This window comes from Pseudanabaena sp. Chao 1811 (assembly GCF_027942295.1).
Taxonomy (GTDB): domain Bacteria; phylum Cyanobacteriota; class Cyanobacteriia; order Pseudanabaenales; family Pseudanabaenaceae; genus Pseudanabaena.
Map to the genome: position 1 here is coordinate 690,653 of NZ_CP101416.1, position 57,671 is coordinate 748,323.

Below are 57,671 nucleotides of genomic sequence, written 5' to 3' on the forward strand. Positions count from 1 at the left end.
AGAATCTGATGTGATTAATGAATTTCTGAGAAGTAAGGGTCATAACAATGTCAGTTATGCCGAAGGAATTCGCTTTCAAGATATCAACGAAGGGCTTGTTGTTGCAAGAGGTATGTCAGATCCAGAGGATGCTATTTACTTTTTACAAACTGCTGATGGTGGCAAAACTTGGGCAGAAATTCCAGAGATTCCACATTGGTATTTCGCATTAAAACGACGAAATTGGCAACATAGGCAATTTTGGAAAATCAATCAAGAATCATCAAACTCTATTGCTGTTGTCAAAGTAGTATCTGATTTCCCCAAGATCTTAAAGCACGAATAGACTACTTTAAGATTCCGTTCTACTCATTATTCAAAAAAGAAAGTCACTAAATAATTTATCTACAAGGAGTAGAAAAAGACATGGCTATCAATAAAATTTACTTACATTGGTCTGCAACATCCTATAAATTTACCGAGTCAGGGTCTTACCATACGGTTGTGCAAGGAGATGGTCGAATAGTCAGACTGACCAGCTACGATCAACAGACTGCCCATACTTTTAGACGCAATTCCAATGCTGTCGGTATCGCTTGCGCTTGTATGGGGGGAGACCCTTGGAATGATTTCCCCCCAACAAAAGAGCAGGTGGAAAATATGTGCCGTGAGGCGGCAGATCTAGCCAATAGACTAGGCTGGAAACCAGATGATATCAGAGACTTGAGTACTACAGGTAACAGCGTCAATCGTATCCTCACCCATGCTGAAGCGGGAGCAAATCGAGATTTTCCTATGAGTTTAGTTGCTCAAGGTAGTGGTGTGACTGACGCTGAAGCAATTCGCTTAGGCCTACCACACGCTAATTATGGACCAAGCAGATGGCTAGACGGTTGGTCAGGTGGAACAGTTCATCGATGGGACTTTTTTAAGGTCAAAAGCACTGATAAAGATGGATCTGGTGGTAATATACTACGCAAGATGATTCGAGACTTTATGAAGGCAACGCCCAGCAGTACACCGCCTACAGCGAGCGGACGTGACTGTGCAATATTTTTAAATAATGTCAAGATCACTACTGGTTCATTTAGGGCAACCGCACACGTTTCTTAACAATTAACGAGATTTAGACAGCGACTATGTTTAAGGCACTTAGGACATCCTTAAGATAGTTATTGTTCCAGCCAGCTTTAAGACGTTTAGTCTTGACCCCGACCTTACTAGTTTTATCTCTTGACAACAAATTTAAACTGATATGACGTATAACAGCTAAGTTTTCGGCAATATAGCCTCGACAGGATTGAGAAGCATCCTCATTAAAGCCAACATCGAGAATCCAATGTAGTCGATTTTCAATACTCCAGTGATTTCTGACAGATTGGGAAAATCTGTGGACATCACTCTCAAGACTAAGCAGATAGTATCGCTGTTCAGTAGAAATAGTTCCATTTATAATTCGATCTGATTCAACCATACCAATACTTTTCAAACCTATCCATTTCTCCGCACCAATTAAGTATTCGGTATTACCCATTGTCCAATAGCGACGGGTTTCAATGCGCCCATGTCCTTTCTCAACCGTTTCATAGAACTGATGTTCAATATTTTTGAAGTTCTGTTCTCGTGCAGAGGTAAATAGTTCACGCACATCTTTATGGAGATTACCTTGATTGCCTTTCAGCGCTAACACATAATCTGCTCCCTCTTCGATGATTGTTTTCGCGATTTCGGTCTGACATCCCATTGCATCTATGCTCACCACTGAACCTCGTATCGCTAACATTTTTAGCAATGATGGAATCGCTGTTATTTCATTGGATTTCTCGTCTACTTTTTTCTGTCCCAATACCAAATGTTGTGATGCTGACCACACACTCACCATATGAATCAGACTACGTGAATTTCCTGATCCCTTTGCCCCTCTCAGAGTTTTGCCATCTATGTTAATCAATTCTCCATCGGTTGATTTATGGACTGCTTCCATCCAACTAATAAAGCTTTTTTGCAATTCTTCTGGCTTTAGTCTCGCAAATAATCTCTCGAATGTATCTACTGATGGTATGCCGTTGGCTAATTCCAAAAATGTCTTTAACCATTCTTCTTTCTCTTTGCCATATTCGGCGATTGCGATGAAATTATCAGCTCCACAGATCACTGCACAAATCGTGATTATCAATATGTCGAGCAGCTTATGCAGGATACCGTGTGCTGCTCTGGGATCTTGCAAGTTCCCAAAGTGGGTTTCGATTAATCCGATGGGGTTGACTGTATCTAGCATTTTGGGCTGCTCATTCTAAATATTCTCTATTCTCTCGTTTCTACCTTTTTCTCCTTGTTAAAAATGCTTACTAGTTTGTTAAGAAACGTGTGCGGTTGCCCTACTGGTTCATTACTATCTGATGACCGATGCTATGTCAAACTCCGAGACTTGTTCGCTCCCTTTGGTATCAATTTTGGAGAATTTCAAGGCGGGGAAAATCCATTTGTTAATTTGCTTTCTGATAAGTTCAGACCTAAGTTTTTAGCTGATTCACCTCTGATTTCAGGATTTCCCACGGTTGATATCTTTTTAAATCGTCCTATTGACTCAGATGGAATTCCTGTTGGCGATGCTCGAACTCCTATTCAGCCATTTATGGGAGGTATTTTAATTGACAACTTAACCCATGTGCTAATTGCTGACTTTTGCAGTGAGCTTGGAATTTCTCTAACATTTGATGCATCTATTCCTGCAATACATTTAATATTCTAGTATTTTTATTTTGGATTGCCTTAAATAGGTGTTTAGGGCAATCTAATTGAGCTAATTGAGAATGTATCAAGATAATCTACTTCTTTTACTGAATTCTAAATATGGAGTGAGTATGTCAACTGTGCGTTTCAACAGTATTTCCCAAGCAGTTGAAGATTTTAAAAAGACTCATAGCATTTTTGCTCTTGGTTCACTTTTTCAGCTTTTGAGAATTGGTATGTTTCGGTGGGAAGTTGAAAATATTTTAGGAGAGCCAACCGAAAATCCACAGCCAATCGTTAACAATTCCAACTTCTATGCAATTGCCGATTTGGGTACTAAGTCACATATCTATTTGATCATGTCATTTGATGGAAAAGATAACACAAGAATGGAAACAGATCGACTTTTGTCATTTGTGTTATTTCCGATCAATGAGTAGTTATTAGGTAGAAGGTGTTGTGTAGCGGATGTTAGAGGAGTTTCTAATCATAAATAGAAACTGAAAGGTGATGGGATTAAAATTCTACGATAAACTATTCTATTCTTTTAAAATTCCAAATACTCAAAGGAGAATCAAAATGTCTACAGATTATATTGTATTTATTCATGGCGTTAATGTTCGCGATGAAGAAGCTTATAAGAAACAAGCTAACCAGATGTTTCAGAAAATCAGTGATACCATTAACAATCCATCACGAACCTTAAAACTCGTCACCTTATTCTGGGGCGATGTGGCGAGACTTTCAACCAATACTCTTCTAAATGACTTACAGGCATCTCCACAATATGATAAATTTTGGTTTAAAAACTTGAGGAATGACCAGTTTCTTCCATTTGTAGGTGATGCAGCTTTATACCTCAGCAGATTTGTTAGTTCCGAAATTGTCCAGAAAATTGCTGTTCAAGCAATAAAAGGAATTGGGCTATCACTTGAAGAACTTGCATCTCTACCCGATAGCAATAAAGGAGATCGTCTCCACCTTGTTACCCATAGCTGGGGAACTGTTGTTTTATTTGACATCTTGTTTGCCTCTCGATGGGATAACGATATTGCCGAAAAAAATTCTCGCCAACTGGTTGAGAACATACGCCGTGGATTTTTTGGTGTTGGCACTGGCGAAGAAAAAAATTACGGGATTCCATTGGCTAGCATTCATACTATGGGTTCTCCAATTGCTTTATTCAATTTAATAAATATTGGTAGTCAAAGTTCATTTGATTTTACTCCAAAACTTAAGGAGTTCTTGGAAGCACTTCAGACCAAAACAAATAAGCCTCTTCCTTGGAAAAACTATGCTCATCCTGGCGATCCCATAGCATATCCATTGGAAAGCATTATCCCAAAACTCTTATTAGATCCCAAGGAAAATCTGGTTGATATTGAAGACATCATGAGTCCAACTAGTTGGCTTGGTAATTTGGCAGGACAATCTATTCTACCTATCATTAATGGTGGTACAGCTCACGGAAGTTATTGGACAGAGACTAAAGTTGCCAAGAAGATTGGCGAAGTTATTAGATCAACTCAGAACTAAATTATTAAACAAACTTGTGATGGATTGTCTCATGAATAATAGTGCTATAGAGCGATCGCTATTACAAAGTCTGACTATGTGAATCATTGTGAGACAACTAACACTCATGAAGAGATTCTTGCGATCACCCTTTTAATTCTGACATTTTAACAAAAGCAAGGAAATATAGCGATCGCCACTAAACCATGATTTATGGAATAGGCGATCGCCATCTCCTCAAAAAATTTCTAAAATCAAATTATTCCAGATTGCAAAATCTGATTTTCGGTTAGGCTTAATTCTGTACAGTTTGGCAAGATCAAGAGATCGCTATTTGCTCCATTTTAAAGAGATCGCCTATTAGCCCGTGATCGTCATCCCAAACTTTTTACTACTTGGATTCGATCTACTGGGGATTATATCTGCTGTCCATTACTTATCAATCAATATGCGAATATGAATGGTGTCAGTGCTAAGTACCACTCACATTCAGCAATAATACTAAATAACCCAAGTTGCTACCTATTAAAAATCGGCTCAAAACAAGTTAAAAACAGCCTCGCTAAGTCCAAAATGACGCTTTTTTTATATAAAAATCTAGCATTTTTTATTTTAACTTTAGTCTTAAATGAATAGGTAGCAACTTGGGTTAAATATTAAGACTCAACCAACCTAATCAAACTTAATTTATGTCACCCGATTATATAAAAGCTCAATTAATCCTACTTATTTCCATCGTTGCTGGAATTGCCTTTGTGGGCTGCATTTACGAAATCTCCTACGGTGCTCCAGATTTGGGCTTTGCGGCAACTTGGACAATTTTATTACTCAGTGTCCCTGTGGGTGTCTATAGCTTTATTAAGGCAGTCAGCCTCGCTCGTAAGTCTATGCAATAAAGAAATGTGCGCTTGGCGCACTTTCTTTACAAATATCTATCCTAACTACATAGGATTTTTGAGTTTTCATTTTGCTTACAGCAAAATGAAAACAGAAGTAGTTATATTTTAATTTAGCAAATGGGAGATCGCCTCAATCAAAAAAGGCACAGCAACCTCATCCCAAAAGCCTTCTGAACGTCGCCCTGTTAATAACTGAAAATGTAAATTAAAGGCATGAGGATAGCCATTCACCTCAAGGCAAATATCCTCAGTCTCTAGCGTACAGCAAACCTTTTCCCCATCCGATAGCTCAGTAGCCATATATTGCATCGTCTCCGCGAGCTGCGATGCCAATTTACAAAAATCTTTAAACTCCCCCTCAGTTAGCTCGATCGCCCAACTGTCTGCCCCAACCAGTCCCTTATATATATCCACATCTGAGCGAAAGCCAATTCGCCAGCCTTCACCACAAAGTAGCTGTTTTGGTAATTTTTGATCCGTAAAATTCAACATACTCCTTTAAGAATTTATAGTTTGTCACGCTTCGCGCAACAAACTATAAATTCAAGCCTTTCAGTCGCTTAGAATTTCAGGCTGGGAAATTTCGTCAGACATTTCCATAATGGCGCGGAGGATCGGCTTCATCATGCGATCATCATAATCATCATCTTCATAGCGTCTGAGCTTGGCACGATTAGCGACTTGGACGGTAATGCGATAACGGTTAGAAGAAGCATTGATCAATTCTTCGACACGGCGAATAATTTGCGATGAGTCAATAGTGTAGCGTTTTGCCATACATCCAAAAGAAAATGAGTTCTCTAAGTCTAACGCGATCGCGATCCACTAGATCATAAAGTCTCAAAAGAAGAGGAAGTATTAAGCAATAAAGCCTCAAAGATTGCACCATTTGGCGGATCAATTCCTCCATCATTTATTTATTTGGGGATTGATGGAAGAGTAACCCTTTGGGGCATTTTTCTACAAACCTTTGAGGATTTGCCATATGCCAAAGTACTGAGACTTTACGAAAATATTTTAACCAAACAAGTTTTGTGATGTAATATGATGGTCTCGCATAGCTATTTGGGGCGGATTCTTCAAATCCATGACTGCAAAGAAAGTACTGGTAATTGACGACAGCATCATGATCCGCAAAATGGTTAAAAGCATTTTGGCGGGCAAGTATGATGTCTTAGAAGCAAGTGACGGTAAATCAGGCTTAGATGCCGCTCGTCGCAGCTTTCCTGACCTAATTTTGCTTGACTTCGTGATGCCCAAATATAATGGCTATCAAACTTTACAAGCAATTCGACGTGTCGAAGGGTTACAAAAAGTCCCTGTAATCATGATTTCGGGACTCAAAGAACAAGTTACAGAACATGTTCCCGAACCCTTCACTGAGTTTGATTTTCTCGAAAAACCCTTTGAAGCTGATGTCTTGGTTTCACGGATCCAAGCCTTTTTAACTACTGAGCCTGTTCAACCTGTCTCGGCGGCAAATGCTAGATCCTCTGCACCTGCTGTGGTTAGGGAAATACAACCACCCAGCGAAGAGCCTAGTTTACAAATGATTCTCAATCGACTTACATCGACGGAAACTTTGTTAGTCCAAGGAATTGAAAACCTGATTCAGCGTGAAGTTGTAGCTAGAGTTAATGAGTTAAATACAAAGATTGAGCATCAAGATCAAGCGATCAAATTGTTAAATCAGCGTATGGATAAAGTTTCTGAACAAATTGATCATCAAAATAAAGGCTTGATGGTGATTTTGCGAGAACTCAAAGCTTTACAAGGCAAATAAAAAAGGGAGGCACTTAGAGCCTCCCTTTTTTATTTGCAAATCCAGTTTAACGAGTAGCGATCGTTTCTGCTACTAGATTTGGAGAAGCATTTTCAAGGCTCTTTTCTTCACTAGGTGTTGTGAAATACAGCACTGCCATAGGTAATGCCCCTACTAAGATGCCGAGCGATGCTGGCACATAAAATCCTGCATTAAAACTAAGGATCAGGGCAAAGGCAAAGTTTCCTGCATAGATGATCGTGGGAAACAATATTTGTTGACGATTAAGGATTGCTTGATTTTTCTTGCTCCAAATGAGCGAAGCAACTGTCATAAACAATGTCCCAGTACCAAACCAGCCAAAGAAATTTTGGTAAGGCATTCCATAAAATTCACCTGCTTGATGCCATTCCCAGAAAGGATATGGAGTTTGGCTCATCGCGGGATCAAGCACAAAGTCCCATGATGTGAGCATTAATGCGCCAAGGGCGATCGCGCCAATTCTGTAACCCCATCCTGTTCCAAAGCGCATAATTGTGGCGGCAATGAGGAAGGCAGAAAATCCCATATAAAACCAAGAGAGGGGAATCGTAAATGGAACTAATCCTGCAATTTTGTAGCCTAAACCACTGAGGTAAGAATAAGCACCAAAGGGAAAACCTGTGCTAGTGCCAAGTAACTCACTGCTGACGGAAATACCGATCGCAGGAATGCAGAATGCAAGGGTACGCTTTAGACCGATAGTTTGCTTACCGTACAGAAAGGCGGCGATCGCCCCAAAAATCATGTAGGATGCGCCGCCATTTTGCATTCCCCATGAAAAGACTTGCAAACCAGCTTCAGACAAGCTCTCAATAAAAGCACTATTTGGCAGTACAAAAACTAAGCCAAACAGACCAAAGACCATCGAAATTAGGTGCATCCCTAAATTAAACCATTGTGCGGGGATCGCTCGCCTCATCACGCCATGTACTCCCAGAAATAGTTGAAATTTACTTGATAGTAATCTCAGAGTTATTAGTTGCAGCACTTGGCGATGCCCCTAAATAACCTCTAGAGTTTAAACTTTGCTTTAATTAACTTAACAAAAGTATAAGCTAGCATACCATTCATTTTTGAGTTTGATGTTTGAGTCACTTTGGGCTAAAAAGTACCATCTAGCCTGATTTGGATGCCCAAAGTGCTAAAACCAATAGAGTCACTGCGATCGCAAACCAAAGAAAGTTATTTTTACTTTCCGTATTGGGTTTCTCAAGAGAAACTTCACGAAAGGGCTTTTGGTTAGTTTGTCCTGTGCTTTTAGCAATAGGCTTTGATTGATAGGTATCAGGTGACTCCAAAATCGGTACTTCTGAGACCACCCCCTCTAGCTTGCTCAATGGCGGTGCTGTGAGAATTCCCAAAATATATTTTGCAGACTTACGCACATCACCCACAGGATGATTTTTAAGACTGCGACATAGGACGATCGCATCGTCAGTGCGACCATTAGCATCATAGGCATTAGCTAGCCATATTAAAATTTCGCCACCTAAGCTTGTTTCTAAAATAGCTAAAGCACGGGCGCGTTCAAGCAGTGTGATTGCCTTTTGATAATCACCTCTCTCAAAATTAAGAACGCCCTGTTGATATAGATCTGATGCTATTTTGTCAGCACTGATTTCTTCCATCAGTAAATTTTCACCTCCATTATTAATCTTCAAGCCTTTTCCGCAGAATAGGGACTGGGATCAGACAATTTAAGCTTTTAAAGCTTGGACAATCTCATAATTTGCAGCAGGTAATTGATAGGTATCTAACTCATCAATAGTCACCCAACGAATTTCTGAACTGGCAATCATCTTTGGTTCACCTGAAATATGAGTGCAGTGATGCACGATTAAACTCACCTTCAAAGTTTCATATTCGTGATCGACAGTAATTAAGTGATTGCCAACTTCTACCTCGATCGCTAGTTCTTCCTGTAACTCACGCTTAATACAGGCTGCGGCATCCTCATCTGGCTCAATCTTGCCTCCAGGGAATTCCCAATATCCCGCCAGTTCACCCTCAGGCAAACGGCGATCAATTAAAATACGCTGGCGATCGCGATCCCAGACCACACCAACCCCAATACGTCGATACTTTTTAGTACTCAAATTAGTCATCAATAAACTCCAAGCCCTTAGCCACAGGGGTTAAACCTTTTTCTGCTAACCATTCAGGGTTATACATTCGGCTTTGATATCTGCCACCACCATCACAGAGAATGGTGGCGATCGTATGTCCCTTACCAAGCTTTCGTGCCAGCTTCACCGCACCAACCACATTAAGCGCTGCCGAACTACCAACAAATAAACCATCATGCTTGAGCAAATATTGCGACATCTCGATTACTTGCTGATCAGTTCCTTGGAAAGCACCATCTAATCTAGCGCGATTAAAATTAGCCGTCGCTCGATTAATCCCAATTCCTTCAGTAATTGAATTACCTTCAGCCTTAAATTCACCTGTGGTGATATAGCTATACAAACCTGAACCTGTAGGATCAATCAGATAGGTTGAGATCTGAGGATTTTGTTCTTTGAGATAAGAGGTCACACCACCAATAGTGCCACCAGTACCAGATGACATCACAATGCCATCAAGTTCACCACCCGCTTGTCTCCAGATTTCAGGGGCGGTTGTGTGGTAGTGAGCATCAGAGTTAGATAGATTTTCAAATTGATTTGCCCAAAAAGCATTTTCAATTTCTTCAGCACGTCTTCGAGCCACATGATAGTAATTATCAGGACTAGTAAAAGGTGCAGGTGTAGCTAGTTCCACCTCCGCACCCAAAGTTCTCAGCAAATCAATTTTTTCCTGTGACTGATTGCTAGGCATGACTATCACACTACGATATCCACGGGCATTAGCAACCAAGGATAATCCAATACCAGTATTACCTGCTGTCCCTTCAACAATTGTGCCACCTGCCTTGAGAAGACCTGCCTTCTCCGCTTCTAACACCATAAACAGAGCCGCCCGATCCTTAACGCTTCCACCGGGGTTGAGAAATTCAGCCTTACCTAAAATCGTGCAACCCGTTGCTGCCGATAGGGACTCAATTTCAATCAGGGGCGTATTACCCACAGAATTTGCAAAGCCAATCCGAATATCTCTTGTCATGGAATATTAAAAGAAATGAACTACAGCAAAGATTTACAACTTGTTGATCAATATCAGTATATTTGGGTCTGTAATTAGTTATATAGATATTCGCAAATTTGCATTTTCTCAGTTTATTTCGACTAACCGTCATTTATTGCCAATAAACGCACGAAACTAACTGAATCCAGAAAAAATGCATTACAGACAAATATCATCTCTAATATCAAAATAAACATATGAAATTCTTAGTCGCCATTGATGGCTCTCAAGCTGGCGAACATGCTCTTGACAAAGCCCTAGCTCTCGCCGCACCGCTCAAAGCCGAAATTGTTTTGTTGACTGTCGTTGAGCCTCTCAGCAGCTATGTCCCTGAAGTGATGTTACCTACAGGCGATTGGGTTGGCTGGCGAGGACTACCTGATGTGGAGCTTGAGCGCAAAATCTTGAGTGCAGGCCAAGCCTTATTACAAAAGGCTCAGGATACCTGTCAGTCCGCACAACTAGAAAGTCGGACTAGACTAGAAACAGGTCAGCCCCGTGACGTAATCTGTTACGTGGCAAAAGAGGAAAGCCCAGATTTATTAGTACTTGGATCAAGGGGATTAGGTTCCATTGAACGTTTGATGCTGGGCAGTGTCAGTGATTATGTGGTGCATCATTGTGGCTCTCCTGTTTTGATTGTGCGCTAAGGTTTATGTATCTGGCAGGTTTTATTTTGCCAACGGCAAAATAAAAGCTTAAAACATCCCTGAGATAAATTTTTGGTTTTCCAACCTTGGATAGTCCCTCACCACGTCAAGTACTTGTATGTCAATACCGCACCTGTACTAAAGACGGTGCAGGTCAAGTTTTAGCAGCATTGCAACAGCAGAAAATCCCTAATGTGACGATAAAATCCTGTGGATGTTTGGGGTTATGTGGCTCTGGTCCCATAGTTATGGTGTTGCCAGACAATGTTTATTACTGGCACATTACCCCTAAAAAAGCTCAAGCAATTATCACCACACATTTACTTGGCAATACACCTATACAGTCAATGCTGCATCCTCGACTGCACCCAAAACATTAAAGGCAGTGCAAAGCACTGCCTTTAATGTTTTGAAGAGAAAAGCCCATGTATCTACATAGGCAAACCTTTTACACGTGACTGATATAAAGCTTGAGCCTAACAAGCACCAAATCCAGATAGTACTTTAGGTACAGTCATCAATAAAATCTTTAAGTCTGACCACAAACTCCAACTACGAAGATAGCTAAGATCGCATTCAGTAACCGCATCTAGGTCAAGCATTGTAGAGCGAGCGCTAACTTGCCAAGCACCTGTTACACCTGGCAGTGATTTTAATCTTCTTTTACCATTGCCATTAATGCGTAAAGCATCGTATAAAGCCCAAGGACGTGGACCAACTAAACTCATTTCACCACGGAGAACGTTAAATAGTTGAGGGAGTTCATCAAGGCTGTACTTACGCATCCAGCGCCCTACAGGTGTAATCCGAGGATCGTCTTCACATTTATGCAGACCAGTCTGACCAGTCATGACTAGATGATGGAGTTTATCTGCATCTGTGATCATCGTGCGGAATTTAATGATCCGAAATAGTCTACCTTGTTCACCTACACGCCATTGATGAAAGAAGATCGAGCCACTTGAAGTACCTGCAATGATGGCTGCCAACACAATCATCACTGGACTAAGAATGATCAAAATTACTAAAGCGGCAAGCCAATCGATCGCACGTTTAATACTCCATGCGATCGCCTTATTTTGTTGGGGCAATTCATCTGCATGAGGCAATTTCAGAAATACAGACTTAGTAGAGCGTTGACAGAGATCAGCTAAATTCTTGAGTCTTGCTTCCCCAATTTCAGGTCTCACATAGACTGTATTTACATCATGCTTACGAACATTCTCTTGGAGTAAGTTAGCTTTGGCAATTGGGAACTTAAGACCCTTGAAGTTCTTATTAACAATGAAGTTTACGAAAGACTTTGATTCATCAACTTGAAGCTTAAAGTTGGATAGAAACATGGATTCTTTCAAACCATTTGTAAATTGAACTACCTGAAGCTTATTTGTAACAAGACCTATCATGTCTTTCCTCTCAATTAACCTTAATGTCTCGTAAATACAGATGTTGGATCGGATTGTCTTGGCAACAGATAAACTGAAAAGCTGAATATTGAGTTTAATTCAGAGAACAACTGTAAGTATTAGCTACAGGGGTTCTAGATATAAACTGCACTGCCTGATTAGGGAACTCACTATATAGGTCGGAGTAAGGAATATTCCCTAATTAAAGGATTACAGTTTCACTTCCATAACATGAACTGAATAGAACTTCTGGAATTTTAGAAATATTATTAGCTTTTCTTGAATATACTTATCCCTTAATTCCCAGAACATAGCAACCACTATAAGTTACTAAAAGGTCATACTAAAAGTTATATAAAAGTTATATAGCAAGCCTAAATCAATCGTTAGAAGCTCAGGAGCATGACAAGAGAATACAGCTCTTTGCCTTGCCTACAAAGGATTTAGGACTACTCTAGCAAAGTTTGATTGAGGCTCTAAGCTATGGCGATCACCACTTCAGTCTTCAGACATAGAACTACTGCACAACTCCACTCTGGGATCTAAATTGGTTCTAATTTCTCTAGATATATAGCCCTCATCTCTAGCCTATCTTCCGCAGGAGAGAGGAACAAGAAAATAATTGGTGTTGCACCCTCTCTCCCTCATACGAAAGGGTGAGAGATGGGGGGTACATGTACAATCAGTTATCAATTAGAATCACGATCTTCTTCTTCCTCTTCCTCATCGCTCGCCACAGATTTATAACTATGGGGTAGTTCCTTTACAGCATTAGCAATCACACCAATGAGATTTAGTTTCTGGAGAATAGAAATAGCTTGAGAAAACTCACCACGAGTAATGCGATCAATCCTCGCAACTGCTACTACGCCACCACTACAAGACGCAATCTGAATTGTATCCACTGTTCCCAAAATTGGAGGTGAGTCAATAATTACAAGATCATATTCCTGCTCAAAGCTCGAAATTAATTTTTGCATCCATTCTGAACTAAGCAAAGTGACCGAATCACTAGGAATTGGACCAGACGTAAGTATATCAATAGTAGTATTCGATGATTGAATGACATCTCGGCTGTCAATACTACCTTTACTCGCAAGTAATGTCGATAGACCTCTTTCATTAGGCAAGTTGAGCTTTTTATGCAGGGTTGGGGCTCGCAAGTCTGCATCAATTAATAGCACCCGTTTATGTAATCGTGCCGCACTAGTAGCGAGTCCAAGAGCAATAGTGGATTTACCTTCGTTAGGCAATGCCGAGGTAATCACAAGCGATCGCACAGTTACTTCTTGGGAATAAGTATTTAGCTGAATATTTTTATAAATTAAATCGAGAGACTCTCGGAAAGGGATCCACTGCACAATCTCAATTGTCAGTGGTGAAACCGATTGTCCCTTGAGAAATTGGGGCAGAAAATTAGCATTTGATTCATCAGCTTGCAAATACTGAGGAGTCATCCCTAATAAAAACAAAGAAGATATTTGCTGCTCTAGTTCATCATAGGTGTGCATCGTATCATCCTGCATATCTCTGACAAATGCGGCAATCCCACCAAGAAACAAGCCAGCAACAACACCTAGTAATAAGTTTCTGCGTAATGCTTCCGTTGCGTCTGTAAAACCAAGCCCTGGCTCCTCAACTACTTGCCAATCAAAACCACCACGAGCAATTTCCAAACTTAGCTCTTGACGGTTTTTCAGTAATGTTTGCAAAGTATCCTGTTGAATTTGCAGTTTTGGCTTTAAAGATTCGTATTCACCTAACAGTTTGGGTAGTCGATTAATTTCTGTTCGCAGAGCTTGCTCCTGATTGGCTAGAGAAGTCAACCGAGTTTGTAAGAGAGTTTGTTGAGTCTGTGCTTCAACAATTTGCGATGCTAAATTGATATCAATCCCACTTAGTTGATCGCCATTCCACTTAGAAGACTTAGCTAAGTTAGCATCCCCTAAAATACTTTTTCTTTCTTCATCAAGACTTACTTTTTGCTGATTAAACCTTAGCTGTAGGGCTTCAACGACAGGATTATCATCTGTAAACCTTGCTTTCTCCCGATTAAGGGCAACTTCTGTAGCTTGCATTTCTGATATTAGAGCTTGATAGCGTTGCGACTGGTTTAGTCGAGTTATCAACACAGCATCCTGTGACGATAAGTTTAGCTTTTGCTGCAAGGACGCAAGCCTAGCATTTACCTGTTCATATTCAAGTTTGGTATTGCGCTGCTGTTGCTCAATTCCGCTTAAAGCTGATGTAATTTCTGCAACCCTCTGACTAGCATCAAACAAATTATTTTTGCGGCGAAACTCTTGAATTAGTTCAGTTACATCAGCAATACTTTTACGAACTTTAGTAACTTGCTCATCAATACCAGCTAAGCCCTTTTGTAAGCGTTTTTCCTGTTGTTCTCGGTTATAGTCTGTATATACTTTTTGAAAAGCCCTTAAAACTTGGCGAGTTCTGACGGGATCCTTAGATGTATATTGGACTTCCACAATTTTAGTAGGGGCTTCTTTACCACCTAGCATCCCAATTTTTAATGATTGCAGGTCAAACACCGTGATGTCAGGATATTCCGCAGCCAGTAGGTTGGCGGCTTTTTGAAACATCGAAGAGCTTTGTAACAGAGTTAACTGAGTTGCATAATCAATTTGCACATTAGAATCAACAAATGATGAAGCCGAAGAATTAGATTTATAAGTTGATTCAACCAACAATCGCATTGAGCTAGTGTACTTAGGCTTAGCAATAATATTCATGAATACCGCGATTGCTAATCCTAGGCTTAGTCCACCTAAAAGCCAAAAACGCCTGCGCACCAAAACTGCCAAAATCTTCCCATAGCCAGGATCTTGCTCAGAGATCACGGGTTTATTTGATTGCACAGTGGATATATTCATTGTCGTATCCTATGGAAGATGTCTATGGTAAAGCAAATTAACTCTAAGTAACCTGTTGATTAAGTTTTGAATATCTCTTGATGAGTACTTTTACTACTACAAATTTCTCCTATTAGCTGATCAACCTTATCAAAAAACACTGCTTCGGCAAAATTTGCGATCGCATGATCGCGAATTTTGGCATAGTTCCAATCCATATCTTGGGCTGTGATAATAGCCTTAGTCAAGGATTGAGCATTTTGCTGCTCAAACAAAATACCCGTAAGTCCTGCAACTTGGGTATCTAATACTCCTCCAGCACCATAGGCAATTACAGGAGTACCACTAGCATTTGCCTCAATGGGGACTAGTCCATAATCTTCTAACGCAGACACTACTACAAACTTTGCCTTTGCCATCAAATTACAGCGTTCAAGATCACTTACTTGACCTAGAAATTTAATATTGCTATGGGCTTGAGCCTGTAAATGCTTCATTTTAGGACCTTCCCCTGTAATGATTAGAGGTAGCCCTAGGTCGTTAAACGCTTCAACAATTATATCAAGGCGCTTATAGCTGATATGTCGTGAGCAAACAAGATAGTAATCATCCTTTTGATCGGAAAAAGTAAAGCGGCAATCAGCGATCGGATAGTTAATGACTAATGCTTCCTTTTTATAAACATCTCGAATACGTTGTGCAACTGTGGTGGAATTAGCAATGTAGTAGTCAGGAGATTGAGCATAGTCAAAATCCTGTCGTCGCATGATTTTAAAAATCAGCTCAATTAGCGGTTGAAGAAGGCTGTATACGCCATATTCACGGAGGTAAGTATTTGTATCCCAGAGAAATCGAGTAATGTTGTGGCAGAAGCAAATATGGATTGCATCTGGTCTTTTTTGGACACCTTTGGCAAAACTAGAACTGCTGCTGATAATTAAGTCATACTCCTTAAGGTTTAAGGATCTAAAGGCAGCATAGTAAAAGGGGGCAAATAGGCGAAAGTATTTACGGGTTCCAGGGACATTTTGCAAAAATGTGGTGTGGACATGGCGAGCGCCCAATTGAACCGTAGTTTCAGGATCATAGATAGATGTATAAACATCAGCAGTTGGGAAATGCTTACATATTTGTTCAAATACCCTTTCAGCGCCACCCCGTTGCGTAAGATAATCGTGAACTAGAGCAATTTTCATAATTTCCAACTGAAAAATGGTATCAATATATCGTTATATGCTTCCCATGAAACCTAATCTTTCATAAAAGCTATATAAATAAATGCTTTTATGAAAAGTCAAATTATGCCCAGAAAAAAGACGTAAAGATTTACTTTTTGTTGCCAAGGTGCTGGTTAATTTGAATTTTAGGTCTGGAAAGTAGCATCAATATGAGATCTCAGATATAGTCGCACATCTTGCCAATTTTAAAAATCCTACAGAAGCTGTATAACCTAGCGCTATGGCAATTGCGAGTAATTTAAGAAATCGCCATAAATTATTTTAATCTCTCAAATGAATTAGGATTGCTATATAAATATCTAAGTACCTCGGCATAGCTAAAATCAAAAAACCTGAGGTTTGCGCCACAGGTCTTTCAGTTTTATATTTAGCCTACTTACCTTAGCAGCCTTAAATTTATAGGTAGATTTTTGGATCTGGAGAAGATCATCAAGAATTGCTGTTCCATCAACCAGTGAGGATTACGACACCAAAAGTTACAACAAAATACCACAAAGCGTAAAACATCTTAGAATGACAAAGTAAGGTTATATAAAAGTTATATTTATATATTTAAGGCGTATACATGACGGCTGATGAAGCGGTGACATTTATAGAGTTGTCGTTAGAAGAGCGCAGTCTAACTCGTGTTGAGCAGGCTGTCTTTCTAGGAGTATGGCAAGGGTTATCCTACTCAGAGATCGCAAAACAAACTGGCTATGATGCAGGTTACATCAAGTTAGTCAGTCATAAATTGTGGCATTTGCTAACGGAAACCTTTGGCGAGAAAGTAACCAAAAGCACGGTACAAAATGTAGTCCGCCGTCAAATGCAGGGCAAAAAAGCCTTGTTAAGTAACACCATACCTAATTTAAATAATCAAACGGGTAGTCACCAAGATTGGGGTGAGGTAGTTGATGTAACTTTTTTCTATGGTCGTACTCCAGAGCTAACTACGTTAGAACAGTGGGTTGATCATGATCGCTGTCGGTTAGTGGCGATTTTAGGTATGGGAGGGTTAGGGAAAACGACTTTATCGGTCAAGCTTGCTCAGCAATTGCAAAGTAAATTTGACTTTGTGGTGTGGCGATCGCTCAATAATGCCAAAACACCAAGTGAAATGTTGGCGACGATTATTCATTTCCTATCACAGCAGCGAGAGACCCCTGATACGAGTGATCCCAATGCCTTGATCTCTCGCTTATTAGAATATTTACAACGCTATCGTTGTTTATTGGTATTAGATAATTTTGAATCAGTTTTAAAAGATGAAGCCCAAACTGGTGCATATCGTAAGGACTACGAAGGCTATGGGGCTTTGTTAAGAAGGGTTGGCGAAGTTTCCCATCGCAGTTGTTTGGTGATTACCAGCCGTGAAATGCCTGAAGAAGTCGCCACCCTAGAAGGGGATATCTTACCCGTAAGAGCTTTACAACTGCATGGTCTGGATGAACCATCGGCTGAGCGTGTCCTTGAGGCTAAGGGCATCAGGGCTATGTCGAGTGATCTACATCGACTAGTGCAATGGTATCGGGGCAATCCCTTGGCTCTAAAAATTGCAGCAACTTCCATAAAAGATCTCTATTCAGGTAGTATCCATCGTTTTTTAGAACAGAAATCGATTATTTTTAGCGGCATTAGTAATCTGATTGAGCAGCAATATCAGCGGCTAACAGCCCATGAAAAGCAAATTATGCTGTGGTTGGCGATTAACCGTGAGCCAGTGCAGCCCAATGAATTGCGTTCCGATATTGTGCCGACAATCGAACAGAATTATCTAATGATGTCTTTGCGATCACTCAAGCGGCGATCGCTAGTTGAGCATACAGCAGCAGGATTTACGCAACAGCCTGTGGTGATGGAGTTTGTGACAAACCTGTTAATTGAGCAAATTTATCAAGAAATTACCCAAGAACATCCCCTCGGAATTTTGCCCAGTATCCAGTCGAAACTCAATCGCCAACTTTTCTATTTGCGTCACTATGCCTTGATTAAAGCCACATCTAAAGACTATGTGCGCCAAAGTCAAATTCGCTTAATTTTAGAACCATTGGTTACCAAGCTGTTAGGGCGTTTGGGCAGTAAGCAAATGGTAGCAAAGGAGCTATTACAGACTCTTTCTGAGCTAAGACGACGCGAACTTCGTCCTGAAGGTGAAATGAAGTCCACCTTTGGTTATGGTGGTGGCAATATTATTAATCTGTTATGTCATCTTGGCATTGACCTGACAGGTATAGATTTTTCCTATCTTGCCATTCGCCAAGCCTATTTATCGGAAGTCAAATTACACCGTGTTAACTTTTCCAAAACAGCTTTACTTAAATCCGTTTTTGCTGAAGTAATTGGTGGTGTTCTGTCCGTTGCCTTTAGTGCTGATGGCAAATTATTAGCGATCGGCGATACCAAAGGCGATATTCATCTTTGGCGGGTGAGCGATGGAAAACCCTTACTCACCTATAAAGGGCATAAGGGATGGGTCGTTTCCGTATCATTTAATCCTGCGGGGACAGTCTTAGCTAGCAGTAGCATCGATCAGTCGATCAAGTTATGGGATGTATCGACAGGAGATTGTTTAAATACGCTCCAAGGATATATTGGTGCAGTTATGTCTGCGGCTTTTAGTCCCGATGGCACAATTTTAGCCAGTGGCCATGCCGATCGCACGGTACGATTGTGGCGTTCAGGACAATGCTTTCAGGTTTTACAGGGGCATGAAGACATTGTCGAAGCTGTCGCCTTTAGTCCCAAGGGACATCTACTGGCTAGCGGTAGTGATGATGGAACAGTCCGCCTATGGAATGTTGATACAGGTGAATGTATCCAGCTATTGGAAGGGCATCAAGATATCATCTGGTCGCTTGCCTTTAGTCACAATGGCAATGTGCTAGCCAGTGGGAGTGAAGATAAAACCACAAAGTTGTGGAACGTGGAAACAGGTAGCTGTGTTAAAACCTTTACAGGGCATACTCATACTGTTTTTGCGGTCAGCTTTAGCCATGATGGTTCTACTCTGGCAACAGGCAGTGGCGATCGCACAATTCGCCTATGGGATCTCAAGACTGCTCAATGCTTTAAGACCTTAACAGGACATAACCATTGGGTACGCTCCGTTGCTTTCCATCCCGAACGCCTGATTTTAGCCAGCAGCAGTGGTGATGAGATGGTAAAACTTTGGGAGATTGATACAGGTTTTTGCATTCGTACTTTCCAAGGACATACTGGGCGATCTTGGTCAGATCTCAGTGATAGCCAAACTTCAAGTGGTAATAATTCAAATGAACACTTGCTGAACCTATGGGAAGTTACATCAGGACAGCAATTTCGGATCTTACAGGGTTATACCAATGCTGTGCGTTCCGTTGCTTTTAATCTTGAGCAAACCATCCTCGCTAGTGGCGGCGATGACTCAATAATTCGCCTTTGGGATATCCAATCGGGTGAACGGATTCGCTCATTACAGGGTCATGCAGGACATGTATGGCAGGTTGCCTTTAGTCCCAGTGGTACTCTGCTTGCGAGTTGCGCTGAAGACTGTTCGATCAAACTATGGGATGTCAGCAGTGGTAAATGTTTAGCCACTATCAGTGAGCATCCTGATTTAGTCAGAACCCTTGTATTTAGCAATGACAGTCAACTACTGGCAACGGGGGAAACTAGTAAGGTGATTAAGCTCAGAGACATTGTGACGGGCAAATGTTTCCGAGTTTTACAGGGACACACTGCGGCAATTTTGGCGATCGCCTTTAGTCCCGATGATCGCTATATTATTAGCAGCAGTCGTGATAAAACGGTCAAGCTTTGGGACACCCACACAGGAGAATGTCTCCAAACCTTAGATTCTCTTTCCTCAATTGTTTCTAAGGTCACATTTATGCCTTCCCAACCCCATATTGTCATTGGTTGTAGTGGCAAAAAGATTTATCGTTGGAACACAAAAAATGGGGAGGTCTATCCTGATCCGATCGAACATCACAGTAATGTTCTAACTATTGCTACATCTCCCAATGGAATCTGCCTAGCTAGTGCAGGTGAAGATACACAGATCAGCCTTTGGAACTGGCAAAATGGTGATTTTATTAGTTCTTTAGTTGGACATACTGACACCATTTATGATGTGGCTTTCTCGGCTGATGGAAATCTGTTGGCTAGTAGTAGTCGTGATGAAACGGTCAAGCTTTGGGATATCAAGACAGGACAAAAAATTAGAACCTATCGAGAACCTCGTCCCTATGAAGGTTTAAATATTTACGAAGCTTCAGGCTTAACCCCCGCCCAAAAAGCGAAACTCATTGCTTTAGGTGCGATCGAGGAGAATTAATCATAGGGCTAAGTTAACGTCAGTTCGACGAAAGCGGAAAATGGTAAAAATCGCTAAGCGATTTTTACCATTTTCCGCCAATGGCGCGGCGCTTCGCGCCGCGCCATTGGCGGTATCGAAATTACGTTAAAACCTGTTCATAAACTGATTTCATTTGTCGGGCAATCACCTGCCAGTCGTAATTTTGTTTGACATAGGCTTGGCAAGCTTCCGCACTGGGAATTTGCCTTTGCCCAGACAATGCTTCGATCATGCCTTGGGCTAAATGCGCCGAGGTACTTCCCTCTAAAATCAAATCAGCATTGAACGGATTTAAAATTTCGGGAATGCCACCAATTGGTGTACCTAAAACAGGTGTTCCCGCCGCCAAAGATTCAATTACAATTAGCCCAAATCCCTCTAGAGCGACAGTCGGTACAATGCTTAGCTCTGCTGCACGATAGGCGATCGCTAAGTCTTGATCACTCACAAAACCTAATAATTGCACATGATCTTCTAATTGCAGTTCTTGAATCTGCGATCGCAAGGCATCAGCGATCGCGCCTTTACCAGCAATCAATAGCAAGACATCAGGATATTTTTGGCGTACCTTTGCGATCGCCGCAATCAAATTCTCCAATCCCATCCGATGCACTAAGCGGCGTACACAAAGGATAATCCGTCGATTCTGTTGCCACCCAAGTTTTCCCCTTGCTTGAGCGATCGATAAATCCAGATTAAATTCCGATGTATTAATCCCTCCCCCTACAATAAAAATCTTGTCTAGCGGTACATCATAGGTTTTATGTAAAATCTGGCGAAATGCCTTCGACAAAACAATAAATCCATTTGCCCTTTTATAAACCAATTTCTCGATCGCCCATTTTCCCCAAACCGATAGCTTACCTGCCCCCTCCGCTTTACTCTCTAACGCCCAAGGCCCATGAAAATGGATTACTAAAGGTATATCACCAAGGCGATCAAGAATTGGGAATGTATACAGAGCAAAATGTGAAGCAACTAAATCAATTTGGGAACTCGCTAAAGTTTGATTAAATGCTTTACGGAGACTTAGCGATCGCCGCCAAGTTGAACTATCTGCCGAAGCAAATGTCCTCACCTTTTGGAGTGAACTTTCAAAAACGCGATCGGAACCAACCACCAAGCCACTTACATCCACCCCAATCTGTGGCAAATAGTTGACACAGCCATAGTAAACACGAGCCAAGCCTCCTGCCTCTTCCAGAAACCAACTTGTACCTAGCTGTAATGTTTTCATTGGTTTTACAATATATTCATAAACTAAAAGCCAAAGATAGTATGGGTCTATCTTCGGCTTTAAAGCATTAAATTGTGTCAATTAACATCGACTATGCAATGGAACCAGCACTAGCTTGTTTTTTCTTGAGAGCCTTGCTACCGAAAAATGCTGCGGCTAAAGCAATACCAGGAATAACTACAGGAGCAGGAACTGGTCGAGGTGCGACAGCATCAAACTCGAAAGCGATTTGTTCAGTAGAGAACCTGATCTTGTCAAATTTATAGTTTGGACTGCTGGCAGTAAATGTCACATAACGATTGGATTTAGGATCAGTCCAGCTACCATTAGCATTAGCGCCAAAAACATCTGAACCAGTGAATGCTTGAATGAGTGTATTGCCATTAAAGAATTCAACTTTATTCGATGCATCAGCCGAACCCCAATAAATGGCAAAAGTACTTAATAAGGTTGGGGAATTGTATAAAATAGCACCTAAAGTAAATCCTGGTACACTATCTTCAATTGAGGGATCTGGTTGTACTGCTAAGTACTTACTGGTATCACCTAAAGGCGCAGCTTTTACATTAACACTAGAACCCGACGTAATATTTGATGCCGCAGATGCACCACCCAATTCAAACGTATAACCAGGGGCCGTACCATCATCAAAGGCAGTCAGCCCTGGGAATGGGTTAGTACCAAGGGTAGAAGTAAAAGTGATGCCAGCAGCATTAGCAGAACCTGCGATCAAGGAAACCGCAAGTACACTGGTAGCTGAGATAATTGTAGAGGATAAGTATTTTTTCATGACTCGGTCAACCTTTTTCGATAGTTTATATAGATGAGCTATAAAAAGTTCAGGTAAGCTATATGACTAAAAGATAGAGAGTATGGTCTTTAGCGATACCACCACCACCTAGAATCGTCACTTCTAAGCTACATCACTACCCAAAAAGCCTACTTTAGAGAAGATTAGACGGTACAGCAATAACATGATATTTTGCTGTCGGCTCCCCAATCAAACTCTTTAGAAGTTAATTAGAGCTAAACTCACCACAACTAATTGGAAGACCAAGTTATGGTAAATAGCCTATTTTTTGGTATCACATCTAAATTTACTAAGCAGAAAAGCTAAATTATGAGGACTACAGGGAATGTGTCATCGTAAATAAAGCCTAATCTGATTAACTCTACTTAGCTATTCATGATTTATTTGCGATGTGTACATATTACATGGGAAACATAAAGTCAGACACCTAACTTATGTGTTTTCGATACGAAAAAGTTATATATTTAGTTATACATTAGTTATATTTTACTAACTTTAGTCTTTTTCAATGGCTTATACGATCGCATCAAATATCTGTGAAGGAATCGCTGATTGCGTACCTGCCTGTCCTGTAGCATGCATTGAGCAAGGATCTGGCGCAAATAGCAAAGGTACAATTTGGTTTAAGATTGATGCCACAGTTTGTATTGATTGCGGCGTTTGTCTAGAGGTATGTCCTATTCAAGGAGCGATTGTGCCAGAAGAGCGTCCAGAGTTAGTGATCTAACCCAAAAGTCATTTTATGTCGTTTCTTTTTCCCGATCTCGAATGCGCATGATAGGATAAGGCTCAGGACTGGTAGGCAAGCAATCAAAAATAAACACTAAATAAACAAATATATTTGAAATATTTTGAAATATGTTTAAGTATATTTTTAGTTTCTGGTGTTTTACCTACGGTACGCAAGCTCCGAAGAGATACACTCAATTGCTACTTGCTGCATACTTTGCAGGTGGTACTAGAGTATATAACAGCTAAGACATCGCTACTGTGATGATTTTAACTGTGATCGGTTACAGATAAAAGCACTCGAAGAGTGGGCGATCGTCCCACTTTTTTGTTTTTAGACTAGTTTTTAGTATTCCTCAAGATGTGATGCCACTGCTTCACGCTAAGACACTATCTAGTCTGTGAAATTAGCTTTTAAAAGCTTGACTCAAGACCTCGCGCCTTATACACGCGAAGCAACGCCCACGTTATACGCTCACATTGTAAATTTTATGAGTCATCCTCTAATTCCGCAAATTTTTCAAATTGCTGAAGAAGTTGCCTCGCCCCTTGGGTTAGAGGTTGTTGATGTCGTGCTGCATACCAATAAAAACCCTGTAGTTTTGCGGGTCGATATTCGTAATCCTGAACAAAATACGGGACTAGATGACTGTGAAAGAATGAGCCGTGCGCTAGAGCCAACACTTGATGCGATTGATATAATTCCCCATGCCTATGTGTTGGAAATTTCTAGCCCCGGTGCAGAACGTCAGTTACAGGACGATCGCGAGTTTATTGCTTTCAAAGGTTTTATGGTGACAGTTAGCACAGCAGTTCCTCATGAAGGCAAACAAAGTTGGACTGGGCATTTGGTATTCCGAGACGAGACCCATGTAGCCATCAGTCTTAAAGGTCGAATTGTCAAGATTCCTCGTGAACTAATCGATCGCGTTGAGCTATCCAAAATAGAATAAAAATAGAATAAAAATTAAATAAATAAAAAGCGAGAAAATTTATGTCATTGTTGAATTTGCCTGGTTTGGGACAAATGGTAGAAGTGATTAGCAAAGAGCGTAATCTTCCCAAACATGCTGTCCAAAATGCTTTACGTGAAGCTTTACTCAAGGGATATGAGCGGTTTCGCAAGACCTATCGATCCGATGGAATTACCTTTGAAGAGGAATATTTTAATAATTTTGATGTGGAGCTTGACCTTGAGGGTGAAGGATTTCGCGTTTTAGCGACAAAAATGATTGTCGATGAAGTCAGCGATGCCGACCATGAGATTGGATTGTCAGAGGTGCGGGAAGTTGCTCCTGAAGCTCAAGCTGGTGGTACTGTCGTTGTCGATGTCACCCCTGAGCAAGGTGACTTTGGGCGGATGGCAGCAATCCAAACGAAACAAGTATTGGCACAAAAGCTAAGGGATCAACAGCGCAAGATTATCCAAGAAGAGTTCCAAGATGTTGAAGGGACAGTATTACAAGGTCGTGTACTCCGTTTCGAGAACACTTCTGTAATCGTTGCTGTTAGTAGCGGATTTGGACAACCTGAAGTTGAAGCCGAACTTCCCAAGCGTGAACAGCTTGCTGGGGAGAGACCCTATCGCCCCAATATGACCCTCAAGGTTTATTTAAAAAAGGTATTTGAAGGCTCACGGCGTGGTCCTCAGTTATTAGTCTCACGGGCAGATGCAGGGCTAGTTGTCTATCTGTTTGCCAATGAAGTCCCTGAAATTGAGGAAGAAATTGTACGGATTGTAGCTGTGGCTAGAGAAGCAAATCCTCCATCACCTGCGGTCGGGCCCCGTACTAAAATTGCGGTAGATACCCTTGAGCGTGATGTTGATCCTGTGGGGGCTTGCATTGGTGCAAGAGGGGCGCGGATTCAGGCAGTAGTAGCTGAGTTACGTGGTGAAAAAATTGATGTAATCCGCTGGTCTCCCGATCCTTCAACCTATATTGCTAACTCCCTCAGTCCTGCCAGAATTCAGGAAGTGCGCTTAATTAACGCCAATGAGAGAATTGCCCATGTGCTTGTACCTGAAGATCAGTTAAGTTTAGCGATCGGGAAAGAAGGTCAAAATGTCCGTTTGGCAGCTCGTTTAACTGGCTGGAAAATTGATATCAAAAACTTGGCAAAGTACGATTATGAAGAAGAGGATCGCAAGATTCAGGAAAGTAGCGCAAGGATTGTCGAACCTTATGATCAATCTGAGCAGGATGATGAGAATGACTATGCAGACGATCCAGAATAATAAGGAGTAAATTCGCTTGGCTCTGAAGCTGCACCGCCGTTGTGTTAGTTGCCAATGTGTCGCACTGCGAGATAGTTTTTGGCGCGTAGTACGTGTACCGATCGCTCAGGAGTATCAAATTCTGGGCGATCGCGATTCTAAGCAATTTCAAATCCAACTTGATGATGGGATGGGACGATCAGCTTATTTGTGCAAAAAACTCGATTGTTTGCAAATAGCCCAGAAGAAAAATCGCTTGGGGCGATCGCTCCGTACCCATATTCCACCTGAGATTTTTGATATCCTCAAAGCGCGGCTATCGTGACTAAAAAAATAAGTAAAATGCACGAGAGTCAGAACAATGGGCTGTAACCACTTATTCTCTAAGACAATAACGAAATCAACAGCAAAGTTATGAGCAAGCCAACAATTCTAGTCACAGGTGGTGCAGGCTATATTGGCTCCCATGCTGTCAAGACTCTGCAACAGGTGGGGTACGAGGTTTTAATTTTAGATAATTTGGTATATGGTCACCAAGATATCGCGGAAACCTTAGGGGCAGAATTAATTGTCGGCGATACCAATGATCGCCTTTTGTTAGACAAATTATTTCGCGATCGCCAGATTAGCGCTGTCATGCATTTTGCTGCCTATGCCTATGTGGGTGAATCGGTGACGCAACCCGACAAGTACTATCGCAACAACGTTGTTGGCACTTTGTCCTTGTTGGAAGCGATGGTTGCCGCTAACATCAAAAGTTTTGTGTTTTCTTCCACCTGCGCGACCTATGGTGTACCACAGCAAACGCCTATCACCGAAGACCATCCCCAATCACCGATCAACCCCTATGGGGCAACGAAGCTGATGGTTGAACGGATTTTGCAAGATTTTGATATTGCCTATGGTTTAAAGTCTGTAATTTTTCGATATTTCAATGCCGCAGGAGCCGATCCTGAAGGATCAATCGGTGAAGATCACAATCCTGAGACCCATTTGATTCCCTTAGTTTTGCAAACGGCTCTGGGTAAACGTGAGGCAATTACGGTCTATGGCACTGACTATCCCACGCCCGATGGAACCTGCATTCGTGACTATATCCATGTCAATGATCTTGCCGATGCCCATGTGTTGGGTTTGCAATATTTACTCAAGGGCAACCAGAGCGAAATTTTTAACCTTGGTAATGGGAATGGCTTCTCAGTTAAAGAAGTAATTGATGCGGCAAAACAAATTACTGGCAAGCCGATTAATGTCGTGTTTGGCGATCGCCGTGCAGGAGATCCACCCGCTTTAGTGGGTAGTAGTGAGAAAGCGCGAACAATTTTGAATTGGCAGCCTAAATATGCTGATATTAATTTGATTTTGCAACACGCATGGCAATGGCATCAAAAACGCCATTCATAAGAAAGGCTCGCGCTTTACGCAAGCCTTTTTTATGAGGATTGTGTCCCTGCCTTCGGCAGGGACACAATCCTCTACTATAAGAGCTTGTCAATTTTTTGGGCTAGTTCAAAGTCAAGGGCGCTAATACCACCTGCATCATGGGTTGTGAGATCGATGCGGACTTTGTTATAAACATTGAAAAGCTCAGGATGATGCCCCATCTTTTCAGCAACGATCGCGACCTTGCTAATAAAGCCAAAGGCTTCCACAAAATTACTAAATTTAAAGTTTTTTTGAAGTTTTTGATCAACGACTGCCCAGCCAGCTAATTGGGCGATCGCCGAAGAAATTTCCACTTCAGATAATTTTTGCGCCATAGGTTTCACTCAAATATATTTAATAAATCTCTCAGCATAGTTATAAACCAAACCGAGGTTGTTGTGTTTCCTGCTATGCGGACGGCATATAGCGCTTTTCAATCCGAGGTACAGGGTTGTGTCCCCGCCGAAGGCGGGGACACAACCCTATTAATTCACTAGATTGGTATACGCTATAACGATCTAGGAGTTCACAATTTTTCTCTACTTTGACAGCATATCTCTAGGCGATAAAGCACTATATCCACTAAGTTAAAACCTTCCCAAAAAAATAGGCTCGGCAAATGTCCGCGTGGAGCTGCGATCGCAAAGATCAGATTTTCATATTTGCGCCAGACCTTTGGGGACAAGCCGAGATTGAGCCATTTGGGTCTGCGCCATCCGACGCGATCGCTAAACTTCTCATAGATATTCGCAAATTCCCAATAGGTAGATTCTTCATAGGTTAATCTTCCTCCCAGACTCTTCCAAATTTGTTTTTGAGTGCTCCATCCAAAGTGCTGATTACTAAACTCCATCCATGCCTGATCGATCGCGATCCAAATATCACAGGCAATATTATCGATATCATCGGCAGTAAGTTCGGCGATTTTATGTTTATCAGCAAGTTCCAAAATGATTTTATTTGTAAGGCGATCGCCTTCTTGCCATTGCCCTAAACTGAGCAATTCTTGAAGTTGTTTAATTTGAGCATAGGCTTGGGAATAACTTTGAATATAGGAACTAGAACGAGGAGAGATCGCACTAACTGAAGATAGATTTAAAGATCGCAAATCTTGCAATACCTCATTAGCGGAACGATAACGATTGGCAATTGCTCTGGCTAAAAGGCGATCGAGAATATTTGCCAAATGGCTAGAAATCGGAGCCTGTAACTTTTCGCGCCAAATCCAGCGATCGCTAACATCGTCATACAGATCAAAAGGCGAAATCCCTGTTAATAAATGAATACAAGTCACTCCCAAACTATAAAGATCACTTTGAGGCACAGCCTTGCCCCTCGCTTGTTCAGGAGCCACATATTCCGCACTCCCGATTAGAGTCCCTGTGCGGCTCGCAGTATCCGTAGTAAGAGCTTTAGCTGCACCGAAATCGACTAGGACAAAATTGGTAATTGGGGATTGGTAATTGGGGATTGGTAATTGGGGATTGGTAATTGGGGATTGGATTTTTCTTTTTTTCTTTTTTTCTTTTTTCTTTTTCCTGACTATATTGTCTGGCTTGATATCACGATGGATGACTTGGCGATCGTGGATAAATTGGAGAACGGGGAGAATATCTGCTAGGAGTTGATAAATCTTGGCTTCACTGAATATGCCTTGACTCTGCAACTCGTTATAAAGATTTTCGCCTTCGATGAGTTCTTGCACCAAATAGAGACATCCCTCTTCTTCAAAGTAAGCGATTAATTCGGGGATTTGCGGGTGTGAACCGAGTGATTTGAGTTGAGAAGCTTCACTTTCAAATAGGGCGATCGCTTTTTCCATTAACTGTGGCTCTCGAAATTGCGGCAAAAATTGCTTGATCGCGCAGGGTTGCCCCAATCGTCCGAGATCGACTGCGCGAAAAGTCCGTCCCATTCCGCCCTGCCCAATTAAAGCGATCGCCTCGTATAAACCCTTAAGTTGCAAATTTTTACCGCAATTCATGCAAAATCTACATCCTTCAGGATTGTTCGGCTTCTGACAGCTAGGGTTGAGGCAGTAGGGCATATTTCCGACGGTAGATTTACATTTGTTTACAGAAAATGTAAAGTTTAGTTAATTAATATAAAGTTAGCAATCACTCAACTTCTGTAGGAAAGCAATTCATCATGGTATCTACACCAACCAAGACCCCAATTAGCGATAACGATACTTCCGAAGCAGTTACCCCAGTCGGTCTTAATGTAAATCCTACAGGGGCAGGCGTATTTGGTTTCAGTAACTTTGCCGAAACTTGGAATGGACGCATGGCAATGATCGGCTTAGTCGCTGGTTTTGCGAATGAGGTAATTACAGGTAAAGGTATTCTTGCCCAAGTCGGCATCACAGGCGGCATCAGCGTTTTGTTTGCCTTATTTTTCACTGGTTTTACCATCGCTACATTGCTCGGCTATTACACAGTAAAAGCAACTAAAAACTCCTAGAACCCATAAAAAAAGTGGTGCTTCGCACCACTTTTTTTATGGGTTTTTTATTGGTATAATTTTTGAAAACGATTATCATTTTTTGAGCAATCTATGCTTGAAGTGCAAAACCTATCTGTGAAATATCGCGAAGTGACCGCACTATCGAATATTTCCTTTAGCCTTAGTTCTGGTTCATTAGTGGGGTTGATCGGGGCTAATGGCGCAGGTAAAAGCACCTTACTCAAAGCAATGCTGGAATTGATTCCTGCTCAAAGCGGTCAGATTTTTTATCACGAACGTCCTCTGAAGCAGCAACGTCACAAAGTTGCCTATCTGCCACAGCGATCGCAAATTGATTGGGACTATCCTGTGACCGTGTGGAATGTGGTGATGATGTCACGGACGATGCACAGTGGTTGGTTTGGTCTGACAAGTCGCCAATCTCAAGAAATTGTCAAAGCTGCTTTAGAACGAGTCGAGCTTTACGATTTACGCGATCGCCCGATTAAAAATCTTTCAGGTGGGCAGCAGCAACGGGTATTTTTAGCGCGAGCCTTGGCGCAACAGGCAGATATTTTGTTATTGGATGAGCCTTTGACTGCCGTTGATAAAAAGACCGAGGCGTTAATGTGGCAAATTTACAACGAGTTAAGACAAGAGGGCAAAACTTTACTGATTAGCTGTCATGAATGGGGTAATACCCTCGATCGCTACGATCAGTTGTTATTACTCAATCGTCATTTAGTCGCCAGTGGTACACCTCGACAGGTTCTAACTCCAGAAAACATTCAGAGTGCCTATGGCGGCGCGATCGCACCCAGCACTCATGATCACTCTGAAGAATTACTGTTTTGCTAATCAAAAACTATAGCTGTCGTCACTTATGTTAGTACAAAATCAAAAACCAAGAAGAGAAAGGCGGCGCGAAGCGCCGCCTTTCTCTTCTTGGTTTTTATGTCCTGATACACTTGGCGACAGCTATAAAAGAGAGTTGTCGCGCTTTGCGCGACAACTCTCTTCATGCACTACCAAACGTCAGGTAAAATCGCATCCTGAAAATCAGTAGTTTCAGTGTTTGCACCAGTAAAATTAGTTTTGCTGAGATTAGAGCTAGTAAACTCAGCACGATTGAGATCGGCACGACTCAAATCTGCACCAATAAAATAGGCTTCACTACAATTTGTGCCACGCAGATCTGCACCCATGAGATCGCATCCACAGAGATTTGCGCGGTAGAGATTCGCCCCAATCAAATTCGCCCGACAGAGATTTGACTCACTGAGATCAATATCTACTAAGGTTGCACCGATTAAATCCGTACCAACTAGAGCAGCAACATTGAGATTACTATGGGACAGATCCGCCTCGCTCAAGTTTGCCCTGCTAAAATCAGTTCCCGCTAAATTAGCTTCACGTAACTCCGCACGACTTAAATTTGCCCCAATAAGCGTTGCCCCAATCATACTCACCCCATTTAAGCTCGACATATTGAGCTTAGCAGTTGATAGATCAGCGCGATCGAGCTTAGCTAGACGCAGATTTGAGCCACGCAGATCTGCACCACTTAAGTTTGCGTTACTGAGATTAGCTTCACTGAGACAAATCATACTGAGATGTGATGAGCTAAGATTTGAACCACTCAAATCTATACCCCTCAGATTTGCCATACTCAAGTCGGCTCCCCGTAGATTAGCTGAGGACAAATTCACCTCCCGCAGTTTTGCCCCACGCAGGTTCGCCATACTGAGATCAATACCAGATAGGTCAACGCCTTCCAACTGAATTTCGCTAAGATCAACACCACGAATATCAGGATGGGATTCCCGCCACCTGTTCCAGCTATTTACGCCTTGATTCAGCAGTTTTACAAATTCGTCGATCGCCACAGTTAATCTTTACTCGCAAAGAAATTTAGTAAACTCTAATTCATATAAAGCATAGCGCTGATCGTAATTTTCAAGTTATCGGCAACAACTCGCAAATCACAAAAGCTATATTTATATCTTCCTATGATTTTTACATCACGCATTAATAATGTATAGCAATGCTTGAACAAGGATTGCTAGCTGCACTCAGGCATTGCGATAAAAAACCATCTAGTGTGTGTCTCCGCCGCAGGCGGAGACACAATCCTCTGCTTGAAAAGCGCTATATAAGTAGCTAGGCATAATTAAACCCAAAGCTGTGGCGCACGCTGTGCGTGCGCCACAGCTTTTAGGGTTTTATATTTAACCCAAGTTGCTACCTATGGTAACAAGAAAAAAATGCTGCTACAAAGGACAAAAGCCGAGTAACAGCAAGAAAAATGAATGATGAAATTGTAGCGATTTATTGCCTCTGTGACGATATTCTCCGAGCGATGAATCATCAAGGTGATATACAGCAACAGATGAGTGATGCCGAAGTAATGACTACAGCTATAGTTGCAGTTGTATATTTTTGTGGAAATTTCGAGAAGGCAAGAAAACAGCTGTCAGAGTCACAATACATGCCAAATATGCTGAGTCGGAGTCGGTTCAATCGCAGACTCTATAGAGTTGAACCGATGCTATTGATGTTGTTTGAAGCTTTGGGACAAGCATGGAAACAACTGAACACCGAATCGGTTTACAGCATTGATAGTTTTCCGATCCCCGTTTGTGACAATATCCGCATACCAAGGTCAAAAATCTATGATGGAAATGAAGAGTATCGAGGCTATCAAGCCAGCAAGAAACGGTACTTTTACGGTATTAAAATTCATTTGATGGCTACGGAGTCGGGAGAACCTGTGGAGTTTTTTCTAACTTCAGGCTCATTTGCTGATGTTAGAGGGTTGAAAGTATTTCCATTTGCTTTACCTGAAGGCTCTGTAGTCTATGCAGATAAAGCTTACAACGATTATGAAGTGGAAGATTTATTGCTTGAAGCCGAGAATATCCAGCTCTCAGCTATGCGAAAACGCAATTCAAAACGACCTGTACCTGCCTATGTTCAATTTCTCCAGCACCATAAGCGCAAAGTAATTGAAACCACTGGCAGTTTGATATCACAATTTTTACCTAAATCGATTCATGCTGTTACTGCCAAGGGATTTGAGCTTAAAGTCATGCTCTTTGTCCTTGCTCTTAGCGTTAATCTATGGGTAGCAACTTAGGTTATTTAATTGCGCCAGCTACTTATAGGTTAATTAATACTTACGTTCTTGGGGGGTGAAGCGATCGCGATCAAGGGTTTGTAAGCTCATATCAACAGGGCGATTGCTAGTTTTTACCTTACCATCTTCTAAATAACCAAGGGTATGTTTGAGGTAATTGACATCATCGCGTTGAGGATAGTCTTCGCGAGAATGAGCACCACGACTTTCTTGGCGAGATAACGCGCTAGACATAATAATTTCGCCAACGGTAAGTAAACTCTTTAATTCGATCGCCTGCATCAGTTCCATATTAAAAACCGAGCTGCGATCATCAATGAGCAAATCATGTTCGTAGCGATCACGAATAGTTTGTAATTTCTGTAAGCCATCCTTTAAACGCTGATCATCACGAAAAATGCCACAATGCTCGGTCATCGTGTCTTGCAATTGTTGACGAATATCAGCAATGCGGGATTTACCCTGTTTTGCTAACATTTGCTTGATCTTGGCGTTAGCATCGATTAGATAGGGGCGCGACACCAGTTTGGGCATGGGGCGATCGCTGACATAGGCTCCCAATTTTTCACCCGCACGTTTACCAAAGACTACACATTCCAACAGCGAATTTGCCCCCAGACGATTTGCGCCATGCACAGATACACAGGCGGTTTCACCTGCGGCAAAAAATCCTGCGATCGGCTGACTATCAACACCAAGCACTTGACAATCAATATTCGTAGGAATGCCTCCCATCGAATAATGGGCAGTAGGTCGCACAGGTAGAGGATGATCGATACAGTCTACCCCTGCTAACCGCAAACCTTCCTCGCGCGCAAAGGGAATCCTACTCAGGATTTTTTCTTTTCCCAAATGCCGCACATCTAAATACACATAATTACCACCATTGATGCCCCGCCCTTCCATGATTTCACAGGCAATATTGCGCGAGGTAATATCACGGGGCGAGAGTTCCATGCGATTTTTGCTGATCGGATAATTCGCCATAAAGCGATCGCCTAAATCATTAATTAAGTAAGCTCCCTCACCCCGCACTGCCTCTGAAATCAGCACCCCGACAGGATATAAGCCCGTTGGATGGAACTGTACAAATTCCATATCTTGTAGAGGTAAGCCAATATTTGCCGTCAAACAGAGACCATCCCCCGTTGAAGCAAGATCATTAGAAGTAGTATTAAAAACTCGCCCATAGCCACCTGTAGCCATTAAGACTGCCTTTGCTCGAAAGACAGCTACTTCCGAAGTTTCCAAACTATAGGCAACAACTCCCTTTACTTCCCTTCCACTCTCGCCATCTTCATAGATCAACTCCATCACGTACCATTCTTGGTAAATCGTGCCACCCAAGCGCCGCAAGTTCATCACTAATTCATGGAGAATCGCGTGACCAGTCTTGTCCGCCGCATAGCAAGCGCGACTATAGGTATGTCCACCAAAAGGTCTCTGAGCAATGCGTCCATCTTCCGCACGCGAAAAGAGAACTCCTAAATGTTCCAAATCAATAATTACTTCAGGAGCCGATTGGGTCAAAACCTGTACCGCATTTTGATCCGCGAGGTAATCGGAACCTTTGATCGTATCGAAGGCATGGGTGAGCCAGTCGTCATTGTCCACATTTTTGAGTGAGGCGGCGATCCCTCCCTGTGCGGCAACTGAATGAGATCGGATCGGATGCACTTTAGAAATTAATCCCACACTAAGGTTTGGGTAGTTTTGGGCAACTGAAAGTGCTGCCCTAGAGCCTGCCAGTCCACCACCAATAATTAAGACATCATGCTCGATCATAAAATTTCTTGAAAAGATGGTTTGTCTATTTTTACAGTGAACAGAGTTTTTGGAAACAAGACTAAGTAGTTAGGCATAATAAAAAAATAGAACCAAAACCTGTAGCGCACACTGCGAGTGCGCTACAGGTTTTGGCTTTTTATATTTAATTGCACCCAGCTACTTAGAGCGAGTTTAGATATCAACATGCCTGCAACATGCTTTATATTGATCGTCTTGTTCGGTCTTTAGTATGGAGTATGGTTAATTACAGCGATCGCTAACCCACAGAAAACATTCCACGCTTGATGCCCATTTTTTGCTGGTGAGTGCGATGAAACTCAATTCAGCGTCTCAATTCAGCATAAAAGCTCAAGCATAAAATCAGCATGGGGTAAAATTGACCAGTGCAATTGCCTCAATCACCAGTGCGATCGCGAGACAATTTCTATTAAGATCGAGTTTCTACAATAAATCCAGTTGAGTTATGGTCGCGTAGCGACTAACTCAAAATATTAAACCTTATACGCTCTCAAAACACAAATGAAGACTTGGCTCAAACCCGCTCAGCGATTAGAAAAACTCCCTCAATATGTTTTTGCCCGCTTAGATGAGTTGAAGTTACGAGCGAAAGAGCAAGGTCTAGATTTGATCGATTTGGGCATGGGTAATCCCGATGGACCTACGCCTCAGCCTGTCATTGATTCTGCGATCGCTGCTTTACAAAATCCCAAAAATCATGGCTATCCCCCTTTTGAAGGCACTGCTAGTTTCCGCCGCGCAATTACAGACTGGTACAAACGTCGTTACAATGTGCAACTTGACTCTGAGGGGGAAGCCTTACCTTTAATTGGCTCGAAAGAAGGCCTAGGACATTTAGCGATCGCCTATATCGATCCGGGGGATGTGGTGCTTGTGCCTAGCCCTGCCTATCCTGCTCATTTTCGAGGACCCTTACTCGCAGGTGGCGAAATCTATGAAATGATTCTCACCGCCGAAAATAATTGGTTGATCGACCTTGCGGCAATTCCTGAAGAAGTTGCCCAACGAGCAAAGGTCATGTATTTCAACTACCCTGCTAACCCCACAGGGGCGATCGCTCCAAGAGAATTCTTTGAAGAAGCCGTTGCCTTTGCCAAGAAGTATGAGATCCTTCTAGTCCATGATCTTTGCTATGCCGAACTTGCCTTTGATGGCTATCAGCCCACCAGCTTACTAGAAATCGAAGGCGGAAAAGATGTTGGGGTCGAGTTTCATACCCTCTCCAAAACCTACAACATGGCTGGCTGGCGTGTCGGCTTTGTCGTTGGTAATCGTCACATCATCCAAGGTTTACGAACTCTCAAAACTAACCTTGACTACGGTATTTTCTCGGCAATTCAAGTAGCCGCAGAAACAGCATTGCAACTACCTGACCAATATCTAGAAGCAGTCTGCGATCGCTACAAAGAGCGCCGTGATTTTCTAATTGCAGGACTGGGAGAACTAGGATGGGATATCCCCAAAACCTATGCCACGATGTATCTCTGGATTCCTGTACCTGCGGGAATGACCTCCGCCGATTTTGCCCTCAAGGTGTTAGAAAGTACAGGTGTCGTCTTCACCCCCGGTAGTGCCTTTGGTAAAGGGGGTGAAGGCTATGTCAGAATCAGTTTAATCGCCGATTGTGATCGCTTAGGTGAAGCATTAAATCGCCTCAAGCAAGCAGGCATCAGGTACAAATAGTTGGATATAAATAATTGGAATTACATAGCGCTTTACATTCCGTAATTTTGATTTTGCAAGAAAATAGGAACAGGAAAAAGTGATTAATTTGTTGCCGTTTGCCTTTGAATTTACTTCCCCAGGTCCGATCGCCTTTGAGCTTGGTCCGATTACTGTGCGTTGGTATGGATTGCTGATTGCTTCAGCAATTATTTTAGGTACGGTATTGGCGCAAACCCTTGCAAAAAAGCGCAATGTTGATCCTGAATTAGTCGGTGATCTGGCGATCTGGCTAGTCGTAGGAGCAATTCCCTGCGCTCGTTTTTACTATGTACTCTTTGAGTGGCAGCGTTTTCAGACTCAGCCTTGGTACAAAATATTTGCCATCTGGGAAGGCGGAATTGCCATTCATGGTGCAATCATTGGTGGTGCGATCGCGGCAACTCTTTTTTGTAAGAGGCAACAGATTTCCACTTGGCTCATGGCAGATATCGTCATGCCTGCGGTAATCCTCGGACAGGCGATCGGGCGTTGGGGTAACTTCTTTAATTCCGAAGCCTTTGGCGCTCCCACGGATTTACCTTGGAAATTATTCATTCCGATCAATCGTCGCCCTCCCGAATTGATCAATGAGTCCTATTTTCATCCCACATTTCTCTATGAGTCCCTTTGGAATGTTGGTGTATTTGCTATTTTGATCTTTACTTTCTTGCGTTTCCCAAAACTGCGCACAGGCACAATCACGATGATCTATGCGATCGCCTATAGTCTGGGTAGATTTTGGATCGAAGGTTTACGCACTGATAGTTTAATGATTGGACCTCTGCGTACTGCTCAAATGATTAGCTTAAGTGCGATCGCCGCAGGCATTTTTGGCTTAATTTGGCTATACGGATTGCGTCGTCGTTTTCCCGACACAATTTCTAAAGAACTACCTACCGAAAACTCATAACTTCATTAATAAGCCCCGCTATGCGGGGCTTATTAATATAAATATTTCTTGATCACCATCCCCATGTCTCCAGCCCCATCCAAACATCCCCGCGCTATGGTAGAAACTGCTTTTCTAGCAAGTACTACCGCCATGTTGTTTTTAATTAACTATTACTTTCCCCTTGGTCCCTTGCTACGAATGCTATTTCCCTTACCAACAGCTTTAGCCTATTTACGCTGGAACGGTCGGGCTGCATGGATGGCAATGATCGTTACCTCCTTACTGCTAGCGATCTTAATGGGACCTACACGCAGCATTCAATATATTATTCCGCATGGCTTGGTGGGAGTCACTTTAGGGTATCTATGGAAACGTGATTTTCCTTGGTCTGGTTCTCTCAGTATTGCTACGGTAATTAGCTCCTTAGGAACAGCTTTTCAGTTTGTATTTCTCTCAATCCTATTGGGTGAGAACCTCTGGACCTATTCAATTGTGCAAATTACAGGATTTCTCAATTGGCTAATGCAGCTTTTGGGGTCGCTAGAACAACCAGATTTTGCCGCAATTCAAACCTTTGCGATCGCCGCGATCGTCTTTAGTAACTTTGCCTATCAATTACTAGTTCACCTAGTAGCTTGGATTGTCCTTGATCGGCTTGGCAATCCCATCCCTGCTCCCCCCAAATGGATAGAATCTTTGCTAGCTTAGTTACGAAACTGGCACTTAAGCTAGTTTTCAGACTCACTCAGAGAATCTTAATTAATTGACACAATCTCAAATGAGAAATTATACTCATTAGTTAACCGCCAAAATGAGTAATATTCTGAAACATTGGCGCAATTTACCTTCGCGATCATGACCAATCCTGCCGAACCAACTCCAACCACCTTGACAAACACATCTATTGCCCTGTCTGAGCGAGAACTTCAAGTGATTGAACTAGTGGCTGCGGGCTTAACCAATCAAGATATCGCTGTCCAATTGGCGATCAGCAAACGAACTGTTGATAATCACATTAGTAATATTTTAACCAAAACCAAAACCGACAATCGCGTTGCCCTAGTACGCTGGGCTTTACAATGGGGCAAGGTCTGCATTGATGAAGTCAACTGCTGCATCATTGACACGACACCCATTAATAGTGTCAACGTTCTTAATACGCAGGAATTAGAAAGTGCTTAGCGAGGAGTTATCTATTAATCGCCGTAAAATTGTTTTCAATCCCGATATTGCCTTAGCAATGTATCGAGAACTAGCATCACATCTTGAACAAATTGCTGATGTTGATGCTGAGTTATTTTGGCAAGAAAGTACTGAGTTTAGCTATTTAGGTAGTCAAATTGGGGGACTCTGGCTCAGTTATCCCCAAAACCTATCAGCGCGATCGCAGGTTTTAATCGAAAATATCTTAAATCATTACGGCAGTTGGACTTCTGAAACCAAAGAATAAAAAGGTTTGCAGAATCAACTTTCTTAATGCAAGAAACTTTTTTATGAGAAAACGCATATTTACCGACTTTGATGGTCCAATCATGGATGTATCAGAGCGCTATTACCAAGTTTATTTATACTGCCTTGCCAAGATCCGTCAGCCTGATCAGGTAGTGAGAACCCTATCAAAATCTGAGTTTTGGGAGTATAAGCGATCGCAAGTTCCCGAAAAAGAAATTGCGATAATGTCGGGCTTTGAGGATGAAAAACAAGCTATTCGCTTTGCTCACCTCCGCCGCGCTACAGTCCATACCAATCCATATTTTGACTATGATCGTCTGCTCGAAAATGCAATCCCTGCTCTAGAAAAAGCACAACAAGCAGGAGTCGATCTGGCGGTAATGACCATGCGCCGCCGCCGTGAACTAGAACCAGTACTAGATCAATATAATTTAAGGCGATTTTTCAAGAGCGATCGCATTTTTTGTCTTGATGATGATTATGTGAAAACTGTTGATATTCAAGACAAGCCTAAGTTAATGAAACTTGCCCAAGCTAATTTACCCAAGGTCGATCAACAATGGATGATTGGTGATACTGAGGCTGATATTTTAGCGGCTCAAAGTCATCATATTCCTGCGATCGCTGTCCTGAGTGGTATTCGCAACCAACCTCAACTAGAAAAATACCAACCAAGTCAAATTCTTCCTGATTTAACAACCTCAATAAATACAATCCTAGAAAATTGAGCAATGGAGATAATAGTTTCATTACTTGTTGGGATTATTTTGGGTAGCTCAATCACATACTACATCGTGCAAAAATCACAACATGTAAAAACAATTAGGGAATATGAATCAAAAATACAAACTCTAGAAAAAAGACATCAACAAGATATCAAAGATGCGAGAAACAGAAGCATAGATGGTAGTCGAGCGGTTATTAAAGGGAAAATTGCCGAACAACTAGCACCTGTCTTACCAAATTTTAAATATCTACCATCAGATGCCAGATTTATAGGTGATCCAATTGATTATGTTATTTTCAATGGGTATACCAATCTTAAAGACAATGGTGGTTCTGAGAGTAATCTGGAAATCATAATTTTGGATGTTAAAACTGGCAATGCGTCTTTATCTCAATTCCAACAAGCAATTGCTAAAGCGATCAATGCAGGCAGAGTAAGGTTTGAAGTAGTTAGACCTGATGCTTATGAGCAAAATGAAACCAATCATAGTCAAACCTTACAAAGAAATTTTCCTCAAAAAACATACAACATTACAGATATTCGCAAAAAACATGCGCGTGCTTACGAAGCTTGGAGTAAGCAAGAGGATGAGAAACTAATTCAAAGATATAGGGATGGGTTAAGCATCAATCAATTGGCTGCTGAATTTCAAAGACAAACAGGCGGAATTCGTTCCCGACTCAAAAAGTTAGGGCTACTATAATTCTCTAAACGAAAAAAGGAGCGCATTACGCTCCTTTTTTCGTTTATGGATGGAGTTCAGATTAGATTCCCCCTAAAAACTCTTGTTTAGCAATTTTTACCATTACAGCTTGCTGCCCTAAATAGAGCATATGTAACTCAGTGAGGAGTTGCTTAGCTGAATCTAAATCAATGTTTTGAATCTGCTGGCAAAACATCATGTGGGTAAACTGCTTCTCGATAGGTAAGTCACTCATAAGTACCTCTTTAGCGAATTCAAAATAAATGACACTTGGCAACGGTTCAAAGTTCCTTGACAGTAGATAATTGTCACCGTGTCAACATAACGTAACAATACTTTAAACTCATTGAATGAAGTGTATCATGACAAACATTTTTTCTACGATATACCTAAAGAAATATTTTATAAAAACTTATACAGGCATTACTTATGACAACTATAAGTAAACCTATAGCGTACTAGTCTAGTTAGGAAATAAATCCAGAATACGAGTGGTGTTACTTCAGGTTAATACTCGATTCTTGGGTTTTGATTTGTCCTATATATCACAATACAAATTTTGCTTAAAGCTCAAAAGAGAAGGGTGGTGCAAAGCACCACCCTTCTCTTTTGAGCTTTGATTAATGTAAGCCAAACAGAGTAAAAAGTTAACCTAACCTATGATCAAAAAGGCGGCACTGAGTGCCGCCTTTTTGATTAGTTTTTGATGGGTTGATCTCGATACCACCAAGATAGAATTTGTACCCAATTCCAGCCATTCTGAGCCATTTGTTGGGTCATTTCTTGATCGAGGTGTTGACCATCGGATACGGGCATATACCCACCACCCCAGCTAATCCAATTGCGCGGTAGGCGAGCGCGATAGTAACCTTTAAAACCCGGTCTGAGCATATAACCTGCGGTCGAGGCAACTGCTTGATCACTACGGCTATGGATTAAAGCGATCGCTTGACCTGTCTGTGGATCATAGCGATAAAAACCTTTATAAACCTGATCGCGAGTATCACTGACTAGATCGTAGGGAGCTTCGCCCCACTTACGCTGACGCTGGGTATTGACAGCATAACTACGGGCAGCCACTGCTTGAGCCATTAATGCGTCCATATGCCAACTAGCAGGCATTTCGCTAGGAACAACGCTACGCAGATATTCCTCAAGGGATAAAACATTAACTGCGATCGCTTTGTTATTCCAAGCGCGTAATTCAATTTCACCTGGGTATAGAGTGTTGCCAACTTGCACTAACCCATTGTTACTGGGTGTAATGCGATAGGCAGATGTTAGAGGTAATGTGTACCACTTACCAGGATCAAGACGACGGCTAGCTTGCCCTGAAATTTGTAAAGTTGCAGGTTGAGTCACCGCTACAGACATCTTGGAGCTATTTTCTTCTTTCACCAAAACCCTTAAGAGGTTAGCTGCTGCCGCTTGAGATACTCCAGCAACAAGTACCAAGATCAAGGACAAAAATAGCGTATACATCCCTTTGGAGAAGTGTTTCATCATTTAGTTAGTCACTCACACCTATGAGTCAAGAATGTAGGAAATATGTAATCCGTTTTAAGGCATTTGGGTGTTGCCTCGAATAACCAGATAGTTTAGCAAAACAATTCGATTTTGATAAACATTATTTTTTCTTTTATTTACAGAGCCTTTGATCGTCAGCCTCAGATTATGCAATTTATTAAGTTACAAGAAACCAATTTTTGGTGGCGCGGCTTTACCTCGCCACCAAAAATTGGTTTCTTTATTTAATCGCTGACCCCGAATAAGTAACTGCGGCACTGACTTACACAACCAGAGAATAGTGAAAAACCCTAGAAAGGACTTTCACCATTAGCGGATCATTGGTTTTCCTTTGTTAGTACATAATAGAGATAAGAAAGAGTAAGCGTGCAGTTGCGAAACTTATCTCAAAATTTATTTTGAGTATAGGTTTTGAGGAAAGTCCGGGCTTCCATGAAGATCAGGCTGCTGGATAACGCCCAGTGCGAGCGATCGTGAGGACAGTGCCACAGAAAGATACCGCCCACGAGAAATGCGCAAAGCGCATTTCTCGTGAGTAAGGGTGCAAAGGTGTGTTAAGAGCGCACCAGCAGAGTCGTGAGGCTCTGGCTCGGTAAACCCCAGTTGGAAGCAAGGCGAGAGGATATAGGAGTTTCGATCTTCAATTGCTCTTGTATCCGTTGCTTAAATACGATTGTTAGGCGAAAGCTTGGCGATCTAATGTTAAGTGTGTGCCGCAAGAGGTATTTGGTAACAAATATCCCAGATAGATAACTGCTAAGGGAGTTGATAAGACTCCTGAAACAGAACCCGGCTTATGTCTTGCTCTTTCTCTAAAAAATTGTTTTGACTGACTCAAAAAAACAAAAAGCAGATTTTTGTTTTTTTTGATAGAAATCTGGTAAATCTAGATCTTGTTATTGTCTGCGTTCTCTTTATATCCGTTTGCAATCAAAACAACCACAATATTTTTCTTGAAAGTCCTTTAAGCAAAGCTTTCAGCAAAAATGTTAGTTCTAGTTTCAGCGCCAAGCACTGCGATTGCAGATTTTAAGGTTATGCACCTAGCTGCATTTTTGTTCTTGTATTCTGCCGAGACATTAAAACTAGATTAGTTAAAACTAGAGTAAGTAAACTATGGGAATTGTTCCCAATCAAGCAGCATCGCTCCCTGAAAATCGACCATCTCGTAAGTGGTCTAGTCGAGCGATCATAGGAATTACCTTTGTCTGTATTGTTTCAACCCTAAGTATTCGTTTTTATGCAGAGCCACGCTTAACCATTGGTAAATTTGTTGACCAAGATTTGCGATCGCCTAAAACGCTCTTAGCCACAGACATTGAGGCAACTAAACAGGCTCAAGAACAAGCCAAACAGCAAGTGGTTCCGATCTTTCGCAGCAATCCTGAAATAGACGCGAATTCTTTAAAACACCTAGAAGAATTGTTACGAGTTGGTGATAATTTACGCCTATCTTCGGGCAACTTACCCTATGTCGATCGCAAAATCCTCAGTGATGAGGTACAGCGATATTTGCGACGAGTTTCTGATTCAGTGTGGGAGCAGTTGCAAGATAAAGCCTATCGGCTAGCAAATAATCCAAACAATCAAGCTAGCGCAATCCCCGTTAACAAAGAACAAGACATTTCCGCTTTAGCAATTATTGAGCTATCTCTCTACAAACTCAATGCCCCATCTCAGGACTATCAAAATTTAATTAATAAGATTACAGAGGTTCGTCGCGCCTATGCGATGACCCAAGAAAAAGTTGCCCAAGGTCCAGCGATGTTTCGCGATCGCCTTTTAGAGATGACCAATGAGCAATGGGAAAACAACAAAAAACTCATTCGCCAAAGTTTGGTTGAGCTACAAACATCAGGAATTGTGATCGGTTTACCAGATCAGATGTTGCAATCTCGACTCACGAATCTGAGGAATCTACCAACCAATGAAGAACATCGCGCCATGGCGATCGCGCTTCTCAGCTCTACAGTAAAACCAAATCTGACTATTGACTATGTTGGCACAACTGAACGAGCGATCAAAGCATCGGAGTCCGTCCAAACACAGAAAATTTTCATTAAAACGGGTGACCTAATTGTTAAAGGGGGCGAAAAGATTACGGAGCGGCAATTTGTCATTTTAGATGAGCTCCAAATGACGCAAAGGCAAGTCAACCTCATAGGATTGTCCTTGATGGCTGGCTCCACTGCGATCGCCTTTGGCATCTTTGGCTATGCCAATCGTCGATGGCAATATTTACTCAAAGTCAAATTACATATTAAAGATTTTTGTAATCTTGGCATCATTTGTACGGGCAATGCCTTAGCAACAGTATTAATGGCTCCCCACATGCTTTTCTTTGTGCCGTTAGCTAGTATGGGCTTGATCATTGGGAGTTTTTACAGTTCCCGTCTAGCGCTGTTAATTACCTGCCTAACATCAGTATTACTAGGCATTGCTATTAGTGCCGACTTGGTCGCGCTAATGCCTGTATTAATTGGCACAATTATTGCAGCCGCTATTACCAATCGCCCTCTAACGAGATCTCATCTTGCGGCAACGGGTTTACTAGTAGCTGTTATCCAAGCGGCGGTATATATCGCGATCGCCCTCATTGGCGGCATCACCCCACCGATACTAATCCTACTTACAGCCCTTAAATATGCCTCTGGTGGCATGATTTCCGCAATTGTCGCACTTGGAGCAATTCCTTACCTAGAGCATATTTCCTATGCCCTAACTCCCTTCCGACTCGCAGAGCTTGCAAACCTTGATCGCCCCCTATTAAGGCGCTTAGTTACCGAAACTCCCGGAACTTTTCAGCACACTTTATTTGTGGCAAATCTCGCTGAAGCTGCTGCTCGCGAATTAGGAGCTGACACTACTTTAGTAAGAACAGGCACGCTCTATCACGATATTGGTAAAACCCTCAAACCTGAATATTTCATTGAAAATCAAATGGGGCAAACCAATCCCCATGACATTCTGAATGATCCTTGGCTCAGTGCCAAAATTGTCAAGGATCATGTTTCTGGTGGCATCAAGCTCGCACAGAAGTATCACCTTCCTGAAATGCTTCAAGCTTTTATTCCAGAACATCAAGGCACAATCACTATTTCCTACTTCTATTGTCAAGCCAAAACTCGCTCAGACTATGTAATTGAGTCAGAATTTCGCTATGCAGGACCCATCCCTCAATCTCGCGAGACGGGTATTGTGATGTTGGCGGATGCCTGTGAAGCTGCTTTGAGATCGCTTGGGACAGAAACCACCTTAGAAGCCGCTAAAAAATTACTCATGCAAATTTTTAAAGCAAGATGGGATGATGGACAACTCCAAGATTGTTCCTTGACTTGGGAAGACTTAGACCGCATTGCCCCTGTATTTATTAAAGTTTGGCAAGAGCGTAATCACGGCAGAATTAAATATCCTCATCTAGCCGAAAAACTTGATCCTTCTGGCTCAGCTTTACCTGAGCATCTCTGCACACCAAAAGGGTTAGATACTTTAACAGAGCAAAATACTATTCCCAAAAAAATCGCCTTGAAATAGTTACTTAAATATTCTCCTGCGCGTCCCTAAGCTCACTACTGCAAAGTAATTACCCAAGTCATATATAGCGTATACCAATCTGGTGAAGTAGAGGATTGTGTCCCCGCCGCAGGCGGGGACACAATCCTCTAAAAGCTCTATAGAGTCAAATAAAGTTAAGACATAAAAAACAAAAGTATAGTTGCGTCGCTTTGCGACGCAACTATACTTTTGTTTTTTGCGTTTGTCCTAGTACAAACGCGAGTTCGGGATAATTTGAAACGGTCTGTGAGAGAGGGTTTGCTACGCAAACCCTCTCTCACAGACCAAAAGTAAAAGCCTTGCTCAGCAAGGCTTTTACTTTTGGTCTTTTAAAAATTTGTCAGCTTAACCACCCGAACGTGAGTTCGATAACGCCATTTGCGCGGCGCTTCGCGCCGCACAAATGGCGTTATCGAACTCACGTTCGTACAACTGGCTACTGGTATAGAAAAACATTCTGGAGTGTTATAAGATTTTCACTTTAAGTAATCATATTGCTGTATTTTTTATGATTCAAAGTAGAAATACTCAATAAAATTATCCACAAAAAATATCTATATATTTTCTTAACAATTGATTTCTATACTTTTAATTACAAAAATCTCCAAGAAGATTGTCATAGAAGCATTACAGGAATCAGTTAAGACATTGTTAAGTTAATATTTTATTCGGGATCGCTATAATCCTCTCTCTAAAAGCGACTTAGCCTAATTTATGTCAAAAAGCTACCCTTCATAATTGAAGCAATTAATAAATTGCTTTTAGTAGTTTTGGCAAAGCCAAATAAGATATATGGAATCTTCAGGTAAGTCCATTACAGCTTGTAAATTGTGTCAACATTACAATCCTGAAGGAAGAAGGGGTGGTTTTTGTGGAAGATTGGCTGTTCCCGTCAGTGCGACATGGGACGCATGTAGTTTAGCAGCCCATCCTTTTGAGCCATCTTGGCAACCTACTGATGACTTTAATTCACTTTTACATGATGCTTTACAAGAAACAATGGCAATTAGCCATCATATAGAAATGCCAGAAATGCAGGAGGTTTCTATGCGATCGCTTAGCTTTTCAGAATATTAATTGAGCACACATTATTATTTATTAAGTTGTTGCCAATCAGCTCAGATTAGGTATTAGTACGTATTACTAGTACTTGTTTTTAGCTAACTCTAAATATATCCACCTAAAATCTTGAATAAATTTGAATAAATTTGAATAAATAATGCTTGTTGTCAATATTTATTCCAGTCATTTTTACTAGTTCTAATGACTATGTTTGTATTACAAACTGTTGAGGTTTGAAGAAAATTTTGAGAGTATGACCCTGCCATACTCTCAAAATTTTCTCTATTTTTTAATTCAGTGCAACATGTTTTACAGCCTATTGAGGGAAAGAGTAGTACAAGATAAGCTAGGATAGCAAAACCCAAAAGAGAGTAAAAAATGGCACCTTACTCACTAGATCTCAGAGAAAAGATCGTAGCAAACTACGAAGCAGGAAATACATCGATTCGGGAAGTAGCGAAGCAATTTCAAGTCGCGACGAAAACAGTGCAAAAACTACTGAATCAATACCGAGAGACAGGAGAACTAAACCACAAACCATTAGGTAGTCCAATCAAAAGTCCCCTCGAAGCGCATCAGGAGAAAATCCTCGAAATTGTCTCAGAGCATCCAGATTGGACACTATGGCAGTACTGTGAAGAAGTAGCAGAACAAACAGGAGTATCAGTGACCACAGGCAGCATGTGCCGATTTTTCCAGAGGCATAACATCACTCTAAAAAAAAGACCTATCGCCATGAAAAGGTAAAAAGTGAGGCAGTACAACAGCAAAGATGTGAATTTTGGGAAGCATTGAATGAAGTGAAAGCTGAAGATCTGATTTGTATTGATGAAACGGGAGTATGGCAGGGGATGGAACGCTCTGTGGCAAGAAGTGAATGTGGCAAAAGAGTATTCAGTCTTCGTCCCTTTTACAAAGGTCAGAAATACACAATAATTGGCGCTATTTCAGTTGATGGGATTGTTTGCCTGAAAACGATTCAGGGTTCTATGAAAGGAGCAGATTTTCTCACCTTTGTCCAAGATGACCTAGTACCTAAATTACGTCCTGAGCATAGGATCATCATGGATAACCTCAACTGCCATAAAGTTGAGGGGGTCGCAAAAGCAATTACAGCGACAGGTGCTAAGATTTTGTACTTACCCACCTATTCTCCTGATTTTAATCCAATTGAGATGATGTGGTCGGTTCTCAAATATTTTATTAGATTGCTTAGACCTCATTCTCAAAAACTACTTCAGCATTTAATCAACGTTTTCCCTTACTTGTTAGAAAAAGATTTCTTCAAAAATTGGTTTACTAAGTGTTGTTACTGTACTACTTAATCCCTCAATGGACTGTAGTTATCGCTCTTAGCTAGCTATCACAATTTGTACAGTGCATAAATTCAGGAATGGTAGGGTTTTACTAGTCGGACAAAGCTCTGTATGTTACGCTAAATCAATAATATTTTATAAAAATTAGTTTTATAGGGCAAAGTGCTAGCAAGGGTTTGGAGTGCAACAATTTTAGGCATTGACGCGATTCAGGTAGGGGTAGAGGTAGATGTATCGGGAGGACTGCCCGGAATCACCTTAGTAGGATTACCTGATACTGCTGTTCAAGAAAGTCGAGAACGGGTGAAAGCTGCTATCAAAAACGCAGGATACGCTTTCCCAATGCGAAAAATCGTGATTAATCTCACCCCTGCGGATTTACGGAAAGAGGGGCCAATCTTTGATCTACCAATTAGCATCGGCATTCTCGCTGCTTCCGAACAGGTTGAGCCACAGTTATTAGGTGATCACCTATTTTTAGGGGAGGTTTCCCTAGATGGTTCCTTAAGGCCAGTGTCGGGAGTATTACCGATCGCGGCGGCAGCTAAACGATTAGGCATGATAGGAATCGTTGTACCTAAGGAAAATGCCCAAGAAGCAGCACTTGTCAAAGATTTAGCAGTGTATGGACTACAAAGTATTACCGAGGTTGGTGATTTTCTGGCGCATCCTGAAAAATATCAACCCGTAGTTGCTAACCCTGAAATGAAATGGCACGACAGCGACTTTAAGCTAGATCTAAAAGATGTCAAAGGTCAACAACATGCTCGCCGCGCCCTAGAAATCGCCGCCGCAGGCGGACACAACCTAATTTTTGTTGGTCCCCCCGGTTCTGGCAAAACTCTATTAGCAAGACGCTTGCCTAGCATTTTGCCCAATATGAATTTCGACGAGGCTCTAGAAGTAACCAGAATTCATTCTGTCGCAGGATTATTAAAAGGTAAGGGCTTAGTTAGCGATCGCCCTTTTCGTAGTCCCCACCATTCCGCCTCAGGTCCCTCACTCGTAGGTGGTGGCAGTTTCCCCCGTCCAGGAGAAATAACACTTGCAACAAATGGGGTGCTTTTTTTGGATGAGCTGACGGAGTTTAAAAGGGACGTATTGGAATTTTTGCGCCAACCCCTCGAAGATGGATTTGTGAGCATTTCCCGTACCCGTCAATCTGTTACATTCCCAGCACAGTTCACGTTGGTCGCGAGTACAAACCCATGTCAATGTGGCTACTATGGCGATGCTGTCCAACCTTGTACCTGCACACCACGTCAGCGTGAGCAATATTGGGCAAAGCTATCTGGGCCGTTAATGGATCGCATTGACCTCCAAGTAACTGTCGCTCGCTTAAAGCCCGATGAAATGACGCGATCGACTGAGGGAGAAGACTCTAGTGCAGTTAAAAAAAGAGTACAGGCATCCCGCAAAATCCAACAAAACCGCTTTCAAAACGAGGCTAGGGTTAACTGTAATGCTCAGATGCAATCAAGGCATTTACGCCAATGGTGCAAATTAGACGATCCATCGCGAGATCTCTTAGAAGCTGCGATTAAGCGTTTAGGTTTGTCTGCTCGTGCCACCGATCGCATTCTCAAGGTATCGCGCACGATCGCAGATCTAGCTAGTACCGAAGACATTCAAGTCGTGCATGTCGCCGAAGCAGTGCAATATCGCACATTAGATCGTGCCACTTAAATAAAAAATAATAGCCCCATACATGCTATTTTGTGTCTTGACTTTTAGCTCTAAACTAATTCTCTTTATTAAATAAGACTAAAATATGAACAGTGTAATAAACAAGATCAACGTTAACCGCAAGCGTTAACTTAAATAAATAGTAATCTAGAAGTTATGGTAGGTACATCTTCTTGCTGCCTAACATTAAGACGAACTAATTATGTTGTTGAGTGAGTTGCTAATGGAAGAATCCTATCGGGGCATTCATGTATGAGTACAGTTCTGGTGGTTGAAGATAGTGTCACACAGAGAGAAATGATTGAAGACTTACTTAAAGGTAGTGGTTTGATCGTCAAAACAGCAGGTGACGGCATAGAAGCCCTAGAGCAAATGCAAAGCAGTTGCCCAGATATCGTAGTTATGGACATTGTCATGCCTCGCATGAATGGCTATGAACTATGCCGTCGCATTAAAACTGATCCCAAAACCGAACGCGTTCCCGTTGTAATGTGTTCGTCTAAAGGTGAAGAATTTGATCGCTACTGGGGAATGAAGCAAGGTGCTGATGCCTATATTGCTAAACCATTTCAGCCACAAGAGTTAGTTGGTACTGTCAAACAGTTACTTAGAAAAGCTTAAGAATTTCAAGGTGATCACGAAAACCATGAACAATTCTTGATTATTCAAGGTCAGTTCGTTAACATCAATATTTTAAGATTTTCTAAAGCTTAAAACTTATAAAATTCAGGACATCAAAAGTTGCAATTTTGCAAGGTAGAGCTTCCCAAATTATGGTAGGAAACCAAGATTTCTTCCCCGGCATCGGACAAGATCAGGCAACTGACTTTGACCAAGGTATCGAAGCACCAGAAGGTGAGCTGCATTTAAGATTTTTTGTAGCTTCTGGGATTGAATTTGCCTTGCCTGCAATTGGAGTTAGTCAGGTATTAGAATATGCTCCAGATCGGATCAACCCCATGCCCAATGTCTCACCCTTACTGCTAGGTACAGTTAATATTCGGGGTAGAGTAGTTTGGGTAGGAGATCTTGGTCAGTTTTTAGGAGAAGTACCTCCCGTCAATACTGATCGGGCTGAAATTTCCATCATTGCGATCGAGGATCAAGGCATGATGTTGGGTTTAGCAGTAGAACAAATTGGTGTTATGGCTTGGCTTGATCCTTCACAGTTAACCGTTTCTAGAAACAGCGCTGACAGTATGGCTCCATTCATCAAAGGTGAGTGGATAATGGAAGGCAGCGAACCCTTAAAGTTGCTCGATCAAGTTAATATTTTGCGATCGGCACGGTGGGCATCGTAGATAGGGTCTATATGACTATGTAATATGTACGAACATACGACCTATGGCTATAGACAACAGATACTAAGTAGAAATGATTTCAAAATGATTTCGAGCAAATGGTAGAGATTTTAGGGTTTTTAGGAGAAGGCACATGGCATCAAGTACACAACACCAAAAAGAATACGAAAAGGCTTCCTTAGCCTACATGCAGGGAGACTACAACCAAGCTGCCAAATTGACACAGGAGCTTGTACAAGTCTGCCCTAGCGAGCCTATGTATCGGTTACTTCATGCCCATATTAATCTTGCCCTAGAACGCTATCAGGATTCAATCGGTGAATATGAAAAGGTTCTGCACCTAACCGATGACACCTCAATTCTTGAATATGCTCATAGTGGGATTGCGGCGGCTAAAGAAAGATTAGATCTCGATGATGGCTACAACGATAACTTAGGGGATATGGTTAGCTCATCAGCAGACGAGTTTAGAAATAAGCAATATGCTTACGAAGATGACAATAGCTACAATGCATCAACATACATGCAAGGAGCTTGGACCACAGATGATAGTGGAGGACAGAGCCGTAGCACCAATAATTTTGATTTTGAAGATTTTAATTCCGATGTTTCGATGAATGGGTCTGGTAATTACAGCTATAATGCCGAAACCCAAGTAACTGGCGTATCTAGCTTTAATTCTAATTACAAAACTGGAAATTCTGGGATGAATTCAGACACTGATGTTGTCTTCATGGATGAATTTGATGATTTTGATGACATTAGTGAATCATCTTTCTCTAACTCCTTTGGTGATTCTGATGCAACGCAAATGGCATCGGATCGATCGCTGTCCGAGTTTGGCAGTCAAGATTTTGCAACTTCAGTCCGTGCCAGCAATACTACGGCAGTAGTTAGCTCAGACATGGCAGCAGGAAGATTTAATCAGGCTGGCAATGAGGCAGAGCTATTTGGTCTAGGCGCGATTAATTCTCCTGTAGGCACAAAACGGGGAAATACTGAGGTCGTAGCTGAGGCATCGGAACAGGGGGGCTTATTTTCTCCCTTTGATAACATGCCCCTCAAAACCAAGACCCTAATTACCGCGATCGCCTCAGGGGTGGTGGCAATGGTAGCCGCAGGGGTGGTAACAAACTTTGCGATCGGCTCGATCAAGGATAATTCAACCCGTGAACAGGTAAGAAATACAGGTTGGATGATGGCAGGGGCAGCGGCGATCGCTAGTGGCTCAATGGCTTGGGCCTTAGGCAAGCGCTCTTCTAAACTGATTGAGCAATCGACTGAGAACTTACAATCTCAGTTTGAGTCCGTCATTCGTGGTGATATGACTCCCCGCGCCGCTATCTATAGCGAAGATGATTTTGGTAGGTTAGCCGCAAGCTTTAACCACATGATTCAGTCGATTGTATCGAATACCAATGAGGCTCAACGCAAAGCTGCCGAACAGGAACAAGCTAAAGAAGATCTCCAACGTCAGGTAATTCGCTTACTAGACGACGTAGAAGGGGCGGCGCGTGGTGACTTAACGGTGCAGGCAGAGGTAACAGCCGACGTACTCGGAGCAGTTGCCGACTCTTTTAACCTCACCATTCAAAACCTTCGCGAGATTGTTAACCAAGTAAAAATCGCGGCGCGTCAGGTAAACGAAAGCTCTCGCGAAAATGAAGCATTTGCCCGCAGCTTGTCATCGGACGCATTGCGTCAAGCTGAAGAATTAAGCGTTACCTTGAATTCAGTACAAATGATGACGGAATCGATTCAGCGTGTAGCAGAAAGCGCCCGTGAAGCAGATCAAGTGGCAAAACTCGCATCGGAAACTGCAATCAAGGGTGGTGAAGCCGTAGAACGCACCGTAGCTGGTATTCTCGACATTCGCGAAACGGTTGCGGAAACTACACGAAAGGTAAAACGACTGGGTGAGTCGTCCCAAGAAATTTCTAAGATCGTTGGTTTAATTTCCCAGATTGCTTCCCGTACTAACTTACTCGCACTTAACGCCAGTATTGAAGCAGCAAGAGCGGGTGATGCGGGACGTGGTTTTGCGATCGTTGCCGACGAAGTTCGCCAGCTCGCTGATCGCGCCGCCAAAGCATCGAAGGAAATCGAACAAATCGTATTGCAAATTCAGAGTGAAACCAGTAATGTGCAACAAGCGATGGAAGTCGGCACACAACAGGTTATCGATGGTACCAAACGTGCTGAACAAGCTCGCCAATCCCTAACCGACATTATTCAAGTGTCCCACCGCATTGAAACTTTAGTACTATCCATTACTGAAGATACTGTCAAACAAACCGAGACTTCACGCACCGTATCACAGGTTATGCAATCCGTTGAGTTAACCGCCCAAGAAACATCCCAAGAATCACAACGAGTATCAGCTTCACTACAAAACCTTGTAGGTGTTGCGCGTAGTCTACAGGATTCTGTGGAAAGATTCCGCGTTGACTCAGGCGATAAAACAACGGGAGGTCGTTAGTACTTTACCTCTAGCTAGCTACTCATACCCTAATCTTTGAGAGGATTCTGTCATGAACTCGGAACAACAACAGCAGCGTATCATGGGTTACTTCATTGAAGAAGCCCGTGAACATCTTCAGACAATTGAGCAAGGGGTATTAAACTTGCAAGATATATTGGATGAACCTGAATCAATTAATGAGCTTTTTCGTGCGGCTCATTCGATAAAAGGGGGAGCTGCGATGCTTGGCGTGGGCAGTATCCAGCATGTCGCGCACCGATTGGAGGATTTTTTCAAGATCCTTAAAGAGAATCCTCAAATAAATGTTGATGAACGTTTAAAAAGCTTGCTTTTAGCTGGTTTTGATCCTCTAGCAGAGTTATTGGACGAACTCCAAAATGGGTTTAAGGTATCCGATGAGTTAACCATTGAGACAAATAATCGTGTTAAGCCAGTTTTTGCAGAATTAGAATCCTATCTCAATCAATTAGTATCTAATAACGCTCAGGAAACGGCGCAGGTTTCTAGTCAATCTACAAGTAAGATTGCGGAAAAGACCAAATCCCTTGCTTCTTTGGAGTCAATATTTCAAGAAGAAGTTACGGCTAAAATGCGAGATATGTTGCAATTATTTCGTGGTGGAGATTCTCCAGAAAGCCGATCGCAGTTACAGGAGATTTGCAATTACTTTCAAGAGACAGGCAATAACTTTGACTTAAGAAATTGGACTAATCTCGCTACCCAAGTCAAAAATGCGATCGCCCAGCCTACTAACTCCTATCGAACCCTTGCACCTATTTTAATTAGAGAATTAAAAGACGCGCAGGATCTAGTTTTGGCAAAGCGTGAAGCTGAAATTTCCATATCCTCTCAAATTCAAAGCCTATTACCCTATCGATTTTCTGATTCAGAAGATGATGAGGTTAGCACAATTTTCACCACGGCATCTGGCAATATTCAAGATGATGCATTTATCGAAGATTTCCAAGTTGCAGAAAGTGAAGAATCCCAAGATTTAAACCTAATTGAGCCAATGGAGCAACAAGCCTCCAGTGCCGATATTGTTGATCTATTTGCCGATTCTGATGACATTGCTAACTACAGCAGTGAAGAAGAATTCGATTTATTAGAACTTCCCCAAGAGCAAATCGATCAAATGGATTGGATGGATAGTGAATATGAAATCACTGAAAACCAACATATTGACGGGCCTAAGGTTGGAGCATCAGAATTAAAATCCCTAGCAGTTCTATTTGAGAATGATGATATTGATTTCGACTCCGCTTGGGAAGATATCAAGTCTAACGAAACTAGTATCTCTAATCATGGCTCTGAACAAACCACAAATAATAATCAGGATGAGTTTGCCGATCTACTCGAAAACACTTCAAACAATCTTCAAAGTGATGCTGCCACAGATCTGGGAATAGAAGAATCTAGCATTGCTCAATTGTTTGGAGATTTTTCTGCCGATGAAAAAACAGACAACTTAAACGCAATCGGCGAATCTTCTCAAGGTTTATTTCCCGAAGATCAGAACTTGTTCCCAGATGATATTGATATCACTGGTTCCGATTCTCAATTAGAGGCTGAGAATGCTCCAGTAAGTTTGGATGCACTAATTGATGACGAATTAGACAAAGAATTAATTGTCGATGATTCCATAGATCAGGGTTTTGATGATTTTGATCTAGGTATTGAGATCATTGATCAAATTAGTGAGAGTGAGAGTCCCAGTATAAATGTTGATGAAATTGACTTTACTGAAGGTTTCGATCAACTTGCTGATCAGCCAACAGGCGAAGATTTACTCACATCTCAGGGAGATTTTGACTCACTCTCTAGTGAAGAATATTTTGCTGAGATAGAAAGACAAGAAAATGAAATATCTAACCCAACCTCTGACGATTTCTATGGAATCGAAGAACCCAGTGAGCCATTTGCCTTAACTGTTTCTGAAGAAAGCATGGCGTTACTAGAAGATCCCTTTGCGATCAGTGACAATCTTGATATGGATTTTCTAGATACACCAGCAAATATTACAGATAGTGACGTTAGCAGTTCTAGTGGAGATATCTTTTCCAAGGATTTTTCTGAAGAAATTGATATAGACAATAACTCGCCAATAATATCGAGCAGTGAAGACTTCGATACTAGTGATACATCAGGCTTAAATATATTTGATGAGCTAGGTTTCGATAATGATGAATTTGAGGAAGAAATTGCCACACCCACAGATCGTAGTAATGATGAGCAAAATTTCTTAGATAATCTAGATAATATTGACGAATTGGCAAATCAACCAATTTCTAGCAATAGTGATTCTGACTTAAATGAAGATTTAAGTTTTCCTGCTTCAGACAACTTTGAGGCAAACTTTGACGAGTTTATAGATGCTGATGCAGTCAATGGTAATGATGAAGTCGATGGTTTGTTTGCTGATTCTCTAGAAGTTGAAAATGGTGATCATGCGGAAGTGATTACAAATGATTTAACCGATGATTTCTCAGACTTTGATGACGATGGCATTGATCCAACAATTAATATTGCTGATGAGTTAGGTGATTTCTTTAGTCATGAAGTAGAATCTGCTGAGACTAAATCTGCTTCTACAGATAGTGAAGAATCGATCTACAATCTTGAGAATACTGATGAGTTAGGTGACTTTTTTGGTGATGCGGCAGAACCAGATCTTGTAACCAGTCTTAGTAATGAAGTAGGCAATCTTGACGGACTAGATGGATTTGGTGATTTCTTTGATGGAGAAGATGCAGACACAGATCACAGCGCTAATACCGATGAAAACTATGGCGAGGAATTTTCTCAAGGTCTAGACAATACAAATGAATTAGCTGATTTCTTTGCTGCTTCGGAATCTCCTGAAAACTTAGCAGAAGATTTCATTGATGATAACTGGAGTGATTTAAGTACTAGTGATGAGCAGAATATCGTTGATATAGAAGACGAATTGAATGACTCTATATCTTCTTTGGAATCTAATTTAGATTTAGAACTTAATGATGAGTTTATTGATTTAGATAAAGACTCTAATTCTCTAGAAGAGATAGAGGACGAGTTGTTTAATCAAATTGATCAAACTAGCTCTTCAGAAAATGACGACAATTTAGTCAATTTATTTACTAATGCCAAGGAAGACGATCTGACGATACTAGAGAATGACATCAATACTTTTGGTGATGATTTTGACTTTCAAGAAACGCGATCGCCTAGTCAAGATCTTAGCCAAGATAATGACATCAATTTCGATGGACTAGATGATTTAGAAAATAATAATTTGGCAAATGCAGTTAATAGTCTAGTATCTCAGACCTCAATAGATGACTCTCTAACAACTATTCAAGATGATCTAGATTTTGATGTTCAAGAGGAGGATATTACAGCTAATAGCACTATTGATAGTTTGGTAGATTTTTTCCAAGCTGACGATGACTTAGACAATACTGACATTAACTCATCCACATCATTAATTAATAATGATGACTTTAGTGTCAATGAAGATAATGAAGCTTTGGACTTCGGAGAATTTAACGAGTTGACGGATCTAAATGGTGCTGGTTTAGAAGTCTCTGATATGGATGATATAGAGATGTCGGAAGATTTTGATAACCAAAGCTTAGCAATTGACAATCAATCACCATCAGAAGAGCTAAATGGTATCGATGACAACTTTGACTTTGATGATTTAGAAGCAATGATTGGTAATTCGAGTAATTTACCAAATGAGCCAAATGAGTCGGCTAATGGAGAATTTACCAGCCAATTGACAGATCTTAATCAGAGCAATGGTCATCAATCTAGTGATGCCGACGATATGAACTTTGATGAACTAGAAGCTCTATTAGGTGATAGTGGTAGCTTTGATATAACAGCTAAGACTGCGACAGCAACCAAAGACGAAGGTGACACTCTTACGGCAATTGCCAACAACAAGACAACTGACGACTTTGATGAGTTGGAAAATATGTTGCAATCGGCATTTGCTAAAGATGTCGGACCTATCAAGACTAAAACACCCACACGTCCTCCTGCAGCCCCACGCAAGCAAAGGTTGACGGATTCAACCATGCGGGTCGATGTTAAGTATCTTGATAGTTTGAATAACCTAGTTGGGGAACTCGTAGTTAATCGGAACTTGTTAGAGCAGGAGCAGGAACGCTTACAGCAGTTTATTACTAATCTATTACATCAAGTACAACTGCTCAGCGATGTGTCTCAAAGGATGCGTGATCAGTATGATCGTTCCTTGTTAGAAGCATCATTAACCGCAGGTCGTGGACGTTCCTATAGTAGCTTTGATGCTGGCTATTCTAGTTCTACCGATGGAGCAACTTCGAGTAGTAATGTCAGTAGCGATTTTGAAGGCATTGAATTTGACCGTTACAACACTTTCCACGTTCTATCACAGGAAATTATTGAGCTAATTGTCAGAGTGCGTGAGTCTGCTTCTGACATTGAGTTTGTGGTTGGTGAGACGGATCAGGTAACTCGTCAGTTAGGCACGATTACGACTCAAGTTCAGGATGATTTGAAACAATCACGCATGGTTCCCTTTGCCCAGATTGCCGATCGCTTGCCTAGAGGTATTCGCGATCGCGCACTCAAGACTGGCAAGCAGGCGGAATTGGAAATCTATGGACGTGAGACCTTGATCGATAAGGCAATTTTGGAATCTCTCACAGATCCGCTTACTCACCTTGTCAATAATGCGATCGATCACGGTTTAGAAGATCCTGTTACTCGTCAAGCTGCGGGTAAATCTGCAACTGGTAAACTCACAGTCAGAGCCTATCACCAAGGTAACCAAACCGTAATTTCGATTAGTGATGATGGTGCGGGGATTAGTACCGACAAGGTAAAGAAGAGTGCCGTGGCTAAGGGTATCCGTTCTCAATCAGAAGTCGATCGCCTCAATGATACTG

At 41.6% G+C, this 57,671-nt stretch carries 51 protein-coding genes, 1 other RNA gene and 2 pseudogenes (2 of these 54 running past the window's edge); 35 read left to right on the forward strand and 19 right to left on the reverse strand.

The window, feature by feature from the left end; translation table 11 throughout:
- Together NMG48_RS03315 and NMG48_RS03320 are read left to right on the forward strand one after the other, a co-directional pair.
- Positions 1-325: the end of a WD40/YVTN/BNR-like repeat-containing protein gene (locus tag NMG48_RS03315; protein ID WP_271253974.1), read on the forward strand. Its footprint begins 362 nt before the window's first position; 325 of the gene's 687 nt are visible here — the last part of the coding sequence; the start codon falls outside the window, past its left edge; its stop codon occupies positions 323-325.
- Positions 326-405: 80 nt separating this feature from the next.
- A complete protein-coding gene (locus tag NMG48_RS03320; RefSeq protein ID WP_271253975.1) occupies positions 406-1,092 on the forward strand; it encodes an N-acetylmuramoyl-L-alanine amidase in 687 nt (228 codons plus the stop codon).
- Between the two features lie 13 nt (positions 1,093-1,105).
- Here NMG48_RS03320 and NMG48_RS03325 read toward each other — a convergent pair whose 3' ends face one another.
- Positions 1,106-2,257, reverse strand: a complete 1,152-nt coding sequence (locus NMG48_RS03325) for an ISAs1 family transposase (RefSeq protein WP_271252233.1) — start codon at positions 2,255-2,257, stop codon at positions 1,106-1,108.
- Positions 2,258-2,407: 150 nt separating this feature from the next.
- Here NMG48_RS03325 and NMG48_RS03330 point away from each other — a divergent pair, with 150 nt between their 5' ends.
- The 4 genes from NMG48_RS03330 (at position 2,408) to NMG48_RS03345 (ending at position 5,123) form a co-directional block, all read left to right on the forward strand.
- Complete coding sequence (locus NMG48_RS03330; protein ID WP_271253976.1) at positions 2,408-2,731, forward strand: hypothetical protein; 324 nt, start codon at positions 2,408-2,410, stop codon at positions 2,729-2,731.
- A gap of 112 nt (positions 2,732-2,843) precedes the next feature.
- Positions 2,844-3,152, forward strand: a complete 309-nt coding sequence (locus tag NMG48_RS03335) for a hypothetical protein (protein WP_271253977.1) — start codon at positions 2,844-2,846, stop codon at positions 3,150-3,152.
- Between the two features lie 139 nt (positions 3,153-3,291).
- Entirely contained in the window at positions 3,292-4,248 is a 957-nt protein-coding gene (locus NMG48_RS03340) for a hypothetical protein (RefSeq protein ID WP_271253978.1), read from the forward strand.
- A 668-nt stretch (positions 4,249-4,916) separates the two neighbouring features.
- Positions 4,917-5,123, forward strand: a complete 207-nt coding sequence (locus NMG48_RS03345; RefSeq protein ID WP_271253979.1) for a hypothetical protein — start codon at positions 4,917-4,919, stop codon at positions 5,121-5,123.
- Between the two features lie 108 nt (positions 5,124-5,231).
- On the opposite strand, the gene NMG48_RS03350 is transcribed toward NMG48_RS03345, so the two are convergent.
- Both NMG48_RS03350 and NMG48_RS03355 read right to left on the reverse strand, forming a co-directional pair.
- A complete protein-coding gene (locus tag NMG48_RS03350) occupies positions 5,232-5,618 on the reverse strand; it encodes a DUF1818 family protein (RefSeq protein WP_271253980.1) in 387 nt (128 codons plus the stop codon).
- A 60-nt stretch (positions 5,619-5,678) separates the two neighbouring features.
- Positions 5,679-5,903, reverse strand: coding sequence for a DNA-directed RNA polymerase subunit omega (locus tag NMG48_RS03355; RefSeq protein ID WP_040689404.1), 225 nt, complete (start codon positions 5,901-5,903; stop codon positions 5,679-5,681).
- Between the two features lie 310 nt (positions 5,904-6,213).
- Here NMG48_RS03355 and NMG48_RS03360 point away from each other — a divergent pair, with 310 nt between their 5' ends.
- On the forward strand, positions 6,214-6,909 hold the full coding sequence (locus tag NMG48_RS03360) for a response regulator (protein WP_271253981.1): 696 nt from the start codon (positions 6,214-6,216) through the stop codon (positions 6,907-6,909).
- Positions 6,910-6,955: 46 nt separating this feature from the next.
- Here NMG48_RS03360 and cruF read toward each other — a convergent pair whose 3' ends face one another.
- The 4 genes from cruF to NMG48_RS03380 form a co-directional block, all read right to left on the reverse strand.
- The gene (gene cruF, locus NMG48_RS03365) at positions 6,956-7,849 is read right to left on the reverse strand and encodes a gamma-carotene 1'-hydroxylase CruF (protein ID WP_441339184.1); all 894 of its coding nucleotides are present in this window, start codon (positions 7,847-7,849) and stop codon (positions 6,956-6,958) included.
- A gap of 196 nt (positions 7,850-8,045) precedes the next feature.
- Positions 8,046-8,591: a tetratricopeptide repeat protein gene (locus tag NMG48_RS03370; RefSeq protein WP_271253983.1), complete on the reverse strand. Its 546-nt coding sequence runs from the start codon at positions 8,589-8,591 to the stop codon at positions 8,046-8,048.
- 36 nt (positions 8,592-8,627) lie between these two features.
- Positions 8,628-9,035, reverse strand: a complete 408-nt coding sequence (mutT, locus tag NMG48_RS03375) for an 8-oxo-dGTP diphosphatase MutT (protein ID WP_271253984.1) — start codon at positions 9,033-9,035, stop codon at positions 8,628-8,630.
- A complete protein-coding gene (locus NMG48_RS03380; protein ID WP_271253985.1) occupies positions 9,028-10,035 on the reverse strand; it encodes a cysteine synthase A in 1,008 nt (335 codons plus the stop codon). Before NMG48_RS03380 ends, mutT begins: the two co-directional genes overlap by 8 nt.
- A gap of 218 nt (positions 10,036-10,253) precedes the next feature.
- Here NMG48_RS03380 and NMG48_RS03385 point away from each other — a divergent pair, with 218 nt between their 5' ends.
- Positions 10,254-10,706, forward strand: a complete 453-nt coding sequence (locus NMG48_RS03385; protein ID WP_271253986.1) for a universal stress protein — start codon at positions 10,254-10,256, stop codon at positions 10,704-10,706.
- Positions 10,707-10,792: 86 nt separating this feature from the next.
- Complete coding sequence (locus tag NMG48_RS03390) at positions 10,793-11,086, forward strand: (2Fe-2S) ferredoxin domain-containing protein (RefSeq protein WP_271253987.1); 294 nt, start codon at positions 10,793-10,795, stop codon at positions 11,084-11,086.
- A 96-nt stretch (positions 11,087-11,182) separates the two neighbouring features.
- Here NMG48_RS03390 and hepC read toward each other — a convergent pair whose 3' ends face one another.
- The 3 genes from hepC to NMG48_RS03405 form a co-directional block, all read right to left on the reverse strand.
- Positions 11,183-12,049, reverse strand: coding sequence for a heterocyst development glycosyltransferase HepC (hepC, locus tag NMG48_RS03395; protein ID WP_271253988.1), 867 nt, complete (start codon positions 12,047-12,049; stop codon positions 11,183-11,185).
- A gap of 752 nt (positions 12,050-12,801) precedes the next feature.
- On the reverse strand, positions 12,802-15,006 hold the full coding sequence (locus NMG48_RS03400) for a GumC family protein (protein WP_271253989.1): 2,205 nt from the start codon (positions 15,004-15,006) through the stop codon (positions 12,802-12,804).
- Positions 15,007-15,065: 59 nt separating this feature from the next.
- The gene (locus NMG48_RS03405; protein ID WP_271253990.1) at positions 15,066-16,181 is read right to left on the reverse strand and encodes a glycosyltransferase; all 1,116 of its coding nucleotides are present in this window, start codon (positions 16,179-16,181) and stop codon (positions 15,066-15,068) included.
- Between the two features lie 607 nt (positions 16,182-16,788).
- Here NMG48_RS03405 and NMG48_RS03410 point away from each other — a divergent pair.
- Positions 16,789-20,520 carry a WD40 repeat domain-containing protein gene (locus NMG48_RS03410; RefSeq protein ID WP_271253991.1) on the forward strand — a complete coding sequence of 1,244 codons (3,732 nt, stop codon included), beginning with the start codon at positions 16,789-16,791 and terminating at the stop codon, positions 20,518-20,520.
- A gap of 121 nt (positions 20,521-20,641) precedes the next feature.
- On the opposite strand, the gene NMG48_RS03415 is transcribed toward NMG48_RS03410, so the two are convergent.
- On the reverse strand, positions 20,642-21,778 hold the full coding sequence (locus NMG48_RS03415; protein WP_271253992.1) for a glycosyltransferase family 4 protein: 1,137 nt from the start codon (positions 21,776-21,778) through the stop codon (positions 20,642-20,644).
- A gap of 91 nt (positions 21,779-21,869) precedes the next feature.
- Positions 21,870-22,568, reverse strand: coding sequence for an Npun_F0296 family exosortase-dependent surface protein (locus NMG48_RS03420; protein WP_271253993.1), 699 nt, complete (start codon positions 22,566-22,568; stop codon positions 21,870-21,872).
- A gap of 529 nt (positions 22,569-23,097) precedes the next feature.
- Between NMG48_RS03420 and NMG48_RS03425 the strand changes: the two genes are divergently transcribed.
- The 5 genes from NMG48_RS03425 to galE all read left to right on the forward strand — a co-directional run bounded on the left by NMG48_RS03425 (position 23,098) and on the right by galE (position 26,937).
- Complete coding sequence (locus tag NMG48_RS03425; RefSeq protein ID WP_126387761.1) at positions 23,098-23,316, forward strand: indolepyruvate ferredoxin oxidoreductase subunit alpha; 219 nt, start codon at positions 23,098-23,100, stop codon at positions 23,314-23,316.
- 493 nt (positions 23,317-23,809) lie between these two features.
- Positions 23,810-24,271, forward strand: coding sequence for a ribosome maturation factor RimP (gene rimP / locus NMG48_RS03430; RefSeq protein ID WP_271253994.1), 462 nt, complete (start codon positions 23,810-23,812; stop codon positions 24,269-24,271).
- A 41-nt stretch (positions 24,272-24,312) separates the two neighbouring features.
- Positions 24,313-25,554: a transcription termination factor NusA gene (gene nusA, locus NMG48_RS03435; protein WP_271253995.1), complete on the forward strand. Its 1,242-nt coding sequence runs from the start codon at positions 24,313-24,315 to the stop codon at positions 25,552-25,554.
- 16 nt (positions 25,555-25,570) lie between these two features.
- Positions 25,571-25,858 (forward strand): YlxR family protein, encoded by a 288-nt coding sequence (locus NMG48_RS03440; protein ID WP_271253996.1) that lies wholly within the window; start codon positions 25,571-25,573, stop codon positions 25,856-25,858.
- 89 nt (positions 25,859-25,947) lie between these two features.
- On the forward strand, positions 25,948-26,937 hold the full coding sequence (gene galE, locus NMG48_RS03445; protein ID WP_271253997.1) for a UDP-glucose 4-epimerase GalE: 990 nt from the start codon (positions 25,948-25,950) through the stop codon (positions 26,935-26,937).
- A 74-nt stretch (positions 26,938-27,011) separates the two neighbouring features.
- Here galE and NMG48_RS03450 read toward each other — a convergent pair whose 3' ends face one another.
- From NMG48_RS03450 to NMG48_RS21775, 3 genes and pseudogenes are all read right to left on the reverse strand, one after another.
- Entirely contained in the window at positions 27,012-27,293 is a 282-nt protein-coding gene (locus NMG48_RS03450; protein WP_271253998.1) for a 4a-hydroxytetrahydrobiopterin dehydratase, read from the reverse strand.
- A gap of 191 nt (positions 27,294-27,484) precedes the next feature.
- Complete coding sequence (locus NMG48_RS03455) at positions 27,485-28,942, reverse strand: serine/threonine-protein kinase (RefSeq protein WP_271253999.1); 1,458 nt, start codon at positions 28,940-28,942, stop codon at positions 27,485-27,487.
- A 15-nt stretch (positions 28,943-28,957) separates the two neighbouring features.
- A pseudogene (locus NMG48_RS21775) lies at positions 28,958-29,005 on the reverse strand (hypothetical protein); the annotation flags it as partial.
- A 101-nt stretch (positions 29,006-29,106) separates the two neighbouring features.
- Here NMG48_RS21775 and NMG48_RS21610 point away from each other — a divergent pair.
- Both NMG48_RS21610 and NMG48_RS03465 read left to right on the forward strand, forming a co-directional pair.
- Positions 29,107-29,421 carry a chlorophyll A-B binding protein gene (locus NMG48_RS21610; protein WP_345961222.1) on the forward strand — a complete coding sequence of 105 codons (315 nt, stop codon included), beginning with the start codon at positions 29,107-29,109 and terminating at the stop codon, positions 29,419-29,421.
- A 93-nt stretch (positions 29,422-29,514) separates the two neighbouring features.
- Positions 29,515-30,261 (forward strand): metal ABC transporter ATP-binding protein, encoded by a 747-nt coding sequence (locus NMG48_RS03465; protein WP_271254000.1) that lies wholly within the window; start codon positions 29,515-29,517, stop codon positions 30,259-30,261.
- Between the two features lie 167 nt (positions 30,262-30,428).
- Here NMG48_RS03465 and NMG48_RS03470 read toward each other — a convergent pair whose 3' ends face one another.
- A complete protein-coding gene (locus NMG48_RS03470; protein WP_271254001.1) occupies positions 30,429-31,289 on the reverse strand; it encodes a pentapeptide repeat-containing protein in 861 nt (286 codons plus the stop codon).
- Positions 31,290-31,708: 419 nt separating this feature from the next.
- Here NMG48_RS03470 and NMG48_RS03475 point away from each other — a divergent pair, with 419 nt between their 5' ends.
- On the forward strand, positions 31,709-32,539 hold the full coding sequence (locus NMG48_RS03475) for an IS982 family transposase (protein ID WP_271254002.1): 831 nt from the start codon (positions 31,709-31,711) through the stop codon (positions 32,537-32,539).
- Positions 32,540-32,572: 33 nt separating this feature from the next.
- On the opposite strand, the gene NMG48_RS03480 is transcribed toward NMG48_RS03475, so the two are convergent.
- Complete coding sequence (locus NMG48_RS03480) at positions 32,573-34,324, reverse strand: succinate dehydrogenase/fumarate reductase flavoprotein subunit (protein WP_271254003.1); 1,752 nt, start codon at positions 34,322-34,324, stop codon at positions 32,573-32,575.
- Between the two features lie 522 nt (positions 34,325-34,846).
- Between NMG48_RS03480 and NMG48_RS03485 the strand changes: the two genes are divergently transcribed.
- The 7 genes from NMG48_RS03485 to NMG48_RS03515 all read left to right on the forward strand — a co-directional run bounded on the left by NMG48_RS03485 (position 34,847) and on the right by NMG48_RS03515 (position 39,823).
- The gene (locus NMG48_RS03485) at positions 34,847-36,028 is read left to right on the forward strand and encodes an aspartate aminotransferase (RefSeq protein WP_271254004.1); all 1,182 of its coding nucleotides are present in this window, start codon (positions 34,847-34,849) and stop codon (positions 36,026-36,028) included.
- 79 nt (positions 36,029-36,107) lie between these two features.
- The gene (gene lgt, locus NMG48_RS03490; protein ID WP_271254005.1) at positions 36,108-36,959 is read left to right on the forward strand and encodes a prolipoprotein diacylglyceryl transferase; all 852 of its coding nucleotides are present in this window, start codon (positions 36,108-36,110) and stop codon (positions 36,957-36,959) included.
- Between the two features lie 96 nt (positions 36,960-37,055).
- Positions 37,056-37,649 carry a DUF2232 domain-containing protein gene (locus NMG48_RS03495; RefSeq protein WP_271254006.1) on the forward strand — a complete coding sequence of 198 codons (594 nt, stop codon included), beginning with the start codon at positions 37,056-37,058 and terminating at the stop codon, positions 37,647-37,649.
- Positions 37,650-37,796: 147 nt separating this feature from the next.
- A complete protein-coding gene (locus NMG48_RS03500) occupies positions 37,797-38,123 on the forward strand; it encodes a helix-turn-helix domain-containing protein (protein WP_271254007.1) in 327 nt (108 codons plus the stop codon).
- Positions 38,116-38,391: a hypothetical protein gene (locus tag NMG48_RS03505; protein ID WP_271254008.1), complete on the forward strand. Its 276-nt coding sequence runs from the start codon at positions 38,116-38,118 to the stop codon at positions 38,389-38,391. The genes NMG48_RS03500 and NMG48_RS03505 overlap by 8 nt, the downstream gene beginning before the upstream one ends.
- Before the next feature lie 43 nt (positions 38,392-38,434).
- Positions 38,435-39,121, forward strand: coding sequence for an HAD family hydrolase (locus NMG48_RS03510; RefSeq protein ID WP_271254009.1), 687 nt, complete (start codon positions 38,435-38,437; stop codon positions 39,119-39,121).
- Between the two features lie 3 nt (positions 39,122-39,124).
- Entirely contained in the window at positions 39,125-39,823 is a 699-nt protein-coding gene (locus tag NMG48_RS03515) for a Holliday junction resolvase-like protein (protein ID WP_271254010.1), read from the forward strand.
- 61 nt (positions 39,824-39,884) lie between these two features.
- Here the strand turns inward: NMG48_RS03515 and NMG48_RS03520 are convergent, their stop codons facing one another.
- Together NMG48_RS03520 and NMG48_RS03525 are read right to left on the reverse strand one after the other, a co-directional pair.
- Positions 39,885-40,058 (reverse strand): hypothetical protein, encoded by a 174-nt coding sequence (locus tag NMG48_RS03520; RefSeq protein WP_169363571.1) that lies wholly within the window; start codon positions 40,056-40,058, stop codon positions 39,885-39,887.
- 461 nt (positions 40,059-40,519) lie between these two features.
- Complete coding sequence (locus NMG48_RS03525; RefSeq protein WP_271254011.1) at positions 40,520-41,329, reverse strand: SpoIID/LytB domain-containing protein; 810 nt, start codon at positions 41,327-41,329, stop codon at positions 40,520-40,522.
- 377 nt (positions 41,330-41,706) lie between these two features.
- Between NMG48_RS03525 and rnpB the strand changes: the two genes are divergently transcribed.
- The 10 genes and pseudogenes from rnpB to NMG48_RS03575 all read left to right on the forward strand — a co-directional run.
- An RNA gene (gene rnpB, locus NMG48_RS03530) (RNase P RNA component class A) lies at positions 41,707-42,163 on the forward strand.
- A 303-nt stretch (positions 42,164-42,466) separates the two neighbouring features.
- A complete protein-coding gene (locus NMG48_RS03535) occupies positions 42,467-44,884 on the forward strand; it encodes an HD family phosphohydrolase (RefSeq protein WP_271254012.1) in 2,418 nt (805 codons plus the stop codon).
- Positions 44,885-45,697: 813 nt separating this feature from the next.
- The gene (locus NMG48_RS03540; RefSeq protein ID WP_271254013.1) at positions 45,698-45,982 is read left to right on the forward strand and encodes a hypothetical protein; all 285 of its coding nucleotides are present in this window, start codon (positions 45,698-45,700) and stop codon (positions 45,980-45,982) included.
- Between the two features lie 363 nt (positions 45,983-46,345).
- On the forward strand, positions 46,346-46,714 hold the full coding sequence (locus tag NMG48_RS03545) for a helix-turn-helix domain-containing protein (RefSeq protein ID WP_271251623.1): 369 nt from the start codon (positions 46,346-46,348) through the stop codon (positions 46,712-46,714).
- A gap of 29 nt (positions 46,715-46,743) precedes the next feature.
- Positions 46,744-47,292: pseudogene (locus NMG48_RS03550) on the forward strand (transposase); the annotation flags it as partial.
- Between the two features lie 153 nt (positions 47,293-47,445).
- Entirely contained in the window at positions 47,446-48,969 is a 1,524-nt protein-coding gene (locus NMG48_RS03555) for a YifB family Mg chelatase-like AAA ATPase (protein ID WP_271254014.1), read from the forward strand.
- A gap of 252 nt (positions 48,970-49,221) precedes the next feature.
- On the forward strand, positions 49,222-49,590 hold the full coding sequence (locus NMG48_RS03560; RefSeq protein WP_126387722.1) for a response regulator transcription factor: 369 nt from the start codon (positions 49,222-49,224) through the stop codon (positions 49,588-49,590).
- A gap of 152 nt (positions 49,591-49,742) precedes the next feature.
- Positions 49,743-50,270 (forward strand): chemotaxis protein CheW, encoded by a 528-nt coding sequence (locus tag NMG48_RS03565; RefSeq protein ID WP_126387720.1) that lies wholly within the window; start codon positions 49,743-49,745, stop codon positions 50,268-50,270.
- Positions 50,271-50,403: 133 nt separating this feature from the next.
- Positions 50,404-52,749, forward strand: a complete 2,346-nt coding sequence (locus tag NMG48_RS03570; protein ID WP_271254015.1) for a methyl-accepting chemotaxis protein — start codon at positions 50,404-50,406, stop codon at positions 52,747-52,749.
- Between the two features lie 52 nt (positions 52,750-52,801).
- Positions 52,802-57,671: the 5' portion of a hybrid sensor histidine kinase/response regulator gene (locus NMG48_RS03575; protein WP_271254016.1), read on the forward strand. Its footprint extends 1,064 nt past the window's final position; the window shows 4,870 of its 5,934 coding nt (coding positions 1-4,870); its start codon is at positions 52,802-52,804; the stop codon falls past the right edge of the window.

Excerpts from the sequence above, each read along its gene's own strand:
- NMG48_RS03320 (WP_271253975.1), top strand. The coding sequence starts at position 406 with ATGGCTATCAATAAAATTTACTTACATTGGTCTGCAACATCCTATAAA.
- NMG48_RS03325 (WP_271252233.1), bottom strand. The coding sequence starts at position 2,257 with ATGCTAGATACAGTCAACCCCATCGGATTAATCGAAACCCACTTTGGG.
- NMG48_RS03335 (WP_271253977.1), top strand. The coding sequence starts at position 2,844 with ATGTCAACTGTGCGTTTCAACAGTATTTCCCAAGCAGTTGAAGATTTT.
- NMG48_RS03340 (WP_271253978.1), top strand. The coding sequence starts at position 3,292 with ATGTCTACAGATTATATTGTATTTATTCATGGCGTTAATGTTCGCGAT.
- NMG48_RS03345 (WP_271253979.1), top strand. The coding sequence starts at position 4,917 with ATGTCACCCGATTATATAAAAGCTCAATTAATCCTACTTATTTCCATC.
- NMG48_RS03350 (WP_271253980.1), bottom strand. The coding sequence starts at position 5,618 with ATGTTGAATTTTACGGATCAAAAATTACCAAAACAGCTACTTTGTGGT.
- NMG48_RS03355 (WP_040689404.1), bottom strand. The coding sequence starts at position 5,903 with ATGGCAAAACGCTACACTATTGACTCATCGCAAATTATTCGCCGTGTC.
- NMG48_RS03360 (WP_271253981.1), top strand. The coding sequence starts at position 6,214 with ATGACTGCAAAGAAAGTACTGGTAATTGACGACAGCATCATGATCCGC.
- cruF (WP_441339184.1), bottom strand. The coding sequence starts at position 7,849 with ATGAGGCGAGCGATCCCCGCACAATGGTTTAATTTAGGGATGCACCTA.
- mutT (WP_271253984.1), bottom strand. The coding sequence starts at position 9,035 with ATGACTAATTTGAGTACTAAAAAGTATCGACGTATTGGGGTTGGTGTG.
- NMG48_RS03380 (WP_271253985.1), bottom strand. The coding sequence starts at position 10,035 with ATGACAAGAGATATTCGGATTGGCTTTGCAAATTCTGTGGGTAATACG.
- NMG48_RS03385 (WP_271253986.1), top strand. The coding sequence starts at position 10,254 with ATGAAATTCTTAGTCGCCATTGATGGCTCTCAAGCTGGCGAACATGCT.
- hepC (WP_271253988.1), bottom strand. The coding sequence starts at position 12,049 with ATGTTTCTATCCAACTTTAAGCTTCAAGTTGATGAATCAAAGTCTTTC.
- NMG48_RS03400 (WP_271253989.1), bottom strand. The coding sequence starts at position 15,006 with ATGAATATATCCACTGTGCAATCAAATAAACCCGTGATCTCTGAGCAA.
- NMG48_RS03405 (WP_271253990.1), bottom strand. The coding sequence starts at position 16,181 with ATGAAAATTGCTCTAGTTCACGATTATCTTACGCAACGGGGTGGCGCT.
- NMG48_RS03410 (WP_271253991.1), top strand. The coding sequence starts at position 16,789 with ATGACGGCTGATGAAGCGGTGACATTTATAGAGTTGTCGTTAGAAGAG.
- NMG48_RS03415 (WP_271253992.1), bottom strand. The coding sequence starts at position 21,778 with ATGAAAACATTACAGCTAGGTACAAGTTGGTTTCTGGAAGAGGCAGGA.
- NMG48_RS03420 (WP_271253993.1), bottom strand. The coding sequence starts at position 22,568 with ATGAAAAAATACTTATCCTCTACAATTATCTCAGCTACCAGTGTACTT.
- NMG48_RS03425 (WP_126387761.1), top strand. The coding sequence starts at position 23,098 with ATGGCTTATACGATCGCATCAAATATCTGTGAAGGAATCGCTGATTGC.
- rimP (WP_271253994.1), top strand. The coding sequence starts at position 23,810 with ATGAGTCATCCTCTAATTCCGCAAATTTTTCAAATTGCTGAAGAAGTT.
- nusA (WP_271253995.1), top strand. The coding sequence starts at position 24,313 with ATGTCATTGTTGAATTTGCCTGGTTTGGGACAAATGGTAGAAGTGATT.
- galE (WP_271253997.1), top strand. The coding sequence starts at position 25,948 with ATGAGCAAGCCAACAATTCTAGTCACAGGTGGTGCAGGCTATATTGGC.
- NMG48_RS03450 (WP_271253998.1), bottom strand. The coding sequence starts at position 27,293 with ATGGCGCAAAAATTATCTGAAGTGGAAATTTCTTCGGCGATCGCCCAA.
- NMG48_RS03455 (WP_271253999.1), bottom strand. The coding sequence starts at position 28,942 with ATGAATTGCGGTAAAAATTTGCAACTTAAGGGTTTATACGAGGCGATC.
- NMG48_RS21610 (WP_345961222.1), top strand. The coding sequence starts at position 29,107 with ATGGTATCTACACCAACCAAGACCCCAATTAGCGATAACGATACTTCC.
- NMG48_RS03465 (WP_271254000.1), top strand. The coding sequence starts at position 29,515 with ATGCTTGAAGTGCAAAACCTATCTGTGAAATATCGCGAAGTGACCGCA.
- NMG48_RS03475 (WP_271254002.1), top strand. The coding sequence starts at position 31,709 with ATGAATGATGAAATTGTAGCGATTTATTGCCTCTGTGACGATATTCTC.
- NMG48_RS03480 (WP_271254003.1), bottom strand. The coding sequence starts at position 34,324 with ATGATCGAGCATGATGTCTTAATTATTGGTGGTGGACTGGCAGGCTCT.
- NMG48_RS03485 (WP_271254004.1), top strand. The coding sequence starts at position 34,847 with ATGAAGACTTGGCTCAAACCCGCTCAGCGATTAGAAAAACTCCCTCAA.
- NMG48_RS03495 (WP_271254006.1), top strand. The coding sequence starts at position 37,056 with ATGGTAGAAACTGCTTTTCTAGCAAGTACTACCGCCATGTTGTTTTTA.
- NMG48_RS03500 (WP_271254007.1), top strand. The coding sequence starts at position 37,797 with ATGACCAATCCTGCCGAACCAACTCCAACCACCTTGACAAACACATCT.
- NMG48_RS03510 (WP_271254009.1), top strand. The coding sequence starts at position 38,435 with ATGAGAAAACGCATATTTACCGACTTTGATGGTCCAATCATGGATGTA.
- NMG48_RS03515 (WP_271254010.1), top strand. The coding sequence starts at position 39,125 with ATGGAGATAATAGTTTCATTACTTGTTGGGATTATTTTGGGTAGCTCA.
- NMG48_RS03520 (WP_169363571.1), bottom strand. The coding sequence starts at position 40,058 with ATGAGTGACTTACCTATCGAGAAGCAGTTTACCCACATGATGTTTTGC.
- NMG48_RS03525 (WP_271254011.1), bottom strand. The coding sequence starts at position 41,329 with ATGATGAAACACTTCTCCAAAGGGATGTATACGCTATTTTTGTCCTTG.
- NMG48_RS03535 (WP_271254012.1), top strand. The coding sequence starts at position 42,467 with ATGGGAATTGTTCCCAATCAAGCAGCATCGCTCCCTGAAAATCGACCA.
- NMG48_RS03540 (WP_271254013.1), top strand. The coding sequence starts at position 45,698 with ATGGAATCTTCAGGTAAGTCCATTACAGCTTGTAAATTGTGTCAACAT.
- NMG48_RS03545 (WP_271251623.1), top strand. The coding sequence starts at position 46,346 with ATGGCACCTTACTCACTAGATCTCAGAGAAAAGATCGTAGCAAACTAC.
- NMG48_RS03560 (WP_126387722.1), top strand. The coding sequence starts at position 49,222 with ATGAGTACAGTTCTGGTGGTTGAAGATAGTGTCACACAGAGAGAAATG.
- NMG48_RS03565 (WP_126387720.1), top strand. The coding sequence starts at position 49,743 with ATGGTAGGAAACCAAGATTTCTTCCCCGGCATCGGACAAGATCAGGCA.
- NMG48_RS03570 (WP_271254015.1), top strand. The coding sequence starts at position 50,404 with ATGGCATCAAGTACACAACACCAAAAAGAATACGAAAAGGCTTCCTTA.